General features: G+C 33.8%; 53 protein-coding genes and 2 riboswitches (1 of these 55 running past the window's edge). Of the genes, 32 read left to right on the forward strand and 21 right to left on the reverse strand.

What is annotated here, in order from left to right; all coding sequences use genetic code 11:
* A partial coding sequence (locus OEW74_RS15765) for a hypothetical protein (RefSeq protein ID WP_265429380.1) occupies positions 1-859 on the forward strand: 859 nt, incomplete at its 5' end.
* The gene (locus tag OEW74_RS15770) at positions 840-1,502 is read left to right on the forward strand and encodes a hypothetical protein (RefSeq protein WP_265429381.1); all 663 of its coding nucleotides are present in this window, start codon (positions 840-842) and stop codon (positions 1,500-1,502) included. The genes OEW74_RS15765 and OEW74_RS15770, both read left to right, overlap by 20 nt.
* A gap of 71 nt (positions 1,503-1,573) precedes the next feature.
* Here the strand turns inward: OEW74_RS15770 and OEW74_RS15775 are convergent, their stop codons facing one another.
* The 10 genes from OEW74_RS15775 to OEW74_RS15820 all read right to left on the reverse strand — a co-directional run bounded on the left by OEW74_RS15775 (position 1,574) and on the right by OEW74_RS15820 (position 11,742).
* Positions 1,574-2,026, reverse strand: a complete 453-nt coding sequence (locus OEW74_RS15775; RefSeq protein ID WP_265429382.1) for an IS110 family transposase — start codon at positions 2,024-2,026, stop codon at positions 1,574-1,576.
* An 11-nt stretch (positions 2,027-2,037) separates the two neighbouring features.
* Complete coding sequence (locus OEW74_RS15780; protein ID WP_265429383.1) at positions 2,038-2,577, reverse strand: IS110 family transposase; 540 nt, start codon at positions 2,575-2,577, stop codon at positions 2,038-2,040.
* A gap of 323 nt (positions 2,578-2,900) precedes the next feature.
* Complete coding sequence (locus OEW74_RS15785) at positions 2,901-3,662, reverse strand: sulfite exporter TauE/SafE family protein (protein WP_265429384.1); 762 nt, start codon at positions 3,660-3,662, stop codon at positions 2,901-2,903.
* Positions 3,653-4,105 (reverse strand): FixH family protein, encoded by a 453-nt coding sequence (locus OEW74_RS15790; protein ID WP_265429385.1) that lies wholly within the window; start codon positions 4,103-4,105, stop codon positions 3,653-3,655. The genes OEW74_RS15785 and OEW74_RS15790 overlap by 10 nt, the downstream gene beginning before the upstream one ends.
* A gap of 11 nt (positions 4,106-4,116) precedes the next feature.
* Entirely contained in the window at positions 4,117-5,571 is a 1,455-nt protein-coding gene (ccoG, locus tag OEW74_RS15795; protein ID WP_265429386.1) for a cytochrome c oxidase accessory protein CcoG, read from the reverse strand.
* Between the two features lie 95 nt (positions 5,572-5,666).
* Positions 5,667-6,545: a cbb3-type cytochrome c oxidase N-terminal domain-containing protein gene (locus tag OEW74_RS15800; protein WP_265429387.1), complete on the reverse strand. Its 879-nt coding sequence runs from the start codon at positions 6,543-6,545 to the stop codon at positions 5,667-5,669.
* Positions 6,546-6,555: 10 nt separating this feature from the next.
* A complete protein-coding gene (locus OEW74_RS15805; protein ID WP_265429388.1) occupies positions 6,556-6,753 on the reverse strand; it encodes a cbb3-type cytochrome oxidase subunit 3 in 198 nt (65 codons plus the stop codon).
* Between the two features lie 18 nt (positions 6,754-6,771).
* Positions 6,772-9,030 (reverse strand): cytochrome-c oxidase, cbb3-type subunit I, encoded by a 2,259-nt coding sequence (ccoN, locus tag OEW74_RS15810; RefSeq protein ID WP_265429389.1) that lies wholly within the window; start codon positions 9,028-9,030, stop codon positions 6,772-6,774.
* A gap of 5 nt (positions 9,031-9,035) precedes the next feature.
* Positions 9,036-9,257 (reverse strand): cbb3-type cytochrome oxidase assembly protein CcoS, encoded by a 222-nt coding sequence (gene ccoS, locus OEW74_RS15815; RefSeq protein ID WP_265429390.1) that lies wholly within the window; start codon positions 9,255-9,257, stop codon positions 9,036-9,038.
* A 109-nt stretch (positions 9,258-9,366) separates the two neighbouring features.
* A complete protein-coding gene (locus OEW74_RS15820) occupies positions 9,367-11,742 on the reverse strand; it encodes a heavy metal translocating P-type ATPase (RefSeq protein ID WP_265429431.1) in 2,376 nt (791 codons plus the stop codon).
* Between the two features lie 90 nt (positions 11,743-11,832).
* Here OEW74_RS15820 and OEW74_RS15825 point away from each other — a divergent pair, with 90 nt between their 5' ends.
* The 12 genes from OEW74_RS15825 (at position 11,833) to OEW74_RS15880 (ending at position 21,816) form a co-directional block, all read left to right on the forward strand.
* The gene (locus OEW74_RS15825; RefSeq protein ID WP_265429391.1) at positions 11,833-12,546 is read left to right on the forward strand and encodes a Crp/Fnr family transcriptional regulator; all 714 of its coding nucleotides are present in this window, start codon (positions 11,833-11,835) and stop codon (positions 12,544-12,546) included.
* 60 nt (positions 12,547-12,606) lie between these two features.
* Positions 12,607-13,422: a 3-methyl-2-oxobutanoate hydroxymethyltransferase gene (gene panB / locus OEW74_RS15830; RefSeq protein ID WP_265429392.1), complete on the forward strand. Its 816-nt coding sequence runs from the start codon at positions 12,607-12,609 to the stop codon at positions 13,420-13,422.
* Positions 13,422-13,745 carry a hypothetical protein gene (locus OEW74_RS15835; protein ID WP_265429393.1) on the forward strand — a complete coding sequence of 108 codons (324 nt, stop codon included), beginning with the start codon at positions 13,422-13,424 and terminating at the stop codon, positions 13,743-13,745. Before panB ends, OEW74_RS15835 begins: the two co-directional genes overlap by 1 nt.
* Before the next feature lie 6 nt (positions 13,746-13,751).
* Entirely contained in the window at positions 13,752-14,429 is a 678-nt protein-coding gene (locus OEW74_RS15840; protein ID WP_265429394.1) for an RluA family pseudouridine synthase, read from the forward strand.
* A gap of 10 nt (positions 14,430-14,439) precedes the next feature.
* Positions 14,440-15,285 carry a hypothetical protein gene (locus OEW74_RS15845; protein WP_265429395.1) on the forward strand — a complete coding sequence of 282 codons (846 nt, stop codon included), beginning with the start codon at positions 14,440-14,442 and terminating at the stop codon, positions 15,283-15,285.
* A gap of 101 nt (positions 15,286-15,386) precedes the next feature.
* Positions 15,387-15,487, forward strand: a riboswitch (TPP riboswitch).
* A 57-nt stretch (positions 15,488-15,544) separates the two neighbouring features.
* On the forward strand, positions 15,545-15,751 hold the full coding sequence (gene thiS, locus OEW74_RS15850) for a sulfur carrier protein ThiS (RefSeq protein ID WP_265429396.1): 207 nt from the start codon (positions 15,545-15,547) through the stop codon (positions 15,749-15,751).
* 11 nt (positions 15,752-15,762) lie between these two features.
* Positions 15,763-17,574 (forward strand): phosphomethylpyrimidine synthase ThiC, encoded by a 1,812-nt coding sequence (gene thiC / locus OEW74_RS15855; RefSeq protein WP_265429397.1) that lies wholly within the window; start codon positions 15,763-15,765, stop codon positions 17,572-17,574.
* Positions 17,571-18,155, forward strand: coding sequence for a thiamine phosphate synthase (locus OEW74_RS15860; RefSeq protein ID WP_265429398.1), 585 nt, complete (start codon positions 17,571-17,573; stop codon positions 18,153-18,155). The genes thiC and OEW74_RS15860 overlap by 4 nt, the downstream gene beginning before the upstream one ends.
* A gap of 19 nt (positions 18,156-18,174) precedes the next feature.
* Positions 18,175-18,789: a thiamine phosphate synthase gene (locus tag OEW74_RS15865; RefSeq protein ID WP_265429399.1), complete on the forward strand. Its 615-nt coding sequence runs from the start codon at positions 18,175-18,177 to the stop codon at positions 18,787-18,789.
* The gene (locus OEW74_RS15870; RefSeq protein WP_265429400.1) at positions 18,786-19,562 is read left to right on the forward strand and encodes a thiazole synthase; all 777 of its coding nucleotides are present in this window, start codon (positions 18,786-18,788) and stop codon (positions 19,560-19,562) included. The genes OEW74_RS15865 and OEW74_RS15870 overlap by 4 nt, the downstream gene beginning before the upstream one ends.
* A 108-nt stretch (positions 19,563-19,670) precedes the next feature.
* Positions 19,671-20,789 (forward strand): 2-iminoacetate synthase ThiH, encoded by a 1,119-nt coding sequence (thiH, locus tag OEW74_RS15875; protein ID WP_265429401.1) that lies wholly within the window; start codon positions 19,671-19,673, stop codon positions 20,787-20,789.
* A gap of 316 nt (positions 20,790-21,105) precedes the next feature.
* On the forward strand, positions 21,106-21,816 hold the full coding sequence (locus OEW74_RS15880; protein ID WP_265429402.1) for a HesA/MoeB/ThiF family protein: 711 nt from the start codon (positions 21,106-21,108) through the stop codon (positions 21,814-21,816).
* A gap of 143 nt (positions 21,817-21,959) precedes the next feature.
* On the opposite strand, the gene OEW74_RS15885 is transcribed toward OEW74_RS15880, so the two are convergent.
* Genes OEW74_RS15885 through OEW74_RS15895 form a run of 3 tightly spaced genes read right to left on the reverse strand, consistent with a single transcriptional unit; the run spans position 21,960 to position 27,178 of the window.
* Positions 21,960-24,110: an outer membrane beta-barrel family protein gene (locus OEW74_RS15885; RefSeq protein ID WP_265429403.1), complete on the reverse strand. Its 2,151-nt coding sequence runs from the start codon at positions 24,108-24,110 to the stop codon at positions 21,960-21,962.
* Positions 24,111-24,166: 56 nt separating this feature from the next.
* On the reverse strand, positions 24,167-26,293 hold the full coding sequence (locus OEW74_RS15890) for a TonB-dependent receptor domain-containing protein (protein WP_265429404.1): 2,127 nt from the start codon (positions 26,291-26,293) through the stop codon (positions 24,167-24,169).
* Between the two features lie 36 nt (positions 26,294-26,329).
* The gene (locus OEW74_RS15895; protein WP_265429405.1) at positions 26,330-27,178 is read right to left on the reverse strand and encodes a DUF5694 domain-containing protein; all 849 of its coding nucleotides are present in this window, start codon (positions 27,176-27,178) and stop codon (positions 26,330-26,332) included.
* A gap of 169 nt (positions 27,179-27,347) precedes the next feature.
* On the opposite strand from OEW74_RS15895, the gene OEW74_RS15900 reads away from it, so the two are divergent.
* The 4 genes from OEW74_RS15900 to OEW74_RS15915 all read left to right on the forward strand — a co-directional run bounded on the left by OEW74_RS15900 (position 27,348) and on the right by OEW74_RS15915 (position 32,025).
* On the forward strand, positions 27,348-27,695 hold the full coding sequence (locus OEW74_RS15900; RefSeq protein WP_265429406.1) for a hypothetical protein: 348 nt from the start codon (positions 27,348-27,350) through the stop codon (positions 27,693-27,695).
* Positions 27,692-28,708 (forward strand): sensor histidine kinase, encoded by a 1,017-nt coding sequence (locus OEW74_RS15905; protein ID WP_265429407.1) that lies wholly within the window; start codon positions 27,692-27,694, stop codon positions 28,706-28,708. Before OEW74_RS15900 ends, OEW74_RS15905 begins: the two co-directional genes overlap by 4 nt.
* Positions 28,695-29,378, forward strand: a complete 684-nt coding sequence (locus OEW74_RS15910) for a LytR/AlgR family response regulator transcription factor (RefSeq protein ID WP_265429408.1) — start codon at positions 28,695-28,697, stop codon at positions 29,376-29,378. Before OEW74_RS15905 ends, OEW74_RS15910 begins: the two co-directional genes overlap by 14 nt.
* 619 nt (positions 29,379-29,997) lie before the next feature.
* Positions 29,998-32,025, forward strand: coding sequence for a T9SS type A sorting domain-containing protein (locus OEW74_RS15915; RefSeq protein WP_265429409.1), 2,028 nt, complete (start codon positions 29,998-30,000; stop codon positions 32,023-32,025).
* A 96-nt stretch (positions 32,026-32,121) separates the two neighbouring features.
* On the opposite strand, the gene OEW74_RS15920 is transcribed toward OEW74_RS15915, so the two are convergent.
* Both OEW74_RS15920 and OEW74_RS15925 read right to left on the reverse strand, forming a co-directional pair.
* Positions 32,122-34,392, reverse strand: a complete 2,271-nt coding sequence (locus OEW74_RS15920) for an aconitate hydratase (protein ID WP_265429410.1) — start codon at positions 34,390-34,392, stop codon at positions 32,122-32,124.
* A 335-nt stretch (positions 34,393-34,727) separates the two neighbouring features.
* Positions 34,728-37,508, reverse strand: a complete 2,781-nt coding sequence (locus tag OEW74_RS15925; protein ID WP_265429411.1) for a bifunctional aconitate hydratase 2/2-methylisocitrate dehydratase — start codon at positions 37,506-37,508, stop codon at positions 34,728-34,730.
* Positions 37,509-37,995: 487 nt separating this feature from the next.
* On the opposite strand from OEW74_RS15925, the gene OEW74_RS15930 reads away from it, so the two are divergent.
* From OEW74_RS15930 to OEW74_RS15965, 8 genes are all read left to right on the forward strand, one after another.
* Positions 37,996-38,628: a WG repeat-containing protein gene (locus tag OEW74_RS15930; RefSeq protein ID WP_265429412.1), complete on the forward strand. Its 633-nt coding sequence runs from the start codon at positions 37,996-37,998 to the stop codon at positions 38,626-38,628.
* Between the two features lie 151 nt (positions 38,629-38,779).
* A riboswitch (TPP riboswitch) is annotated at positions 38,780-38,870 on the forward strand.
* 108 nt (positions 38,871-38,978) lie between these two features.
* Positions 38,979-41,111: a TonB-dependent receptor gene (locus OEW74_RS15935; protein WP_265429413.1), complete on the forward strand. Its 2,133-nt coding sequence runs from the start codon at positions 38,979-38,981 to the stop codon at positions 41,109-41,111.
* Between the two features lie 171 nt (positions 41,112-41,282).
* Entirely contained in the window at positions 41,283-42,026 is a 744-nt protein-coding gene (locus OEW74_RS15940) for a hypothetical protein (RefSeq protein ID WP_265429414.1), read from the forward strand.
* Between the two features lie 6 nt (positions 42,027-42,032).
* A complete protein-coding gene (locus tag OEW74_RS15945) occupies positions 42,033-42,560 on the forward strand; it encodes an acyl-CoA thioesterase (protein WP_265429415.1) in 528 nt (175 codons plus the stop codon).
* Positions 42,561-42,612: 52 nt separating this feature from the next.
* Positions 42,613-43,542 (forward strand): 2-hydroxyacid dehydrogenase, encoded by a 930-nt coding sequence (locus tag OEW74_RS15950; protein ID WP_265429416.1) that lies wholly within the window; start codon positions 42,613-42,615, stop codon positions 43,540-43,542.
* A gap of 127 nt (positions 43,543-43,669) precedes the next feature.
* The gene (locus tag OEW74_RS15955; protein ID WP_265429417.1) at positions 43,670-44,932 is read left to right on the forward strand and encodes a serine hydrolase domain-containing protein; all 1,263 of its coding nucleotides are present in this window, start codon (positions 43,670-43,672) and stop codon (positions 44,930-44,932) included.
* Between the two features lie 25 nt (positions 44,933-44,957).
* The gene (locus OEW74_RS15960; RefSeq protein WP_265429418.1) at positions 44,958-46,733 is read left to right on the forward strand and encodes an Ig-like domain-containing protein; all 1,776 of its coding nucleotides are present in this window, start codon (positions 44,958-44,960) and stop codon (positions 46,731-46,733) included.
* The gene (locus OEW74_RS15965) at positions 46,733-47,209 is read left to right on the forward strand and encodes a heme-binding domain-containing protein (protein ID WP_265429419.1); all 477 of its coding nucleotides are present in this window, start codon (positions 46,733-46,735) and stop codon (positions 47,207-47,209) included. Before OEW74_RS15960 ends, OEW74_RS15965 begins: the two co-directional genes overlap by 1 nt.
* On the opposite strand, the gene OEW74_RS15970 is transcribed toward OEW74_RS15965, so the two are convergent.
* From OEW74_RS15970 to OEW74_RS15990, 5 genes are all read right to left on the reverse strand, one after another.
* On the reverse strand, positions 47,202-47,720 hold the full coding sequence (locus tag OEW74_RS15970) for an NUDIX hydrolase (RefSeq protein ID WP_265429420.1): 519 nt from the start codon (positions 47,718-47,720) through the stop codon (positions 47,202-47,204). The genes OEW74_RS15965 and OEW74_RS15970 overlap by 8 nt on opposite strands.
* Positions 47,720-48,631, reverse strand: a complete 912-nt coding sequence (gene xerD, locus OEW74_RS15975) for a site-specific tyrosine recombinase XerD (RefSeq protein ID WP_210148300.1) — start codon at positions 48,629-48,631, stop codon at positions 47,720-47,722. The genes OEW74_RS15970 and xerD overlap by 1 nt, the downstream gene beginning before the upstream one ends.
* A gap of 19 nt (positions 48,632-48,650) precedes the next feature.
* Positions 48,651-49,082, reverse strand: a complete 432-nt coding sequence (locus OEW74_RS15980) for a deoxycytidylate deaminase (protein ID WP_265429421.1) — start codon at positions 49,080-49,082, stop codon at positions 48,651-48,653.
* 32 nt (positions 49,083-49,114) lie between these two features.
* Positions 49,115-49,882, reverse strand: a complete 768-nt coding sequence (locus tag OEW74_RS15985) for an enoyl-CoA hydratase-related protein (RefSeq protein ID WP_265429422.1) — start codon at positions 49,880-49,882, stop codon at positions 49,115-49,117.
* Between the two features lie 101 nt (positions 49,883-49,983).
* Positions 49,984-51,471: a catalase gene (locus OEW74_RS15990; RefSeq protein WP_265429423.1), complete on the reverse strand. Its 1,488-nt coding sequence runs from the start codon at positions 51,469-51,471 to the stop codon at positions 49,984-49,986.
* Between the two features lie 107 nt (positions 51,472-51,578).
* Between OEW74_RS15990 and OEW74_RS15995 the strand changes: the two genes are divergently transcribed.
* From OEW74_RS15995 to OEW74_RS16020, 6 genes are all read left to right on the forward strand, one after another.
* Entirely contained in the window at positions 51,579-52,529 is a 951-nt protein-coding gene (locus OEW74_RS15995; protein WP_265429424.1) for a LysR substrate-binding domain-containing protein, read from the forward strand.
* Positions 52,530-52,760: 231 nt separating this feature from the next.
* The gene (gene metK, locus OEW74_RS16000; RefSeq protein WP_265429425.1) at positions 52,761-54,041 is read left to right on the forward strand and encodes a methionine adenosyltransferase; all 1,281 of its coding nucleotides are present in this window, start codon (positions 52,761-52,763) and stop codon (positions 54,039-54,041) included.
* An 81-nt stretch (positions 54,042-54,122) separates the two neighbouring features.
* Positions 54,123-54,611: a hypothetical protein gene (locus OEW74_RS16005; RefSeq protein ID WP_265429426.1), complete on the forward strand. Its 489-nt coding sequence runs from the start codon at positions 54,123-54,125 to the stop codon at positions 54,609-54,611.
* Positions 54,612-54,796: 185 nt separating this feature from the next.
* Positions 54,797-55,384 (forward strand): RNA polymerase sigma factor, encoded by a 588-nt coding sequence (locus OEW74_RS16010; protein WP_219241189.1) that lies wholly within the window; start codon positions 54,797-54,799, stop codon positions 55,382-55,384.
* A 201-nt stretch (positions 55,385-55,585) separates the two neighbouring features.
* Positions 55,586-56,281: a YjjG family noncanonical pyrimidine nucleotidase gene (locus OEW74_RS16015; RefSeq protein ID WP_265429427.1), complete on the forward strand. Its 696-nt coding sequence runs from the start codon at positions 55,586-55,588 to the stop codon at positions 56,279-56,281.
* A gap of 93 nt (positions 56,282-56,374) precedes the next feature.
* Complete coding sequence (locus OEW74_RS16020; RefSeq protein ID WP_265429428.1) at positions 56,375-57,217, forward strand: zinc-ribbon domain-containing protein; 843 nt, start codon at positions 56,375-56,377, stop codon at positions 57,215-57,217.
* 70 nt (positions 57,218-57,287) lie between these two features.
* Here OEW74_RS16020 and trpS read toward each other — a convergent pair whose 3' ends face one another.
* On the reverse strand, positions 57,288-57,671 hold the end of the coding sequence (gene trpS, locus OEW74_RS16025; RefSeq protein WP_265429429.1) for a tryptophan--tRNA ligase. The gene runs 585 nt beyond the window's last position; the window shows 384 of its 969 coding nt (coding positions 586-969); its start codon lies beyond the right edge, outside the window; it ends in the stop codon at positions 57,288-57,290.

The raw sequence follows: 57,671 nt of genomic DNA on the forward strand, positions 1-57,671 counted from the left end.
TTATGTTGCAAATAATCCTGTGTTAAGATTTGATGTAGACGGAAGGTGGTTTAATGATGATGGCACGATAGATACTTCTGGTAGAACGTTAGGTTACGTAAGCGGAAAACAGTATTTAAACAGTTTTCTTGGAATTAATAAAAATGATGGTGGTGGATCAGCTCTAAATATCATAATTAATTTTATAAGAGGTGATAATGAAGGTTTAGGAAATTTTATAAATAGTGAATTTGCAAAAAATGGTTGGCATATTATTGATGCAGAAAGCATGGAAGATGCTCTTACAAAATTAAAATCTTATTTAGGTAACGATCAGGCAGATAATATTTTTATCAATGCGCATGGCGTATTTAGTGAAAGATATTTGCGAAATGATGCGGGAGAGCTAATTGCAGATCTTAGTAGCAGTGGAAGGCATGGCTATAAGGTAATTGGTGACACTGGATTTCACACTTCAAAAGATCAAATTCTTGGCAGTGACTTGCAACAATATATTTTTGATAAATCTAAATTATCTTCTGATAAACTTAAAACTATTGATAGTTTTATTGGCATAGCAAAATATGTTAAAACTGGTAAAAATCTTATTATAGGAGCGTGTTGGGCTGTTCGATATGATGATCTCTTTGGAGTAAGTCTTTCTTCTATTGTTAAATCAATAGACATTTTTGCAAATCGAGATTATTCAAGTTTATGGACTGTAAAAGGTAAGGGCGTAATTCCTTTTCAAAACTTCATAAATTACAATCAAACTTCTGATGGGAACTATATTGATGGCTGGGTATGGTATAAAAATGGAAGTGTTACTAAACGAAATTTTAATATAATAATGACAAAATATGGAGTTAAAACAAATTAATAAAGTAATAATACTTTTAAATTTAATTATAAGTATTACTATTATGTCTCAAATGAAAATATCAGATATAGAAAATAAAAAAATTTCTATTGATTTAAATAAGGAAAAAGGAAATGTTATAGAAATATTTGGAAATAGAGATTACAAAGTATATTATATACTAAACAAAAAAAGATTTGATTTTGATAAGAAAATAAAAAATGTAGATTTAGCAAATATAATCTTCTATTCGAAAAAATATAATAAAGGAATTCTTACTGTTTTAAAACAAGGTATTGAGCATAATAAAGATTCTATATATAAAATAACTTTAAGTACAGGTTCATTTGATAATAATATGTTTATTCCATCAATGATTATTGTAGATAAGAATTTTAATTATGAATATTTAATGAAGTATTATTATATGCCTTTGCCTCCCCCAGATAGTGATAAATATACTGCTGGTTTTAGCATACAAGAATTTAAAAATTATTGTAATACAAAAAATATTGATTTAAAAAATAGTATTATTTATGAAGATATAAATGATATTTTGAGTAATATTTCAAAAATAAGTGTAGATAAAACAGGGGATAAATGTAATCCTATAATTTATGATATAGATTTTAGAGATTTCTTTCCAAAAAAAATAACTAAATAAATTATAAAAAACCTCGCTTCTTTCCCCCGCTGCCGCATTCTATGATAAAAACCAAATAAAATTTGTTAAAACTATGATGCAAATTTGTAGGTATTTACAAAAGCTTCGTTTCTGGCAATGACGGCGAATGCTCGACTTATAATTTTACACTTTACATTATTTATAATCAGGAGGGAATGTTTTCCTTCCTGTTTTTTTCTCTCATAATAAGTTCGTATCTCTGCATCATGTTTTATAGCTGAAAGGGCTGCCATATGTAGAATAGATTTCATTTTTTTATCAGCAAAATGACTCACTCTGGTTCTTCCTTTCACGGATGTACCGGAAGAATATTCGAAAGGTACAATGCCACAATAACAGGCAAATTTCCTCCAATTTGCAAAACTTTTAAAGCCTTTTGTTGCCAATAGAAGATAAAGTGAGGTTACCTCTCCAATTCCGGGAACAGATAAGAGTAATTTTTTCTGTTGCTTTAATTCATCATTGCTATTGATGATTTCACGAATGCTTTTTTCAATTTCCAATAGGATTTTCTTTAAAAATCAACTGTCTTTTTGTTGATTCTTTCCGTACAGATGTAGACTTTTTTCGGCAAAAAGTCTTTATTTTCAACAGTAGAACTAAAATCCTTAATCGCATCAATGGTTTTTTCACGCTCTGCATAAAGTAATTTTAAGCTCAGAATATTGTTTTCCGGAACTTCACTGAGTTCAATTTTATCAATATTTCTAAGTGAGTACATAGCAATATCTTTGGCGTCAGCTTTATCAGATTTTCCACGGCAGATGCCTTTTGATTGCTTTATTTCGAGAGCAGAACAATGGGCGAAATCCACTGAATACCCCGAGAGATTAATTCCTAAATTCATTGAGTAGATACCCGTATTTTCGAAACAGAATAAACTTTCATCTTTGGCAATTTTATACTTTTTTAATTGCCTGAAAAGTTCTTTGACTCCTTTCTCATCATTTGTAATGTGACCATTGATGATGAATTGTGCAGAAAAGTTAACAATGTAAAAATCTAATGTTTGTTTAGAAACATCAATCCCAATGTAATGTTTGTAGTTTTTCATAACTTCGTATTGCATTAAATTAAAAGTGTTGAATTTCTTTAAAGCCTTTATTAGACCTTTCTGTCTATCATTCTATCTAAAGCCATTCAACGAGATTCAAGGAGAAAGCAGAGGACTAATGCGGGAGATAAGTCTCAAGTTTAGCACGATTGTTAGTTCACCTCTGTTTTCCTTTGAATAAATTTAATCAGTTTTTATTAATACAAAGTAAAGGCACGATTGTATCGTGTGGCAGATAAAGAAAAAACCATTGCAAAAATGCAGTGGTTTTTGTGTTATATGATGTTCTGTTTTGTATAAAGAAACAAAACTATAATATATAATTAATGACAAGTCTCCAGATTATGTTTATGATTCGGGTCTGTGTTGTGACAATTCACATCATGCTCCGGAGAAACCTTCATTGCTTCAGATGGTGGAGAAATGTAGGGAATCCCAAGTTCAAGACCTCTTAGAATAAACAATCCACCAAGAATAATCATTACAACAGGAATTGCTTTTAAAATTTTAATTCTAAATGCCTGATTCATCAGATTTCCTACCAAAACGACGGTAAACATAAACGGAAGTGTTCCCAATCCGAACAAGGCCATAAAAGAAGCACCTTGCCAAATTCCGCCACTTGCAAGACTTGCGGTAAGAGCCATATAAACCATTCCGCATGGTAAAAATCCATTCAGAATACCTGTGGTGAATCTGGAGCGGTAATCTGCTTTCTGAAGCAGTTTTCCGAGGTTTGATTTAACTTTAAAAAGAAATTTAGAGATAAAAGGAATTTTTGAAGCAAAATCTTTTCCACCAAATGAAAATAATGCCATGATAATCAGCAAAATTCCCACTCCAATCGTAAGATATTGCTGAAAACCCGCCATTTCAAATCCCTGACCTACAATTCCCAAAATCGCGCCTAAAAAAGCATAGGTTGCAATTCTCCCAAACTGATAGGTAAGATTTTGAAGATAATAATTGGTAGCCTGCTTTTTGGTCAAGCCCATTGATAACGCAATGGGACCGCACATTCCGATACAGTGAAAACCGGATGCGAAGCCTAAACCAATTGCAGATATAATCAATGCTATTTCCATATCACATCATAATCGAGTCTGTAGTCGATTTTATCTTTTATCCAATGAAGTCTTAAAGTATAATTTCCGTTTTTCAAAACAGAAGATGGTATAACAAATGAATTAGTTCCATCTAATTTAACCGTCTTTTTAACATCTAAATTCTGATCGTCAGATCTGTTTAAAACAAAACTTACCACAGAATTTGAATTGTCAATACCTTTTGGAAAGGTTAATTTAATTCCTTCAGCTGACTGAGAATATGTCGGTTTTTCCGTAAGCTCATCTGCTCTTTTTTTGGCATCAATCACCGATTGGTAAAGAAGTTCTTCTTCGTAATATTTGTCGGTAACCATTTCAGAGTTTTTCTGTCCGTTTGGAAAAAGAAAAACCATTGATAAAATAAATATAATGAATGAGGCTAAAGCTAAAAAAATACCATGTCCCCAAGTGAAATTTTTCATAATTTAAAATTTTAAAACTGTAATTTAAAAGGCCCTTCGAAATACGTTTGATAAGAATCGATCAATTTTCCTTTCATATCATAAACGCCGATGGTAATGTTTTGTTTAGACAAATTCATTTCTGCTTCCGGGAAGCTGATGTTGATCGTTCCTTTTGAAATCTTGTCACGTTCTACCGTAATTTTGCTTGATCCGCTGTAACCCACTTCTGCATGAGCTGGTTCTATTACTTTGATGGTAACAATCTTTTTGTCGTTTGTTTTATTTAAGAAAGTATAGTTGTATGTATTGATGATTTTTCCTTCTCTTACAAAGAATGTACTTCCTGCAGGTTTAATGAATTTTGCCTCCATTTCACCACGGCTTGAAAGTAAGTATCCTAAGAATCCTACCAATAAAACCAAAACAACGGCAAATCCTTTCATTCTTCCGGTAAATTTATACGGAGCTCCGGTTTCTATTTCTTTTTCGGATGCGTAACGAACCAAACCTTTTGGTAAGCCTACTTTTTCCATTACTTCGTCACAAGCATCGATACAAGCGGTACAGTTTACACATTCTAGTTGTTGTCCATCTCTGATGTCAATTCCGGTAGGACAAACTACAACACATTGATAACAGTCGATACAGTCACCTTTTCCTGCTGCTTTTCTATCTTCTCCTTTTCTCCATTTAGAACGGTTTTCACCTCTTTTAAAGTCGTAAAAAACGTTGATGGTTTCTTTATCAATTAAAACGCCCTGTAATCTTCCGTAAGGACAAACCAATGTACAAACCTGCTCTCTGAACCATGCAAATACAAAGTAAAAAGCTGCCGTAAATAAAATCATTACGATAAAGTTGGTTGGGTTGGCAAATGGCCCTTCAGAAACAATTTTAAACACTTCCTGATATCCCACAATGTACATAAACATAAAATGGGTAATGATTAAGGAAATAACAATGTAAACCGACCATTTTAAACTTCTCTTCCAGATCTTTTCAGTATTCCACTCTTGCCTGTCAAGCTTCATTTGCTTATTTCGGTCTCCTTCAATCAGATATTCTATTTTACGAAAGACAGATTCCATAAAAATTGTCTGAGGGCAAATCCACCCGCAGAAAATTCTTCCGAATGCAATCGTAAAAATAATAATGAAAATAAGAGATGCAATAGCGCCTAAAGTAAGGATGAAAAAATCTTGCGGATAAAAAGGCTGCCCTGCAATAAAGAATTCTCTATCGATAACGTTAAACAAAAAGAAAGGATTTCCGTTAACTTTTATAAATGGAACGGCAAAATAGACCACAAGCAGAATATAACTTACGAGATTTCTGTAATTGGTGTATTTACCTTTTGGTTTTTTAGGAAAAACCCATTTTCTTTTACCGGATTGTTCCATTGTGCCTATAGAATCTCTATAGGTTTCAGGGTCTAAAACCTGCCCCTGTCCACCGCGAGCGATGTCTTCATCTATTTTTGACATTTTTACTAGGTTTTAAAAAACGAAAAAACATAATTCGTTACTATTTTTATCTAATAACAAATTATGTTTTTCATATGTTTTATATTTTTTTTTAATTACTGTTTTTCCCAATGAGCTTCATCACCGTATGGTGGTGCGCCTCCATCTTTAGGAGTAATTGGTTTTTTTAGCTGGTTGATAGAGTAAACGTATGCAGCAACTTTTTCAATATCACTTCCTGTAAGAACTCCATTTTTACCCCAAGCCTGCATTGCAGTTCCTGTAACTCCATTTTCTACTACGTGGAAAACGTTTTTGAATAATGTTTTTTCAGGTTGGTTGTGCCAGAAATTATCTGTCAAGTTAGGACCGATACCTCCTTTACCGCCGTCTGAGTGACAAGATACACAGTTGGTTTTGAAAATTTCTTCTCCAGCTGCAATATTATCTTCAGAGAAAGCTGCCGATTCTATAGTTACCGGTGGCTGATCTTTAAGGTATTGTGCAATAGCTGCTTCTTGTTCTTTATATTCTTTATCGTATTCGCTGATTGGATGAGCAAAATCTGTAAAAGCGTATGCACAAATATAAACGATACAGAATACAGTTCCGAAATAGAATAAACCTAACCACCATTTTGGTAATTGATTATCCAATTCCATAATTCCGTCGAAACCGTGGTCGATCAAAATATCTTTTTCGTGAGAATCTGATTGCTTCTTAAATGCAGCATCATACTGTCTTCTCAAGAAAGGAATTTTCTTTTCAGCTAAGTAAGCAGACTTTTCTTCAGCCGTAAGTTTTTTAAATTTATTGTTCTCAATCAAATCTCCGATAGCACTGTGAATGTATGCTAAAATAGCACTGATTACAACAGTTCCCCAGAAATATGGTGAAGCTAAAAACGAGTAGCTCTGAACAAATAAATAATAAAATATTACTAATAATACTGTTATTATTAAAATGTTTACAACAACCGGTGTTCTTTGTCTCATAATAAATAGTTTAATTTTTTAAATTAAAATCATCTTCGTCATCCCCAAGTGGAGCGTGTTCTTCTTCTTTGTAATATTTTTTAGGCCTGCTAAAAACATATATAATCAAAGCAACGAAAAACAGCATAAAGAAAATCAGAGCCAATGTTTGGTAAAAACCTGCATTGTCAGTATTGGATAATATATCTTTAAAGTTTTGAGGAATCATAGTAAACTTTTAATTTTATTAGTTACTAGCTGTTTTTATTTCTGTCGTTTTAATATCAGTACCCAATCTCTGAAGATAAGCAATAAGAGCAACAATCTCTTTTTTCTCAAGTTCTCCTTTAGGTTTGTTTTCGTACACTTTTTTCACGTCAGCAGCTTCTACAAAGATATCTTTTACAATTTTCGCAGCCTGATTATCTGCCCACTGATCAGCAGTGTCAATCTGAGCTTTTGTATAAGGTACATCGTAGGTGTTTTTCATAAACTTGATTTTGTCTACCATTTGAGAACGGTCAAGATTATTTGAAATCAACCATGGGTAACGTGGCATAATAGAACCTGCAGACGTTTGTCTTGGGTTATACATATGCTTGTAGTGCCAAGAACTTGGGTTTTTACCACCTTCTCTATGCAAATCCGGTCCAGTTCTTTTCGATCCCCAAAGGAAAGGTCTGTCGTAAACAAATTCTCCAGCTTTAGAGTACTGTCCGTTTTTACCGTTAAATCTTACAATCTCGTCTCTGAATGGTCTTACCATTTGCGAGTGACAAGCGTTACAACCTTCACGGATATATAAATCTCTACCTTCTAATTCTAATGGTGAATAAGGTTTCACCGCAGATATTGTAGGTACGCTTTTCTTCAATGATAAAGTAGGAATGATTTCTACCATACTACCAATAGAAATGGTAAGTAATGCTAATACTGTTAATAACATTGGCATTCTTTCCAACCAAAGGTGGAAACCTTCTCCTTCTTTTCTTTTATTACTGATATTTGCCAAAGCCGGAGCTTCTGCAGGAACTTCTTTCTGGAAAGATCCTTTTTTAATGGTCATGTAAACATTCACTACCATTAAAAGACCTCCTGTAAGGTAGAATAAACCACCTACAAATCTCATTTTAAAGTAAGGAATAATTGCAGTAACGGTATCTAACCAGTTTTTCCACAATAAAGTTCCGTCCGGGTTGAATTGTTTCCACATCAAACCTTGAGTAAATCCTGAGATGTACATAGGTACTGCATAGAAAATAATTCCTAAAGTACCTAACCAGAAATGCCAGTTAGCCAATTTTACAGACCACATTTTGGTTCTCCACATGATCGGTACCAAATAATAGATAACACCGAATGCCATGAAACCATTCCATCCTAATGCTCCTAAATGTACGTGACCGATAACCCAGTCTGTAAAGTGACCAATTTTATTGATGTTTTTTGTTGCCAAAAGAGGCCCTTCAAATGTTGCCATACCATAACAAGTAACTGCAACGACGAAGAATTTCAAAATAGGATTTTCTCTTACTTTATCCCAAGCTCCTCTTAAAGTAAGAAGACCATTCAGCATTCCTCCCCAAGACGGTGCGATAAGCATAATTGAGAAACCAGTTCCCACTGCTTGTGCCCATGCCGGTAATGCAGTATACTGAAGGTGGTGAGGACCAGCCCAGATATATACGAAAATCAATGACCAGAAGTGAATGATTGATAGTTTGTAGGAAAATACAGGTCTGTCAGCCGCTTTAGGTAAGAAATAATACATTAAACCTAAAACAGGTGTCGTCAATACGAATGCTACCGCATTGTGACCATACCACCATTGTACGATGGCATCTTTTGCTCCTGCATACGCTGAATAAGATTTCCAACCAGAGAACGTTAAAGGTACTTCTAAGTTGTTGAAGATGTGAAGCATCGCTACGGCAACCCAAGTTCCAAGATAGAACCAAATAGCTACGTAAAGGTGTCTCACTCTTCTTTTTGCAATCGTTAAAATCATGTTCGCTCCGAAAATGATCCACGAAACTGCTATTAATATATCGATTGGCCACTCGTGCTCAGCATATTCTTTTGAAGTGTTGATCCCCATAAAGAATGTGATAAACGTAGCAACAATCATAAATTGCCATGTCCAGAAATGAATCCACGATAAAGTATCGCTGTACATTCTTGTTTTTAATAATCTTTGGGTAGAGTAGTAAACCCCTACATAAACGATATTACATACGAATGCAAAGATTACCGTGTTGGTGTGTAGCATTCTTATTCTACCAAACCCTAACGCACCGTTGGTATTAATTAACCCTTGTATGTTTCCTGATGCAAGACTGTTGATTGTTGTATCGTCAGTTCCAAACAAAAACTCAGGAAGCTCAGGATAGAAAAGCATCAATGCTGCCGTAAGTCCAAACACGAAACCGATAATTCCAAAAACTATGGTCGCGTAAAGGAATGCACGAACAATACTGTTGTCATAACTAAACTTTTGTGTCTCCATATTAACTATTCACTTTTTTCTTCAAATTTATTATTATCTCCTTTTTTCTTATCGCTGTTGTTGCCAGTGTCTTCTTTTTCCTTTATTTCATCGGAGTCAAAAAGTATTCTTACAGCCGGAGACTCGTCGTCTTCAAACTGTCCTTTTCTGGCGAAAACTATAAATACGACCAGAAAAACTACAGCCAAAGAAACGCTGCATAAGATCATTAAATATAGAATATCCATCTGACAACAAAATTAACCTATTTTCGGGGTTCAAATTTAGTGAAAAATAATGACATTCATCACGAAATACGGGTTTAGGCTAATTTAAAATCAGTCTAAATAAGGGCTTTTAAGGCTGTTTTTTGAAATATTTCCTCCCAAGAATCCAGGTGGAAATCGTCGTAAAAGAAATGACGGTAATCGAACTTGCAGGCATAATTAAAGCTGCAAAAAGCGGACTCATATTTCCGGTTACGGCAAACGTTAAACCAACCACATTGTATAAAAAGCTAATCAGGAAGGTTAGTTTTACAATCGTGATCGAGCCTTTACAAACGTTTAAATAATTGTCAAGCTGTGATACTTTTTCTCCGTTCATAATCACGTCAGAAGATGGTGTAAAGCTGTTGCTGTCGTCAGAAATTGCGATTCCTACGTTACTTTGTTTTAAAGCTCCGGCATCATTTAAACCGTCACCAAGCATAATCACTTTTAAGCCTTTATCCTGAAGATCCTTGATGTAATTCAATTTGTCTTCCGGGTTTTGGTTAAAAGCCATCGATCTGTAATTCGGGATGATTTCTTTAAGCTGGCTTTCTTCAGAAGAATTATCGCCGCTCAGAATGAAAATCTTATAATTGATCAGTTTTGTGAAAAGATTTCTAAGGTTTTCCCGGTATTCATTTTTAAAAATAAATTTTCCGATAAACTCATTATTTTTGCTGATGTAAACCGCCGTTTCAAGATTTTTAGATTCCTGATTATTGTATTTTGCAGAGCCAATTTTATAAAAATTCCCTCTTACGTTTGCTTCGTAGCCTTTTCCTGAGATCTCTTCAAAATTATCAACGGGGAAATAATCATCTTTTACTTCCAAGAACTCATACAAAGATTTGGAAAGCGGATGATTTGAGTTTTTAACTAAACTTTTAATGTTTAATAAATCAAATTCCTGAATTTCAGAACCTTCATATCTGATGTTTGATTTTTTTCTGTGGGTAATCGTTCCGGTTTTATCGAAAACTAAAGTGTTGACTTTTGCAATTTTCTCAATCGTTAAAGTGTCTTTTACATAAAATTTATTTCGACCTAAAATTCTCATAATGTGCCCGAAAGTAAACGGAGAAGACAATGCTAAAGCACAAGGACAAGCAATGATTAAAACGGCAGAAATAACCTGGAACATGGTTTCCAAATCAATGAAATACCAATAAATTCCTGCAACAAGCGCAATTCCTAAAATAATAAAGGTGAAATATTTACTGATGTCATTGATTAAAGTATCAAGTCCGGTCTCGTGTTTTTTGAAAGCTTCTTTATTCCAGAGTTGGGTAAGGTAACTTTGGTCGACATTTTTAATGACTTCAAGTTCCAAAGATGAACCGATCTGTTTTCCTCCGGCAAAGATTTTATCCCCCGGATTTTTAGAAATACTTTCACTTTCACCAGTAATAAAGCTGTTATCGATATTTCCGTTTCCGCTAATCAAAATAGCATCTACCGGAATAATTTCATGATTTCTTACTAAAATTCTGTCACCGATTTTAATCTCTGAAAGCAAAATATTTTCCTGTTTTCCGTTAAAATCAACTTTCGTTACCGCAATCGGGTAAAATGATTTATAATCTCGGTCATAAGAAAGAGAGCTGTACGTTCTTTTCTGGAAGATTTTCCCTAAAAGCATGAAAAACAGTAGTCCGCACAAAGTATCAAAATATCCGGGACCGTAATCAGTAGCGATTTCGTACATACTTCTTCCGAACAAAACAAAAATTCCCAAAACAATAGGAACGTCGATATTGACGATTTTGTTTTTTAAACCATACCAAGCAGATTTGTAATAATCTGATGCCGAATAAAATACAACAGGAACCGAAAGTAAGAACATTAAGACTCTGAATAAACCTTTGTAATGTTCCATCCAGTAATCTTCGCCGCCAATATATTCCGGGAAGGCCAAAAACATCCCGTTACCGAAAGCAAATCCTGCAATCGCCAGTTTTACCAATAAAGATTTATCTAAATTGTCTTCGTTTTTTTCGGCTGTTTCAAGGTTGATTGCGGGTTTGTATCCAAGATTGGTTAAAAATTTAGCTAATTCGCTTAATTTTAATTCGTTATGATTGAACGAAACCTGTAAAGTCTTTCTTGTGAAATTTACCTGAGAATAATGAATGTCTTTATGTAAAGTATGAAGGCTTTCTAATAACCAAATACAAGAAGAACAGTGTATTACCGGAATTCTGAAAGTAACAAGACTTGTGTTGCCTTCAGAAAAATCTGTAATTCTGTCAAAAATTTCTTTGGTGTCGAGATAATCAAATTGAGATGAGTTTTCTTCAGGTCTGATGCCTGCTTTTTTGTTTAATTCGTAAAAATTGCTGAGATTATTGGTATTCAGAATTTCATAAACAGATTTGCAGCCGGTACAACAGAAAATTTTTTCGTCAAAAGAAATTCTTTCCTTTTCTATCCCTTGTCCGCAATGAAAACAGTTCTCGCTCACCTTCATAAATTATTGACTTACAAAATTATAACATTTTTTTTTTGTTTATCGATTTAAAATGTTCTATTTTTGTGACAAATGTCATAAAAAATGTCGCAGGAACAACAAATTGCTATTGAGGATAGATTTGCAAGAGTTTTTAATGATAAATCGTTTAAAGAAAGGCTGAACAGCGCAGATTTTGAAAAGTATTTTAAAGCTAAAAAAAGCTTACGTTTTCAGAAGCACGATATTATTTTTGAAGACGGAGAAACGCCAAAAGGAGTTTTCGTCTTAGAAAAAGGTGCCGCTAAACTTTCAAAATCAGGAGCTTTTGGTAAAGATCAGATTTTAAGATTTATTAAAGAAGGAGATATCATTGGGTATCGTGCATTGCTTTGCGGAGAAACTTTTCAGGCAAAAGCAGAGGCGATGACGGATGTAGAAGCTACTTTCCTTCCCGCAGATGTTTTTATGGATTTGCTTGAAGTAGACTCGCAATTATCTTTTGTAATGCTTCAGAAAATATCGTACGAATTGGGAGAATCTTCTAATACAATCACATTCTTAGCTCAAAAAACAGTAAGAGAAAGACTGGCAGAAATTCTTATTCTTCTAGAACAAAAATTAGGAACAGATCCTGAAGGTTTTATCAAAATTTCTTTAACAAGAGAAGAAATTGCCAACATTATCGGAACGGCTACCGAAAGTGCCATCCGATTGATCTCTGAATTTAAAGGAGACAGTCTCATCGAAGTAGACGGTAGAAACATCAAGATTCTCAACCACGATAAATTAATGAAACTAGGACACGTAGTTTTGTAAAATACCAAATATCTAAGTCGGCGAAAGCCGACTTTTTAACTTTAAACAATCATATACATTATGTCTGTTCATTCCGAAATTAAAAGAGTTACTACAGAAACCTTGCGAAAAATGAAATTCGATAAGGAGAAAATAACAATGCTTACTGCTTACGATTTTACGACAGCAAAAATGGTTGATGCCGGTGGCGTTGATACCATTCTTATCGGAGATTCTGCTGCAAATGTAATGGCGGGTTTTGAAACGACGCTTCCTATTACATTAGATCAGATGATTTATCACACTCAAAGTGTGGTTAGAGGGGTAGAAAGAGCATTGGTAATTGCAGATCTTCCTTTCGGAACTTACCAAAGTAATCCGGATATCGCGCTGGAATCTGCGGTAAGAATGATGAAAGAAGGTGGCGCTCATGCAATTAAAATTGAAGGTGGAAAAGAAATTTCGAAATCAATTAAAAAGATTATCAATGCCGGAATTCCTATTATGGGACATTTGGGATTAACACCACAATCTATTTATCAGTTTGGAACCTATAAAGTAAGAGCTAAAGAAGAAGCTGAAGCTGAAAAATTAATCAACGATGCAAAATTGCTTGAAGAATTAGGGTGTTTTGGAGTTGTACTTGAAAAAATCCCAGCAGATTTGGCTAAAAGAGTAACGGAAAGTATCTCAATTCCAACGATTGGCATTGGAGCCGGATCTCATTGTGACGGACAGGTTTTGGTGTATCATGATATGGTGGGAATGAACAAAGGTTTCTCTCCAAAATTCTTAAGAAGATACCTAGATTTATATACAGAAATTACGGGAGCAGTTTCTCAATACGTGAAAGACGTGAAAAGTGCTGATTTCCCTAACCAAAATGAAAGCTATTAATGAAAAGTAATTTACAGACAACACAAGGAATTTTATCAATTTTAGCAATCATTTGTTTAGCAGCGGGTTGGTTTAGAATTTTCCCGGATAATATTAACTATCTTCTTTCAGCAAGATTATTTTATATTTTAATTGGAATTAGTTTTATCGTTCAGGGAAGAATGTTAATGCATACTAAGTTTATGTACCCAATGTATGCTGCGGCAGGTTTGTGTATCATCGGAGCATTTTTACCGATGGATTCAAGTCTTAACGTTATAAAAACGATTGGTCTTTTAGGTGGAGTGGTTATTTCTTTTGTGAGCAGATCACAGAATCGTTAAGGTAGTATGGAAGAACAGATCGTTTTTGAGGATAATCACCTTTTAGTTATCAATAAAAAAGTAGGGCAACTCGTTCAGGGAGACAAAACCGGTGACGAACCTTTACTCGATTCCATTAAAGATTTCATCAAAAAAAGAGATAATAAACCCGGAAATGTTTTTTTGGGTTTGGTACATCGTATCGATAGACCAACTTCGGGTTTGGTTATTTATGCTAAAACTTCAAAAGCACTATCGAGACTGACTCAAATGGTTAAAAATCGAGAGATTCAGAAAACGTATTGGGCAGTTGTTGCTAAAGAAATGATCCCGCAAAGCCAAAGATTGGTTCATTATTTAAAGAAAAACGAAAAAAATAATAAAGCGATCATTTTTACGAAAGTTACAGAAGGTGCAAAAGAAGCAATTCTTACCTACAATATTATTAAAACTCTGGATAATTATCTCCTTTTAGAAATTGACTTGGAAACCGGAAGGCATCATCAAATCAGGGCACAGTTATCAAAAACCGGAGTTCCCATTAAAGGTGATCTAAAATACGGTGCACCTCGTTCAAATCCTGATGGAGGAATTAATCTTCACGCCAGAAAACTTCAGTTTATACATCCTGTTACAAAAGAGGAGGTAACAATTGTTGCTCCCGTTCCGCAGAATGATGCGATCTGGAGAGCTTGCGAAGAGTAAAAACATAAATATGAAATTAAAATTATTTTTATTAATTACATTATTAATAGTCATTTCTTGTACTAATTCTGATAATGAATTGTTGAATGAAACGATTGAACCAGCTGTTGTGAAAAATCCTACTAAGATATCATCACAATTTCCTATTTTACTACAGTCTTCTGCCACAAGTGACCCAAATTGTTATTTTGAATATAATTCTCAAGGAAAAGTAACCAAAAAGATTGGTAAAATAATACAAGGGTCAAGTAGTTCTGGATTGCCACCATATTTTGTGAACTGGATTTACACTATAGTTTCATATAATGGGAATTCTGCAGTAATGAAAACTCATAGCTTAAATCCTACATTTAATCCTTTAATAGATGAAAAACTTTTTGAATTTGATAATCAAGGCAAAATAATAAAGTCTATAATATATGCACCACAATATATAGAATGGGAAAAGCACCTTACTTATAAATATAACACATCTGGTAAACTTGTTGAAATTTTAACAGAACTACCTAATATGCCATATATTCCAACTGATCCCAATGATTATATCCTAACCTATATTGAAAAGTTTACATATGATGGGGCAGGAAATTTGCAGAAAGCAATAACTACAGAAAGGCATAATAATACAGATATATATATTACAAAAAGTGTAGAATTTAGTAATTTCGATACTGTACAGAATCCGTTTAGTAACCTTACAGTTTTTGAAGATTATTTTTATTTGTCTTTATCTAAAAATAATTTTCAAAAAAGAAAGATCCAAGAGTTTAATATGGATGGTCAAGAAGTTTTTTTTAATGAACTGACATGGGCTAATCAATACAATTTAGATGGAAGTTTAAAACTATATTACTAAAATAACTACAGTACAAATTAAAGGCTGTCTCTAGTGAGATAGTCTTTTTATTTTAAATTGAAATCAAATTTTGCCCATTTTAAAAAAATGTCTAACTTCGCTCCCAACTTTAGGGGTGTCTGTTGACAAAACAGGCTGAGACTTTACCCTTTGAACCTGATTTCTAGATCATACTAGCGTAGGAAAAAGTGAGATGACTTTGCTGTACATTCTATTGTACAATGATGGGCATTCCTAAAGTGTATTTAAAAATTTAGGAATGGAGCTCACGATCAATCACACACTAAGAAATTTTGATGTACTTCCCAAAACGCTGGAAGCACTTATCGCTATGGAATTACCTGAAAAGAAAAAAGGGATTGCCGTAGCGCTCAACAATCGCATTATTCCGCAGCCATTCTGGGCGGAAACCATTCTCAACAACCAAGATTCAATTTTAATTATTACTGCTACACAAGGCGGTTAAAAAATATTTTTATGGCTCATAAAATTACACGTTCGCCGTTTCCGAACTCAAAAAAGATCTATGTTGAAGGAAAAATTCACCCAATCAATGTAGCGATGCGCGAAATACAGCTAAGTCCGACAAAACTCACCAACGGAAATTTAGAACATAATCCATCCGTTACAGTTTACGATACTTCAGGAGCTTACACTGATGAAAATTCTGAAATTAATATCGAAAAAGGACTTCCAAGAATCCGTGAACAATGGATTTTGGATAGAAATGACGTCGAAGTTTTAGATGGAATTACATCCGAATATGGAAAAGCAAGACTAGCTGATTTAAAATTAGATGAATTACGATTTTCTTATAATCACAAACCAAAAGTTGCAAAAGAAGGACAGGAAGTTACCCAATTATACTACGCAAAACAGGGCATCATCACACCCGAAATGGAATATATTGCCATCAGAGAAAATCAAAGAATCGAGCAACTGGATTCTGTTTCAAAAGACATGGCTTTTCAACATCAGGGTAATAATTTTGGTGCAAGAACTCCGAAAAGCAAAATCACTCCCGAGTTTGTAAGAGATGAAATTGCAGCCGGAAGAGCAATTATTCCCAATAATATCAATCATCCGGAAAGCGAACCGATGATCATCGGGCGAAATTTTTTGGTTAAAATTAATGCGAACATTGGAAATAGTGCTGTTTCATCGAGTATTGAAGAAGAAGTTGAGAAAGCAGTTTGGGCTTGCAGATGGGGAGCCGATACAATTATGGATCTGTCAACCGGAAAAAACATCCACGAAACCAGAGAATGGATCATCAGAAACAGTCCGGTTCCGATTGGTACCGTCCCAATTTATCAGGCATTGGAAAAAGTAAAAGGTGTTGCAGAAGATCTGACTTGGGAAATTTTTAAAGATACTTTGATCGAACAGGCAGAACAAGGAGTTTCTTATTTCACGATTCACGCCGGAGTTTTATTAAGATATATTCATCTAACCGCAAAACGTGTCACAGGAATTGTTTCCAGAGGTGGTTCTATCATGGCTAAATGGTGTTTGTTTCATCATAAAGAAAACTTTTTGTACACCCACTTCGAGGAAATCTGCGAGATCATGAAAAAATATGACGTTGCTTTTTCTTTAGGCGACGGTCTTCGTCCTGGTTCAATTGCAGATGCCAATGATGAAGCACAGTTTGCCGAATTGGAAACTTTAGGTGAACTGACAAAGATTGCCTGGAAACACAATGTTCAGGTAATGATTGAAGGTCCCGGTCACGTTCCGATGCACATGATCAAAGAAAATATGGATAAGCAATTGGAAGTTTGTGATGAAGCACCGTTTTATACTTTAGGACCTTTAACTACGGATATTGCGCCGGGTTACGATCACATTACTTCAGGGATTGGCGCTGCCATGATTGGTTGGTTTGGTTGTGCGATGTTGTGTTATGTAACTCCGAAAGAACATTTGGGACTACCCAATAAAGACGACGTAAAGGTTGGAGTAATCACGTATAAATTGGCTGCTCATGCTGCAGATTTGGCAAAAGGTCATCCAGGTTCGCAATATAGAGACAACGCTTTGAGTAAAGCAAGATTTGAATTCCGCTGGGAAGATCAGTTTAATCTTTCGCTCGATCCGGATACGGCAAGATCTTATCATGATGAAACACTTCCTGCAGATGGAGCAAAGATTGCACACTTTTGTTCGATGTGCGGACCAAAATTCTGTTCGATGAAGATTACACAGGAAATTCGTGAGTCTGCAGAAAAAGGAATGTTTGATAAATCTCAGGAATTCATCGAAAAAGGAAAAGAAATTTACATATGATCATTGTAATTTCTCCCGAAGAACTTGTTCTAAATGAAACTGAGATTATTAATGAATTATTTCAGGAAGGTTTGGATTTGCTTCATATCAGAAAGCCTTTTATTGATCAAAATGAAATGAAGGATTTTATTCAAAAGATAGATTCAAAATTTTACTCTCAATTGGTTTTGCATAGTCATTACTATTTGGCTGAGAACTTTAACATCTCAAGATTTCATTTCAGAGAAATTGACAGAAAAAATGGCTTGTATCAATCTTTTACAGATAAAAAAAAATCAACGTCTGTTCATGATATTAAAAGTTTTAATCACTTGAATAAAGAATGGGAATATGCATTTATAAGTCCGGTTTTCCCAAGTATTTCTAAAAAAGGATATGGGGAAAATTCAACGATTTTAAATGATATTAAAAAACGAGACAATTCTAATGTTAAACTAATTGCTTTGGGAGGAATTAACGAAAATAATATTCATCAGGTTCTTGACAATGGCGTTGATGGAGTGGCTTTGTTAGGTGCAATCTGGGAGAGCGATAAATCTTTAAATGTTTTCGGAAAATGCAGAGAGAATATAATTTATTAAGATGTATTCAAATTTAAAAATGGAAAAACTACAATATATTTCTCAAGGTTTTACAAAAGCCGAACAGGAATTAAATATAAAAAAAGCCTTAGACAATGGTATAAAATGGATTCAGGTTCGTTGGAAAAATGCTCCCGAAAATGAATTCATCAGTCTTTGTGAAAATTCAAAACTGCTTTGTTTAGAATATCAATCGGTTTGTATCATTAATGACCATGTTCAGATTGCAAAAAATATTGATGCAGATGGTATTCATTTAGGTTTAAAAGATACTTCGATTGATATTGCAAGACAGATTTTAGGAAAAAATAAAATTATTGGCGGAACGGCAAATTCTGTTTCAGATGTTCTTCAAAGAATGAATGAATCATGCGATTATATTGGTTTGGGACCACTTCGATTTACTTCAACTAAAGAACAGCTAAGTCCGATTTTAGGCTTTGATGGTTATGAAAAAATCATTCAGGATTTAAAAGAAAAAGGATTAGCGCTCCCTAAAATATTTGCCATTGGTGGAGTAGTTCTGAATGATATCGAGCTATTACAACAAATCGGAATTTATGGAGCCGCCGTTTCGGGTCAAATCACCAATCAACCATCTATTATCAACGAATTTAAAATAGCAATGAAATGAACAATCAACCATTAATAATAGCAGACAGGACTTTCGAATCGAGATTGTTTTTAGGAACCGGGAAATTTGGAGATCTTTCAGAAATGACCGACTCCATCATCGCTTCCGGAAGTGAATTGGTGACAATGGCATTAAAAAGAATCGATTCGCAATCTTCAGAAGATGATTTGTTGAATGCTTTAAAACCTACAAGATCTCATCTTTTACCGAATACTTCAGGAGCAAGAACTGCCAAAGAAGCGGTTTTAGCAGCGCAATTGGCAAGAGAAGCTTTGGAAACCAATTGGGTAAAGCTGGAAATCCATCCCGATCCAAAATATTTGTTACCCGATCCGATTGAAACGTTGTATGCAACAGAAGAATTGGCAAAATTAGGGTTTATCGTAATGCCTTATATTCATGCAGATCCGGTTTTGTGTAAACGTCTGGAAGATGTAGGAACAGCTGTTGTAATGCCTTTGGGGGCACCGATTGGAACGAATAAAGGGTTAAGAACTGTAGACTTTTTAGAAATAATTATTGCTCAAAGTAATGTTCCTGTTGTTGTTGATGCCGGAATTGGAGCACCTTCTGATGCCGCAAAAGCGATGGAAATGGGAGCTGATGCGGTTTTGGTAAATACGGCAATTGCTGTTGCAAGAAATCCTGTAAATATGGCATTGGCTTTTAAAGAAGGAGTAATTGCCGGAAGAAGAGCTTTTGAATCTGGGTTGGGAGCAATCGGAAACCATGCAGAAGCATCAAGTCCACTGACTTCTTTTTTGTTTGATTAAAACAAAGTGAAAAGGAAAGAGTCCCGAAGGGACGATTTAATAAAGGATAGGATGAAATTCTATTTAAAAATATCATCGAATGCATCATTTTGATTAATACAAATAGGTATGAAAAGTTTTAAAGATTTTTTTGAAAAATACCAATGGGATGAGGTAAAAGCAAAGCTTGAAAAAGTAACGTTATCTGACGTGGAAAATAGTCTTCAGAAAAAGAATAAAACAATAGATGATTTCCTTAATTTTCTTTCGCCTGTTGCTGCTCAAAAGTTAGAATTAATGGCGAAAATGACGCAGCAACTTACTCAAAAGCGTTTTGGGAAAACCATTCAGCTATATGCGCCGTTGTATTTGAGTAATGAATGTCAGAACATTTGTACGTATTGCGGTTTTAGTTTAGATAATTCGATTAAAAGGAAAACGCTTTCTGATACTGAATTGATGATCGAAGCTACCGTTTTAAGATCGATGGGTGTGAATCACGTTTTGCTGGTAAGCGGAGAAGCAAATAAAATAGTTGGAATTGATTATTTTCTAAATGCTGTTCGTTTGTTGAAGCCACACTTTGCTAATATTTCTATTGAAGTTCAGCCTTTGTCGGAAGAAGAATATCGAGCACTTCATGAAGCTGGCGTGAATGCAGTTTTGGTCTATCAGGAAACCTATCATCAGGAAGTTTATAAAGAATATCATCCGAAAGGAAAAAAATCAAATTTCAATTTTCGTCTGGAAACTCCCGACAGAATTGGTAAAGCCGGAATTCATAAAATGGGTTTAGGCGTTTTGTTGGGTTTGGAAGATTGGCGTGTTGACAGTTTTTTCAATGCGCTTCACATCGATTATCTTCAAAAGCAATATTGGAAGAGTAGATATTCAGTTTCATTTCCAAGATTAAGACCTGCGGAAGGAATTATTGAACCCAATTTTATCATGTCTGATAAAGATCTACTCCAATTGATCTGTGCTTACAGAATCTGGAATGAAGATTTGGAAATCTCAATCTCAACAAGAGAGAGTGAAAAATTTAGAAATAATATCATTTCATTGGGAGCAACAGCGATGAGTGCGGCTTCGAAAACTAATCCAGGTGGTTATGCGGTGGATAAAGAGTCTTTGGAACAATTTGAAACCAGTGATGAAAGAAGCATGGAAGAAATTAAAAGTGAGATTAAAAAAGCAGGCTATGATCCAATCATGAAAGATTGGGATGCTGTTTACAGTGGAATTTAAAATGAATTTTGAACCATTAAGATGGATTTAAGAAGTTAAGTTAATTAAGGAATATGATTGTCCGCTTTTTGTCATATTAAAAAATCTTCGTGTGCTTAGCTAAGTGAAACGCCTTTGCGAGCTTACAAACAGCGAATTATTTAAAGAAATCTTTGTGCTCTTTGCGTTAAAATTTTTATTATGATGGAAAACGGATATACATATTAAGGAATATTTGAAAATATTTTTTAGAATTCAGCTTTCTTTTATTCGCTTGCGAATACTTAATTTTCTCAATTTCTTAACTAAATCTTAATGTTTTAAATATAATTAATAAATGAAAAACGAAGACATTTTCTCAAGATACAGCCGACAGATTTTTATTGAAGAAATTGGTTTGGAAGGTCAGCGAAAAATAATGAATGCTAAAGTTTTGGTGATTGGGGCAGGAGGTTTGGGAAGTCCTGTCATTCAATATTTGGCTGCGGCGGGAGTTGGAACTTTGTGCGTTGCAGATTTTGATGAGGTTGAATTGCATAATTTAAACCGACAGATTATTCATAATGAACATTCTGTAGGGAGATCAAAAGTGAAAAGTGCAGAAGATTTTGTGAAAAACCTTAATCATCAGGTCAGTTTTATTGGGATTGAAAATAAAATTGATTACTCAAATGTTAAAGAAATTATTTCTCAGTTTGATATTATTGTTGACGGGTCCGATAATTTTAAAACAAGATATTTAGTTAATGATACTTGTGTAAAGCTTAAAAAGCCTTTAGTTTACGGAAGTATTCTTGGTTTTTCCGGACAGGTTGCGGTTTTTAATTATAAAGGAAGTAAGAATTTAAGAGATGTTTTTCCGGACCCTCCTTTTGATGAAAATTTTCCGGATTGTGACAGCCTCGGAGTTTTAGGTGCATTGCCGGGAATTGTAGGAAGTATGATGGCAAACCAAGCTTTGAAAATAATAACCGATTTACGATTAAATTTAAATCAAATAACATTAATTGACATCTTAAACTGGAGATTTGAGACGATTGATTTCTAAAAAAACTAATTGTTATAATTTTCCTCTTTTTGAAAGGATGGTTTTTAATGTTGATGAAAATTAAACATAAAAAAACGGACAAAAAGCCCGTTTCTATTGAAAAATATAATGGTTGAGATTTTGGGTAAATTTTATTTTATAAATTATTGTCCTTGCTGTAAAACTTCTCCGCTATTATCATTTTGATTGGTTGTTTTAATCATATTCGGATCTTCTTTTGCCAATTTATTTTTGGTTGGAATTTTATAAGAGAAAGATAATCCGAAAGTTCTGCTGTCATTTTTGTTTCTGATAAAGACATTCGGAGTAGCATTTATTGTTCTCAGATTGTTTTCAACAGTATTGAAAATATCATTCGCAAATAAAGTCAATGTCATTCTATCTTTATTGAATTTTCGCGACATACTGATGTCAAAACTATTATAGAACGATTTATTAGGATAGAAATAGTAGTAATTTCCTTTGCCTAAATAGGTGTAACTGATATTCAGTTTTATCTTAGAAGGTAACAAAAATTGTCCTGATGCACTGTAAGTCCAGTAACCTTTAGGATTAACGATTTTATCAATTTCTTGGATTTGATAAGAGGTATAAAGATAGATGAAATTCATTTTGTCAGGATTGACCTCCATTTTCAACAACTCACTGAAAGGCTTATTGAAAACCGCAAAAGGGATTGGAATTCCCGCATTGAAATTATGAATTCTTAAATGATCTACATTGGCAGACGTTTGGAAAATTCTGTCGCCGGTACGTGATACTTCTTGTACAACTTGGTTTTTTCCAGAGGTAAGCGTATATCCAATGAAAGCAAAGTTCATGGCGCTTAACTTAAATTCAAAATTATCGTAGATGGTCGGCTGAAGATTTGGATTTCCTGAAAAATCTATCGTCGAATTACCGTATCTCGTATTGTTTGGGTTAAGGTTAGCGATGCTTGGGAGGCTTATTTTTTTATTATAATTAATATTCGCAAAAACCATATTTGGAACAAAATTATACTGAACACTTGCATTGGGAAATACTTTGAATTTATCAAAAGGGATTAATGCATCATATTTTTTTTCTTCATAATCATAACTTGTCCCGCCAACATTATAGTATTCACCACGAAGTCCTAAAACGAAATCAAATTTTCCCTTTTTAGCATTTACTTCAGAATAGACTGCACTGGTTTTGCTGCTGTAATCAAGATTGTCGATGATATTGTCATTTGCCACAAAATCCTGCTGGTTGTAATCTGCACCTAAGCTCAGCTTACCTTCTTCCAAAATCTTAATAGGTTGTGCATAATCTACTTTTAGATTGAAAACATTCTGAGAAGAACCATTTGCGGTATTTAAAAAATTTTCTATTGGTAAAAGACGATGTGAGTTTTGGTTGAAATCTGCCTTGTTATTAGAATAGGTTCCTTTTATTTCAAATTTTTTACTGCGATCATCAAATTTTTTCTGATACGTTGCCATTACTTCATGACGCATGTTGTCAGAAGAAGTTTTGTCATTACTTATAATTTCCGTGCCTTCAAAAAGAGCATAACTGTCAATGTAGCGGTCTGCATTATTGTTAGAGAAATTGTAGTTCAATAGTAACCGGTCTTTCCCAAGATCAAACGTGAAAGCACTTCTTAAAAACTGATTTCTTCCGATATTGTCATTTCCTAATTTTGAAATTTCGTCTATGGTAGATTGAGTTTCACTTTCATTGTAAGATTGTCCGATATTCAATTGCCAACCAAACCATCTGTTTTTAGAATTCAGCGTTAAACTATTATTGAATTTATTTCTGAATTTATCATAATTACTGAAGCGATAACCACCTGCATAGGTTGCAGACAAGTAAGATTTAGCACTTCTGCTGGTGACAATGTTAAGAATAGCACCTCCCGAAGTTGCTGGAAATTCAGCGCCCGGTTGAGTAATCATTTCAATACGTTCTATGCTGTTGGCAGGTAAACCTTCTAGATAAGCTGTTAATTGGTCACTGTAAAGATTTAAAGGACGACCATCCATGTAAACTTCCAAAGATTTTCCTTGATAAATCATCCCGGCCATTTCTGAAACTACCAATCCCGGAATTTTTTTGAGACCTTCCATCGTTGTCCCGGAATTAAGGTGTGATTGCTCTGAAAAATCGTATATCGTTCTATCAGCTTTCTGCTCAACGGCTTTTTTAGTTTTAGTAATGATAACCCCTTCAATTTCTTTTTCTTTGGTTTCTCTTTTGTCTTTGGTTTCCTGAGAAAAACCTAAAGTTGAAGCTAAAATTGAAAGAGTAAGTAGTATTTTCTTCATAATGTGAGTTAAATCTACTCAGTTAGACGACAAAAAAATAAATTTGTTACAAAATTTTATTGCGCTCTGTCTTTTTCTTCAAAACTGATGCTTTTTGTTGTTCGTTTCTTTTTGTTGTTTCCGAGTGTATAATTTACGTTTAAACGGAAACTTCTTCCATCCCAATAATTATTAAAATGTTGGCTATTATCTTTAAAATACATATCACCACGATATTTCTGAGCAAAAATATTGGTGACAGTAGCATTGATCTGTAGCTGTTTTTCCATTAATGAAACTTTTATTCCTGAGGTAAGATTAGAAAAATTATGAAAATAGGAGTTTACATTTTTATAAGGCAGATCCTGACTGTAATTTAGAAAAAAGAAAACCGTTTTGTTTTTGTTGACTGTAAAGGTATTATTGATCGAATAACTTACTGAATACCCATTCTGTGCTTCAGCTTCAATATTAAATATTTTAGAATCTGTAAGTGACCCGTTCAGAGAAAGGCTTGTTTCCCAGAATTTGAAAATTTTGTCGGTGTAGGAAGCATTAAAACCATAAAAATCATTGTTGTAATAATTAAGATAAGTCCCTATCTGAGAAAGCCCATCGATTAAAGCAACTTGTCCGAAACCATTTTTAAGTTTTAAATAATAAATACTTGCTGAAAATTTGCTGTTGTAAGTATATCCCAATTCCAGATTATTAATGTAAGATGGCTTAAGCAAAGGATTTCCCGAAGAATAAGAGTAAGGATTTTCATACCATCTGAAAGGATTAAGATTGCTCATACTTGGACGGTTGATTCTTCTTGAATAGGAAAGACTGAAGACATTTTTTTCCTTTTTATAAGAAACAAAAGCCGATGGAAACCACTGTCCATAATTGTACTTGTTTTCTATGTTTGTTGATGGAGTAAAGCTTTGAGCCTGAGTGTTTTCATAACGAAGCCCTGCTTTAGTTTCCCAATGTTCTCCAAAGCTTTTGGCATAACTAAAATAAGCAGCATAATTTTCTTCCTTATATTCAAATAAATTGGCTCTTTGCAAATCTGGAATATATTGATTGTTGATGATGTTAAAATATTGCAGATCGGTAGCATTTTTAAACTGATTAAATTTAAGCCCTGTTTCAATGGTACCAAAAGAAAACGGGAGTTCCAGGTCTCCTTGCAAAGAAAAGACTTGTGGCTCAACAATTGATCTTGTATTGACATATTGAACTGAATTATCACTCAATTTTAATGTTGAAAAGTTAACGTCTGTATCAGAATTATTTTTAAAAAAGTTTGCTGCAAAACTTAATTTTTTCCCCAACGAATCTAATTTTAAATCATAATAAGCACTCAATGTATGAGTTGGTGTTTTTTCGCGGTGATGAGTTTTTGTTAAAAGATTTTCTACAGATAAGTCGGTGTCTATATTTCTTGTTTCGTTTACAATATCCATCCCAGATTTCTGATGAGCATAGATGTATTCCATTCCAATTTCGGAGTTTTTATTGAGCTTGTACGAAAGATTTAGGTTTGGTGTCAATTCTTTCCACATATCTTTTCTTATAGAACGGCTGTAGTTTTGGGTAGCCCCTAAAATAGTATAATTTTCTTCTGAACGTTTTGCTCCGTCAATATAACTAGTCTTTAATGACAGGCTGAGTTTTTCAGTCTGATAATTTAATAATCCTGTCGAATTTCCCCCCGAATAGGTTCTTTGATTCAATCCGGTATTCACAGATCCGCTCCATCCTAGGTTTGGATTTTTTTTCAAAATAATATTGATCAATCCACTGTTTCCCTGAGCTTCATATTTTGCAGGTGGAGTAGTGATTACCTCTATTTTAGCAATATTTTCCGAACGTATCGTTTTCAGATAATTAATAAGATTGGCTCCTGAAAGATTCAGCATTCTTCCGTTGACCATTACATTAACACTGCTTTTTCCTGCAATAGAAATACTTCCTAAATTATCGTCTACTTTCAACATTGGAACATTGGCCAATGTTTCCGAACCATCCATTCCCTGAGAAGCTACAGAAGCTTCAACATTAAAGATAAGTCGGTCAGCTTTTCTTTCGAGAAGAAGTTTTTTCTTTCCATTAATGGTAACAGATTCTATAGTTTTCAGTTGTAAACTATCTTGTTTTTGTGCAAATGAAGAGATATATAAGAAAGAAGCTGCAATAATGAATGTCTTTTTCATGAGGAATGGATGGTTTAGATTGATGAGGTAAGAAAATTATTTTTTTGAGTCTAAGGATGAAAATTCTACGTAATCATATTCCGGAGACATAGTGAAAAGCTGTCTGAAAACTGTAGCATGACCGTTTCCTGCAATCACCAAAATTCTGTCTTCTGCATTTTTAGGGATTTCTTGTATTTTTCTGAACATTCTAAGATTTCTGTTGTACCAGTATAAAGCAAGCAGATCTGCGCCGTCGTGTTCTCTCAATTTAAAATCTCCTGTTAAATACGCTCCATATTCATATTGATGATATTCTTTGCTGTTCATATATTTAAACATGTCAAGAATAGATTTGAAGTTTTTTCGCTCAGTATTCTTAATGAAAGTTGTATACTGTTGAGAAATACGGTCGTCATTTAAGAAATCATAATCTTTAAGAAGATCTTTAAAGTATAATGAGTCTGTCTTGCCAAATTTTTCTGTAAGATCATCCAAAACTGAATTCGCATCAATACTGTACAATTCATTGAGCTTAAGTTCTTTTGCAAGACGCATTGCAAGTTGGTAACGTTCATCTCTTTGATCTCTGTGTTTTCCTTCTTTGTATTCTTTTAATTTTTCATTGGCTTTCCAGTTTGGCCAGGCTTCAATCGCAATTTTTGTAGGCTTAAATTTTTTGATATAATTGATTAAATCTGTTACTTCAGTTGCTGTCTTCGGTTCTAAAACATCTATCTGATCACTTTTTTCTGTTTTATGAGCATCTTGATTGGGATAATCAAAATGAAATGAACCAACAACCAAAACTTTGGTTTTAGGATCAGGGAAATATTCTGAAGGCTTTTTTTGTGCGAATAAGAATGTTGAAATTGTTATTAACACTATTAATATTGATGTTTTCATAATAATTTGTTTTAAATATTTTTGACAAATTTATATCTCACATCAATTTGATAAAACAGCGTTTCGACCAAGTACGAAATATGCCGGTTTAAAATATTTTCATCGGAAAAAAAGAGGTGTTTGTAGATTTTGGAAGGTCTTACTTTGCTATTGTAATTATTTTTGGTGAATGAAAAATATAATACTCCTTTTAGGCTTAGCTTTTATGCAACCCAATGTAAACAATCACAGGGTAGATGTTTGGAAAACAATGACAATAGCTCCGAACGAAAGCATTACTATTAATAAAGTAAAAGCGCCAGTAACTTTAGAAATAAAAAATCTTTCAGAGGAAAATATAGTTTTAGTTTCTGAGCTGAAAATATCTTCTGAAATTTTGGGTAAATCTGAGTTTAAATATAGACTACCTAAAAAAAGCAGTTTAAAGTTAGAAAACCGAAATGCAAAATCAGTTTCAATATATTTGCATTATTACTCTTCTCAACCAATTATAGTTAACAACAAAGAATTACGATGAAAGCAAAACAAATTATATTTTTACACCTGTTTTATTGGATTCTTAATCTGGTTTTTTCCATAATTACGCCTATTATAGCTGGTAACACAGAATTTTTCGTTTTGAATGTTACCTTTTTTGTAGTCAGTTTTATTGCGTTTTATATCAATTATTTTTTTATTGTTCCTTTCTTTTTCAACATTAATAAACTGTATTTTACAATCTTAGGATTTTTTATTAGCGTAGGCTGTTTTGTATTTTTCAGATATATGGTTGAAGAATTAATACTGCCTTTGTTTATTGGACATGGTAATTATGCTGAGGGAACTTCACTTTTGTTTTATTATTATGACAATGTATTTTATAGTTCTACAACTCTGTTTATCAGTACTGTATTGTCTTTGTTCAATATGTTTTTTAAAGGGGAAGAAGAAAGACAACAATTAATTCAGGAAAAACAGTCTGCTGAGCTCAAAGCTTTGAAAACCCAGATCAATCCGCATTTTATTTTTAATACTTTGAATAATATTTATTCTTTAATGTATCAAAACTCAGAAAAAGCGTTGCCTGCCATTGAAGAATTAGGACAATTATTAAGATACAGCACAAAAGATCTTGAGAAAGATTTTATTACTTTAGATAAAGAAGTAGGATATTTAGACAGTCTGATTGCTTTAGAAAAACTGAGGATTAAAAATCCTGAATTATTAAATATTGAGAAAAAGTTATCACATCCTAAACTTAATATTTCGCCGATGCTTTTAGTTCCTTTCGTTGAAAATGCGTTTAAACACGGAGATTTTAGAAACAAAGGTTTTGAAATGAAAATTTCAGACAACAATAAAATTCTGCATTTTTACCTTTCAAATTTTAAAAAAGAGAAAATGAAGGATTCTGTTTCCGGAATCGGGATTGAAAATGTAAGGAAAAGACTCGAAATTTTATATCCTAAAAAATACGAACTGAAAATTACAGAAACCGAAACTGATTTTGTCGTAGATTTAAAGATCGATTTGAAGAATGAAGAAAATTAAATGCATTATTGTTGATGACGAGCCACTCGCCGTATCGCTCCTCGGGAGTTATGTAGAGAAAATTCCGTTTCTTGAGCTTGTTTTTTCTACTGAAAACCCTATTGAAGCTTTAGAATTTATTCAGAAGAACGATGCAGATCTTGTCTTTTTAGATATTCAAATGCCGGAATTAACGGGGATTAATTTCATGAAAATTGTCGGCGATAAAATGAAGTATATTTTGACTACGGCTTATTCAGAATATGCTTTAGAAGGATATGAGCACAATGTTGTTAATTATCTTTTAAAACCGATTTCTTTTGACCGTTTTAGCAAAAGCATCATGAAGGCTCAGGAGCGTTTTCCTGTAGCTGAAGCTAATGAAACCGGACATTTTTTCGTGAAATCTTCCGGGCAGCAACATCGCATCAATTTTGATGAAATTCTTTATGTAGAAAGCATTAAAGATTACGTCAACATCAAAACGGAAAAACAGGAATACATTGTTTTAGATACTCTAAAATCTCTTGAAAATCAGCTTCCTGAAAACTTTACAAGAATTCACAAATCTTTTATTTTAAATTTAGATAAAGTGAAAAGCTTAAATTCAAAAAAAGTGATATTGATTTCGGAACACGAAATTTCGGTGGGAGAAATGTATAAATCTAATCTTTTAGAAAAACTGAAATAAAAAGACTTTCTCATTTATTGAATACTCCAGCACAAATTATTTATTGAAAATTAAATGCTTGCGATAATTTGTTAGAGTCATTTCTTTTTAAAAATAATCAACCTGCGATGAAATTTTTATACTTGATTTAAAAAAAAATTAAGGAACTTTTTTAAAAATAGGTGATCTATTAAATAAGTCAATGAAGTTCTCTTTTTTCATTGTTAGCTCATAAATAATGCATTACGGTCTGTTTCTGGTAAACTCAAATGGGTGTTTTTTGGAAGAAAAATGTCTTTAATTTGTGATATGCCCAGAAAACACCACCTATTTTCCACCTACTTGTGCTTTTTTATCAATTTTTAGATTAAAAATCAAATATAATACTTATTTTTAGTTTAATTGGCTTATAATCAGTAGTTTGTTTGCATTGGTGTTTAAGTAAGTAAATTTGTTTATTTGTGGAAAATTCTTTTTTATCGTAAAACTTCTAATTCCTGAAATTTGCGTCGACCTTAATTAAACTCTTCTCGTTAGTACTATTATTTTAATTTGAGCAAAACTAAAATAAAGTATTATGTTGAAATTTTTAAAATTATTTCTAGTCAGGAAAAAGAACTTGAAAATCAGGTTTCTTTTATTGACTTTTTTATTTTCCGGATTAATAATTAAAGGGCAGGTTAATTCATATTCTTTCAGCCAGTCTCAAGGTTCATTTACTCCTCTTTTAGGAGGAACGGTTTTAGATACGGCGTCTGACACAATGGGCGCAGCTAGTTTAGATAACTTAGTGTATCCCGTATCATTACCATTCGACTTTTATTTTAATGGAATGCCTTATCATTCTCTATATGTATCTACTAATGGGTTTATAACTTTTGGTTCTGCACCTGTTAGTAATAACTTCAGCCCAATCTCTAATGATGAATCGTATGATGGAGCGGTTTCTGCTTGGGGAAGAGACCTAAATGCAGCTTTTATAAATAATATCAAAGGAAATATTACTTGGGATGTTGTGGGATCTGCACCAAATAGAGAAATTGTTATACAATGGACAGATTTTAAACCTCTTTACAGCACTTCCACTACAAATATTTATTCATTTTCTTTTCAGATTCGTCTGAAGGAAACTTCAAATGTAATTTCTGTTGTATACAAGGGTGGTTCTTATCTTATAGGTAATACAAGCCTTACTCAGAGATGCCAAATTGGTTTACGTGGTTCTTCTAATATGGACTTCAACAACCGCAGTAATTCTACAAATTCACAATTTATGAATTCTTCTGCAGGTTTGGGTAATAATTATATACAAGTGTTCCACACAATCAATTCAGTTCCGGGAATGCCTTCTGATGGATTTACCTATACATGGGTACCGCCAAGCTGCTTTGCTCCAAATTTGATAACAATTAATAATATTACAGGATCTGCGGCACAGGTTTCGTGGGCGGCACTTAATCCTGCTCCTGCTAATGGATATGATGTATATTATTCTACTTCTTCTACACCGCCTACAATAATTACTACTCCGAACATAACCGGTGTAATGACAAATTCGGTTACACTTAGTTCTTTGTTGCCTATAACAGCTTATTATGTTTGGGTGCGAAGTCTTTGTAATGCTATAAGTACCGGTGGATGGTCTGCCGTGAAATCTTTTGTAACAAAATGCCAACAGCCTTTATCAATTATTTCAACAACAAGTGCAACTGTTTGTCCTGGTCAGGCTACTGTTTTGTCTGCTGTAGCAGATGCAGGGGCAAATATTAATTGGTATGATGCACAATGGGGAGGTAATTTAGTGGGAACGGGTAATTCTTATACAACACCAGTTCTAAGTAATACAACGACTTATTATGCAACGGCATTTACAGGGATAAATTCTCAGACAACCGGAATATCTACTCCATCTGCCTCCGCTATCAATGGAACTGGAACCACCAATTTCGGAATTGTATTTGATGTTTTAAATACAACGACCATAGAAAAGGTTACTGTTTATCCCGTTACCTCGGTTGCGGGGAATACAGGAACTCTGACTATTGATATTGTGGATGGAACCAATACCATCATTCGTTCAAAAACATTCACTGTGATTGGAGGAACTGAGGCTGCTCCTTATGAAAATATTTTAGATCTTGATTTTACATTGCCTCCAGGAACTAATTATAAAATAACGCCCAAAAATTATATTGGCATTAACGGATTGCTTTTCGATCCTCCAGCATCAACAACATCTAATTACAGTTATCCTTTTACAGTGCAGAATGCAATTTCTATAACAACCAGCACGCTTTCTGCTGCTCCTGGAAATACTCCGAAGAACAATATATATTATTATTTCTATAATTGGATAGTCTCTACAATGTGTGAATCCGACAGGCAGGCTGTAACAGCTACAGTAGATTCCAACTGTTTGTCAACTTCTGAAGTTGATAAAAAAGATAGGATGGAAGTATATCCAAATCCTTTTTCTGATATTATAAACATCAATAAAGTTGAGTTATTGAAATCAATAAAAGTTACAGATATATCTGGTAAACTGGTGAGAGTAGTCAGTCGCCCGGAAGCTAGATTGAGACTAGGTGATCTTTCTCAAGGTATGTATATTTTACAACTTGAGATGAAAGATGGCTCAAAACAATCAATCAAAATTATTAAAAAATAATTTTTCATAGCTAAAAAAATATGGCTCTAATGTTTATTTAGAGCCATATTTGATTTAATAATACAAACGTTTTTGTGGATTGTATTTTTTATATAATTAATTTTTTTCCTGTTGCTTAATTAAGTTCAAAGCAGAGCCCGCTTTAAACCAATCAATTTGCTGATCGTTGTACGTATGATTTGCTAAAACGATGTCTTTCGTTCCATCAGAATGTACAAATTCTAAGGTCAATTGCTTTCCTGGTGCAAACTTATCGAGATCTAAGAAGTTAACAGTGTCGTCTTCTAAAATTTTATCATAATCAGATTCATTGGCAAAAGTAATTCCCAACATTCCTTGTTTTTTAAGGTTCGTTTCGTGAATTCTTGCAAATGATTTTACCAAAACTGCTTTCACACCAAGATGTCGAGGTTCCATGGCAGCATGTTCTCTTGAAGAACCTTCACCATAGTTTTGATCTCCTACAACAATGGTAGGAACTCCTGCAGCTTTGTAAGCTCTTTGTACAGCCGGAACTTCGCCGTATTCACCAGTTAATTCATTTTTAACGTGGTTGGTTTCCATATTGTAAGCATTTACGGCTCCAATCAACATGTTGTTTGAAATATTATCAAGGTGACCTCTGTATTTCAACCATGGTCCTGCCATAGAAATGTGGTCGGTGGTACATTTTCCGAAAGCTTTAATTAAAACTTTTGCACCGGTAATATTTTTACCATCCCAAGCTGGGAATTCTTCCAATAACTGAAGTCTGTCTGAGGTTGGACTTACATTGACCTGAACACTAGATCCGTCTGCAGATGGAGCTTGATAGCCGTTGTCATCTACAGCAAATCCTTTTGCAGGCAATTCAAAACCTTTTGGCTCGTCTAATTTAATTTGTTCGCCAGCTTCGTTGGTTAAAGTATCAGTAATTGGATTGAAATCTAATCTTCCGGAGATTGCCACTGCTGCAACCATTTCCGGAGACGCTACAAAAGCATGTGTATTTGGGTTACCGTCTGCTCTTTTTGCAAAGTTTCTGTTAAAAGAGTGAATAATTGAGTTTTTTTCTCCTTTTTCAGCACCTTCTCTGTCCCATTGTCCGATACAAGGTCCACAAGCATTGGTAAAGATCCTTGCATTTTCAAATTTTCTGAAAGAATCTAGGAATCCATCTCTTTCTGCAGTAAATTTCACTTGTTCTGAACCAGGATTAATGCCTAAAATTGCTTTAGGTTTTACCCCTTTTGCTACTGCGTCTTCTACAATAGAAGCTGCTCTCGATAGATCTTCATACGAAGAGTTGGTACAAGAACCGATCAATGCCCATTCAACTTCAAGAGGCCATCCGTTTGCTTCAGCTTTAGCTCTGAATTCAGAAACAGGAGTTGCTAAATCCGGAGTAAAAGGTCCGTTCAAATGAGGAGCTAATTCAGAAAGATTGATCTCTATTAATTGATCGAAATATTGTTCAGGGTTTGCATACACTTCAGCATCACCTGTTAAATGTTCTGCAATTTTATCAGCCGCATCTACAACATCTTGTCTTCCGGTTGCAGCCAAATATCTTCTCATCGAATCATCATATCCAAACGTAGAAGTTGTAGCTCCGATTTCAGCACCCATGTTACAGATTGTTCCTTTTCCTGTCGCTGAAAGAGATTCCGCTCCTTCTCCAAAATATTCTACGATGCATCCGGTTCCTCCTTTTACCGTAAGAATTCCTGCCACTTTTAGAATAACATCTTTTGCGGAAGTCCAGCCAGACATTTTTCCTGTTAATTTTACACCGATTAATTTTGGCATTTTTAATTCCCAAGCCATTCCAGCCATTACGTCTACCGCATCAGCTCCACCAACTCCAATGGCAACCATTCCTAAACCTCCTGCATTTACCGTATGAGAGTCGGTTCCGATCATCATTCCTCCTGGAAAGGCATAATTTTCTAAAACAACCTGGTGGATAATTCCGGCTCCCGGTTTCCAGAAACCAATTCCGTATTTATCACAAACTGAACTTAAGAAGTTGAAAACTTCAGAATTTTTATTAATTCCTTCCTGTAAATCTGCTTCTGCACCCACTCTCGCCTGAATCAAGTGATCCGCATGAGCAGTTGAAGGAACTGCTACTTTGGCTTTTCCAGCCTGCATAAATTGTAAAAGTGCCATTTGCGCAGTGGCATCCTGCATTGCAACTCTATCTGGAGCAAAATCCACGTAAGAATTTCCTCTTTCATATTCTTGTGTTGCGTTTCCTTCCCATAAATGAGTGTAAAGGATTTTTTCTGAAAGTGTGAGTGGTTTTCCTGTAATTTGTCTTGCAGCAGCAATTCTTTCAGGATAACGCTCATACACTTTTTTGATCATGTCAATGTCGAATGTCATATCTATTTTAATTTTTCTTTTCTAATAATTTTCCGGTTTTTTAATTAAAACCAAAGCCAGAAATTTTTCAAAATAAGTTCATCAAATATTATTCCTACCATTTATAAATAGGATTAATTAGATGAATAACTACTATTTTTTATACCTATGAAGTTAAGGAAAAATAAATTTTGAATCATTGACATAGGTTAAAATAATTCTTGCCGCTCTTAAATGGAAAGATTCTAAACAAAAAAATGGAAGACTTCTCTCGAAATCTTCCATTTTTTATCATCAGCCTTGTCAAGGTTCTAAACCTTGACAAGGCTTTTTTTATTCTACAAATTTAAAATCAATTAATGACCAACAGTTACCAATTCTTTGATAGATGGAACGAAAGTCGTCAAGTCAATTCCTTCAACAGCTTCTTTGTATTCATCGATATTTGGAATTCTTCCAATAATCGCAGACAATACAACAACCGGAGTCGAAGCTAATAATGATTCCCCTTTCTTACGTTCAGAATCTTCAACTACTCTTCCTTGGAAAAGACGGGTAGAAGTTGCCAAAACAGTATCTCCTTTTTCAGCTTTCTCCTGGTTACCCATACAAAGGTTACAACCAGGACGCTCAAGATACATCATATTTTCATACTGAGTACGAGCTTCGCCTTTTGGAGCAGCGTCATTGAATTCAAAACCTGAATATTTTTCTAATAATTCCCAGTCACCTTCAGCTTTTAACTCATCAATGATGTTATAAGTAGGAGCTGCAACAACCAATGGTGCGTTAAATTCTACTTTACCATTTTTCTGTTCAAGATTTCTCAACATCTGAGAAACTATTTTAAGGTCGCCTTTGTGAACCATACAAGAACCTACGAAACCAAGGTCAACTTTTTTCTCACCACCATAGAAAGTAAGGTCTCTGATGGTATCGTGCGTGTATCTTTTAGAAACATCGTCGTTATTTACATCCGGGTCAGCAATCATTGGCTCAACGATGATGTCTAGGTCAACAACTACTTCTGCGTAATATTTTGCATTAGCATCCGGAGTCAAAGCAGGTTTGTCACCAGTTCTGATTTCCTCGATTCTCTTGTTTGCCTTGTTAATTAGACCTTGAAGAACGTGATTATGGTTATCCATTCCTTTGTTAATCATAATCTGGATTCTGCTTTTCGCAATTTCCAATGATTCAATCAAAGTATCGTCTTCAGAAATACAGATAGAAGCTTTAGCTTTCATTTCTGCAGTCCAGTCAGTAAATGTAAACGCTTGGTCAGCAGGAAGAGTTCCAATGTGAACCTCAATAATTCTACCTTGGAAAACGTTTTCTCCGTCAAATTGCTTCAACATCTGAGCCTGAGTTGCGTGAACTACATCACGGAAATCCATGTGCTCTTTCATATCACCTTTAAAAGTCACTTTTACAGATTCAGGAATCGGCATTGATGCTTCACCTGTCGCTAAAGCAAGAGCTACGGTTCCAGAGTCAGCTCCGAAAGCAACACCTTTAGACATTCTTGTGTGAGAATCACCTCCGATGATGATTGCCCATTCGTCAACCGTAATATCGTTAAGAACTTTGTGAATAACGTCTGTCATTGCGTGGTATTCACCTTTCGGGTCACGGGCTGTGATAACTCCGAAATCGTTCATAAATTTCATTAATTTAGGAATATTAGCCTGAGCTTTTTTATCCCAAACTGAAGCAGTGTGACATCCTGACTGATAAGCTCCGTCTACGATTGGAGAAATCACGGTTGCAGCCATAGATTCCAATTCCTGAGAAGTCATCAAACCTGTCGTATCCTGAGAACCAACAATGTTTACTTCAACACGAACGTCTGAACCTGCGTGTAATAATTTACCTTCAGTAACACCCACTGCATTTCTGTTGAAGATTTTTTCAACAGCCGTCAAACCTTGTCCTTCAATAGAAATCTCTTTAGAAGGTGCGAAAACTGTAGGAGCTGTAATTCCTAAAGTTTTTGCAGCAAAAGTTTGAATTTTTTTACCAAAAACAATAGCGTAAGAACCACCCGCTTTGATGAATTCTAATTTTTGAGGAGTAAATGATTTTGAAATGTCTTTCAATTCAACATCTCCGTTGTATAATTTCTTTTCTTTGGTATTGATAGTCAAAACAGTTCCTGTAGCAACAGAATATTTTTCTTCTAAAACAATATCACCATTTTCGTTACGAACAGGATTTCCGTTTTCGTCAACTTTTTTCACCCAGTTTTGTAGGTCGATTCCGATACCTCCTGTTACATCAACAGTCGTTAAGAAGATTGGAGAAATACCGTTTGTTCCTGCTACAATTGGAGCGATGTTTACGAATGGTACGTAAGGACTTGCTTGTTTCCCAGTCCAAAGTGCAACGTTATTTACACCAGACATACGAGAAGAACCAACTCCCATTGTTCCTTTTTCTGCGATAAGCATTACACTTGCATCAGGATGTTGAGCTTGAAGCATTTTGATTTGGTCTTGGGCTTCAGGTGTAATCATACATTTCCCGTGAAGTTCTCTGTCTGAACGAGAGTGTGCCTGATTTCCAGGGGACAATAAATCTGTAGAAATATCACCTTCACCAGCGATGAAAGTCACTACTTTAATTTCTTCTGCAACTTCAGGAAGTTTAGTGAAAAATTCTGCTTTTGCATAGCTTTCCAAAATATCTTTAGCGATTACATTACCAGATTCGAAAGCCGCTTTCAAACGTGCAGTATCTGCATCGTATAAGTAAACCTGAGTTTTAAGAACTTCAGCAGCTGGCTTTGCTATTGCTTCATCGTTTCCTAAAGCTAAATCAAGAAGAACTTCAATAGAAGGTCCTCCTTTCATATGAGATAATAATTCGAAAGCGTAAGCTGGAGTAATTTCTTCAACCACAGATTCGCCAAGAATGATTTCCTTTAAAAACTTAGCTTTTACCCCTGCAGCACTTGTTGTACCCGGTAAAGTGTTATAAATAAAAAATTTAAGAGAATCAGCTCTGTATTCGTTGGCTGTATCTTTGATTTGCTCAATAATTGCGCTTGTTAAATCTGCGCTGTCAATTGGTTTTGGGTGAAGCCCTTGTGCTTTTCTTTCTTCAATCTCTTGGATGTAATCCTGATAAATATTCATAATTCTAGAAGTCTTTTCATTTTTAAACGCGCCTTTGGGATTTAATAAAATTCCTAATACGCATCACTTTCAAATTGTTTTACGATTGATTCGTAAATCTTTCTAAGTTTGTTATCGGAAATTGAAGCTGTTTATTGAAAATCTTTTCTGAAATAAAAATTTAACAGATAAGAAATGATGTTATTTTTTTAGATTTATCAAAAAAATCTTCAAAATTTAGTTTTCCGTTGTTAAACACTTGAAAATGTTTCCAAATTTACGAAATTTTACTATTTTGTATGGTTGAATTTATTTAGATTCTTTATAAATATGAATTTTATATTTTCTATTTTTGGTACAAAATAAACATAAGATGATTTTAAGAAAATTGAAGTTTGGTTTTTTAATAATGTGTTCCTTTTTTGCTTTTTCTCAATCTAAAACTCTTAAAAAGAATAATTTAAATAAATCTAAAAATACAGTAAAGTCAAATAGTGTAAAAAATGATGTGTCGAAACTTCCTGTAGTGAATGAAGAATTGCCATTGCTGATTCCGCAAAAAAAGAATGGAAAATCGGGCTTCGTCAATCAAAAAGGAAAATTTGTAATTCAACCGGAGTATGATCTGGTGATGTTTTTTGGTGAAGATTGCAACCTTTTAAACTCGCCCAACGAGAAAATCAGAAAGTTTGGAGGCGGAGATTTTGCCACTGTAGAAAAAGATAAAATTACATTCAGAATTAATAAATCTGGCAAAAAAGTTTATCAATATAAAGATGCTGATTTAGGAAAATGTAATTTGGAGTTGAAAAAAGCGCTATTTCATGCCTATATTTTAAACAAAAAATACGGTATCATTGAAGATTCGAAGTTTAAAAATCCTTCAGACCGCAGTCAATTTACTATTTATCCAGATTATCAATATCTCTACATTTTAGAAGGTAATGATTTGGCAAATCCGATGATTGTTGCAACCTATAATGATAAATTTGGTGTGATTGATATCAATAATAAGATTATCATTCCGTTTGAATATTCAGATATAAAAAGGAACTACAGCTGGAAATTGGGCAAAATGTTTGAAGTCACCAAAGATGATAAAAACTATTATTATATAGATTCTTACAACCGATCTTATTAAATTTTAACTAGTTGATGGTTTTTAGTTGATAGTTTGAAATTCAATATCTTAAAACGAGTAATGAGTTTTTTAATATTTATAAAAATCTATTGCTAAAACTAGTAATACATTCTAAATATTTCAAATCAAATATTTTTAGTAATTTTGCCGCTGAAATAAAGGGGTGCTCCAGTCGGGGCTGAGATTATACCCAATGAACCTGGAACGGGTAATGCTGTTTAGGGAAATTAAAATGAGCAATGAGTAATAAGCAATAGGTAATGCCTGAAATTATTACTTATTACCAATCACTCATTACTCATATCATAATCCGCCCCTTTTATTCCATTAAATTTTTAAAATTTATAAGAATGAAAGGATTGTTTTTTTTAGGACTTACCGCAAGTTCTCTGAGTTTTGCACAAACTCTAAATAATGATTCTCTGAAAATCAGAGAAATTGAAGCTGTCAACTTTACCAAAAGACTTCCTGTTGCCAAAGAAATCATTAATGTTCAGAAAGATCTAGACGGTAGAAACCTCGGGCAGGATCTACCTATTCTCTTAAAAAATCAAACGTCAATTATCTCAACTTCCGATGCCGGAAATGGAGTGGGCTATACCGGTTTTAGAATTCGTGGAGTTGCCGGAAGAGGAATTAATGTGATGATGAATGGCGTTCCGTTCAACGATTCTGAAAGTCAGGGGACTTTCTTCGTGAATGTTCCGGATCTTACGAGCTCGGCTTCACAAATCGTGATTCAAAGAGGTGTGGGAACATCTAATAACGGAGTTTCTGCTTTTGGAGCAAGTATTAATGTTATTTCTAAAGAGCCTGAAGAAAAGTTTTATTTTAAAACAGATGACAGCTACGGATCATTCAATACCTATAAATATTCAGCTGAGATAGGTTCCGGTAAATTCTGGAAAGACCGCCTTTCCGTGATGGGACGATATTCTTATATTCATTCTGATGGTTATATTGATAGGGCTTTTTCAGATTTAAATTCTTACAATTTCACAGCCTTATTTGAAGAAGGAAAAACAAAACTTCGTTTCATGGCTTTTGGAGGTAAAGAAAAAACATATCAAGCCTGGAACGGAATTGATAGACAAACCTGGGAAACAAATCCTAGACTAAATTATTCCGGTCAATATACAGATCTTTTTACGGGCGAAGAGAAATTTTATGATAACGAAACGGATAATTACAGACAAAATCATTATCAGTTTTTATGGGAACAAAACATCAACGAGCGTTGGAATCTTGAAACAACTTTACATTATACAAAAGGAAGAGGGTTTTATGAAAACTATGTAAGAGTAAACGAAGAAGATGAGGATGCAACACATTATTCCAATTACAATCTTCCGGTGTTTGAATTAAACGGTTCTCCGGTAAATCAAACTGATTTTATCAGAAAAAAATGGTTGAATAATGATTTTTACGGCTTAGTTTCTACTTTATATGGGAAATTTGAAAATTTAGATTTGAATTTCGGATTAGTAGGAAATCAATATTACGGAAGACATTATGGAAATGTTACCGGAGTATATTTTCCAAATATTGATGAATATGAATATTACCGTAACCGTTCGGTGAAAACTGAAGTTGCAGCTTTTGCCAAAGCATTAATCAAAGTAAATGATTTTGAATTCTTTGGAGATCTTCAGTTGAGAAATATCGATTACGATACCAAAATCTTAATGGAAGGTGATGGAGAAGGTGCTAATCTTGATAAAAACTGGTTATTTTTTAATCCAAAAGCGGGAGTTAATTATAAACTAGGCAACGGAAAAGTTTTCTTCTCTTATGCTCATGCACAACGTGAGCCGAATAGGGATGATCTAATATCAAACAATGATGTGAAATCAGAAAAACTTCATGATTTTGAAGCCGGAATTGAAAAGCAGTTTGGAAAAGTCGCTTTTACAGCCAATCTTTATTATATGTATTACCTGAATCAGTTGGTTTTAAACGGTCAGATCAGTAATATCGGTGAGTTTATCAGAACCAATTCCGGGAAAAGTTACAGAAGAGGTGTAGAAATTGGAGCTTTGGCAAAACTTTCAAAACAATGGGAAATTTCTGGAAACGTAAGTGTTAGCCAAAACAGAAATCTTGATTTCAGAATTAAAAATAAAAAAGAAATTACTGAACTAGGGAACACTGAAATTTCTTTTTCTCCTAATTTAATAGCTAATCTTAGTCTGAAATTTAATCCGACTAAAAATTTCCAATTGGCTTTGATGAATCAGTATGTTGGGAAGCAATATCTTGATAATACAGAAACTCAGAGTTTGGAACTTGATGATTATTTACTTACAGATTTTAATGCGCAATATGACTTTAAAATTGCAAAACATGAAGTTGCTTTAAAGCTTTTGGTGAATAATATTTTTAATCAGAAATATGTAAACAACGGGTATGTTTACAATGGTCCGGTTTATTTTTCTCAGGCAGGAACCAATTTTATGTTCGGAATCAGCTGGAAAATTCAATAATTAAAATTCGACACCATTTCATATCATTATATTTCAAGTTAGTTCAGATTAAATTTTTTAAAGACTGTTTCGGCAGTCTTTTTTAGTTTTAATTTTTTGTAATTATTGCTACTTATACATTAGAAATAAATCTTCCAAAAAGTCACGAAAAAGTCATAAATTTGCCACCAAATGAATATTTCAGCTTACATTTTAGACTATTTGAAACAATTTGGAACCGTTACTGTTCCGAAATTTGGTGTATTTTCTCTGGAAAATTCTAAAGCGGTCATCAACTCAGACAACGGAAGTATTCTTCCTCCTTCTTCAAAAATTGCATTTCATTCTGATTATCAGGTTTCATCAGATGATTTGGTAGATTTTATCAGTAATAAAAAATCAATTTCAAAAGAAGCGACTGAAAATGAATTGCAGATTCAGACTGATTTTTGGAAGAAAAAACTTCAGGCAGAACATACTTTAGAGATTCAGAATCTCGGAACTATTTTTCTTGAAGACGGAGAACTTCATTTCAAAGGAAATCGTTTGGAGTCTGACCATCCTGATTTTTATGGTTTGGAAGAAATTCGTTTCTCCGATATCAATGAAGGTGACTCTTTCGAAAGCCCGATAAACCCTGAGAAAGATTATAAATTTAATAAATCAATTCTTTGGATTTTCCTTTTTATTATTCCGGTTTTAGGAATATTATATTTAGGATATACTCAACAAGAACTTCTCTTTGGGAAAAAATCTTTTGATGATGTTTCGGTACAGACCAAAACAAAGAGAATTGAAAAGAAAATGCCGGTAAAAATAGATTCGGCAGAGATAAAAAGAGCAGATTCTGTAAAAGCTTTTAAAGCGGATTCTCTTAAAAAAGATTCAATAAAGCAGGCTGCAAGAACTTGGAAACCCAATTCCAATAAAAAGTAAATCAAAATGGCAAAAATAAAAAAAGCGTCAGAATCTCTGACGGTAATGACTAATATCGTACTTCCCAATGATACCAATCAACTGAGAAACCTTTTTGGAGGTGAATTGTTGGCAAGAATGGATCGTTGTGCTTCGATCTCAGCAACAAGACATTGCGAAAGAAGAGTGGTAACAGCTTCTGTGAACCATGTTTCTTTCGATCATCCAATTCCGGAAGGAGGAATTGTTGTGATGGAATCTAAAGTTTCTCGTGCATTCGGAACTTCGATGGAAATTTATGTGGATGTTTGGTTGGATGACCCGATTAATCAGAGAAAAATTCAAACCAATAAAGGAATTTACACTTTCGTTGCGGTTGATGAGTTTAACCGCCCAATCCCAATTCCTCAGATGGAGCCGGAAACCGAGCTTGAAAAAGAAAGATTCGCAGCTGCTTTAAGAAGAAAAGAGCTATCGTTGATCCTTTCGGGAAGAATGAAACCAACAGATTCTGTAGAATTGAAAAAGCTATTTTCAGGAGAAATTGAACAATAATTTACAACGGAAGAATTTTTCTTCCGTTTATTTTTAAATGTAAGTTACAAAAATGAGAATCTTATTATTAGATAAAAATCACCCTCTTATTACCGAACAGCTTTTAGCGAAGAACTTTATTTTGGAAGAAGATTTTACGTCTTCGTATGATGAGGTTTGTGGTAAAATTCAAAACTATGATGGAGTAATTATCAGAAGCAGAATTCCTTTAGACAAAAACTTTTTAGAAAAAGCAACCCATCTGAAATTCATTGCAAGAGTAGGAGCCGGAATGGAAAATATTGATATTCCTGTTGCTGAAAAACTGGGGATTCAATTAATAAATTCTCCTGAAGGGAACAGAGATTCCGTTGCTGAACATGTTGTAGGAATGTTGCTGATTTTAATGAACCGTCTTTTCATTGCCTCAAATGAAGTGAGAAAAGGAATTTGGTTGCGTGAAGAAAACCGTGGTGATGAATTATTGGGAAAAACAGTTGGTCTTATCGGTTACGGAAATATGGGGAAAGCTACAGCAAAAAGACTTTCAGGTTTTGGATGCAAGGTGATTTTTCATGATATTCTTCCTGATCTTTCAGATGAGTTTGCAACGCAGGTTTCTTTGGGAGAATTAAAAGAAAAAGCTGAGGTTTTAAGTTTGCATATTCCAATGACGGAAGAGACTTATTATTTAATTGACTCAACGTTTATTAATGAAATGAAAAACGACTTTTATTTCGTGAATACCGCAAGAGGAAAGAATGTTGAAACGAAATATTTAGTTGAAGCCTTAAGGTCCGGAAAAGTGAAAGGCGCGTGTCTTGATGTTTTAGAATACGAAAAAGCTTCTTTTGAAAATTTAGAATTGGAAAATGAAGATCTGCAATATCTGTTAGACTCAGAAAAAGCAATCGTAACGCCTCATATCGCAGGCTGGACGCATCAAAGCAAAGAGAAACTGGCACAAGTAATTGTAGATAAAATTATTGCATCGTTTTGCTAGTTTAAAAATAAGCGAATTAAATTACTCATTTAAGGTGTGAAATTTTATGTTAAATAATTCATAATTGATAACCGCCTTTTCATATTTGAACTGAGTTTTATTAAATTGCCGTTCATTTTTTGAACCCATGAAGAAGCTTAACCTTGTACTTGTTACCACCATATTTTTATTTCTATTTTCCTGTAAAAACAAATCTGAAAATAATTCTGCAACAGCAGCACCTACGACCAATCTTCCCAATTATGGAAATGTAGATTTAACAAAGGTTTTTGCTTCGGGAGACTTCAATCTTGTTGATAAAGATTATGCGGTAAATTATATCGACCAATATTATAAAAAGGTTTGGGAAAGAGGTAATTTAAGTGGAAGTTTCCTGGTCGCACAGGGAGATCAGATTTTATATGAAAACTATAGAGGTTTCGCTCGGGAAGGAAATCAAAATCCGATAAATCAAAATACGGCATTGCATGTTGCTTCAGTTTCAAAAACATTGACAGCAATGGCAATGATGAAGTTGATTGAAGCGGGTAAAATAAAGTTTACAGACCATTTAACGCAGTTTTTTCCAGGATTTCCTTATCCGAATGTAACGGTTCAGACCTTATTAGACCAAAGAAGCGGACTGCCAAAATACGAATATTTCATTACTAAAATTCAACCTGCTCCTGCAGAGCTTTCAAAAAATTATATCACCAATCAGGATGTTTTGAATATGATTATCAAATACAAACCTGAATTGGCGAGAGATACCGATACCGGTTTTATGTATTGCAATACCAATTTTGCGCTTTTGGCTTTGTTGATAGAGAAAGTGACGAAAACTCCTTTTCCGCAGGCGATGAAAGAGATGGTTTTCACTCCGCTGAAAATGACGAATACCTATATTTTTCAGGAAAAAGATATTCCTACGGCATCGCAGTCATTTTATTTTGGCGGAAATAAACTGTATCCATTAGATAGATTAGACCTTATTTATGGTGATAAAAATGTTTATACCACACCAAGAGATCTTTTTAACTTTTCGAAAGCAATGTTTTCTAAAGATTTTTTAAAACCGGAATTGATGCAAATGGTTTTTGCGCCTTACAGCAATGAAAAAGCAGGTCAAAATAATTATGGCTTAGGTTTTAGAATGAAAATTTTTGATAACGGAGAAAAGCTAACCTACCACAACGGTTGGTGGCACGGGACAAATTCTGTTTTTGCGCATCTTTTAAAATCAAAAGTTACCATTATTGCCATTGGAAATAAATATTCGGGAAGAGTATACTCGGCTTTGGCTTTATCGGGGCTGTTTGAAGATTTTCCGCCTCAGAAAGATAAGCTTCACAGCATTATGAATGATAATCAGGACACTTTGAAAACAACAACTGAGGTTTTTGGAGAATAATGTTTATTTTTGCTCAAATAATTTCATGAAAAGATTTCTTCTTTTATTCATCATCGGAATTCTTGTACAGTCTTGTGCAAGAGTCGGCTCACCAATAGGAGGTCTTAAGGATACTTTGGCTCCTGAAGCTATAGGTTCAAATATAGATTCCGCAAGAGTCAATGTAAGAAGAGATATTAAAGAACTTCGTATTGATTTTAATGAATATATTACTTTAAAGGATATTAATAAAAATCTTAATATTTCTCCGCCAATAAAGAATATCAAAAGAATTCTCCCTTCGAATATTGCCAATAAATATATGGTGATTCAATGGACAGATACTTTACAGGCAAATACTACGTATAATTTCAATTTTGGAAATGCAATCGTTGATAACAGCGAAGGTAATGTGCTACGATATTACAATTTTGCTTTTTCTACGGGTGAAAAGCTTGATGATTTGTACATCAGTGGAGTGGTTACAGATGCATTAGCTTTAAAAAAGAAAAGCAGTTCTGATAACAAAATGGTGGTTGGTCTTTATCAGTTGAAAGACAGTATGGATTACAAACAGAAACCATATTACATCACCAAAGTAGATGACGACGGATATTATGAGCTGAATTATCTTGCCAAAGGAAAATATAAGATTATTGCTTTTGATGACGACAACGAAAACTCTATTTACAATCCTGGAAAAGAAAAAATAGCATTTCAAAAAGACACAGTTGTTGTTGAAAAATCTATTTCTGGATTAAATTTAAAATTGTTTCCATCTAAAAAGCCATTTAAAAATCCTGAGTTAAAAGAAATGCCGGGAGGAATTTTAATGACTTTTGAAGGGAATCCTGAAGAGGTAAAAGTACTTTCTGTAAGCGAAAAACTGAAAGACATCAAAGTGACGCATAAGCCAAAATCAGATTCTGTAAAAATTTGGTTTGATGCAGTAAAAAGTGATGTTGGCCAAACTGTAAATGAAAAATTAGAGTTCAGTTACGATACGGGAACAAAACAAGATACTGTTGTCTCTTTTTATAAGTACAATAAAAAAAACGTGATGGATGTGGTAAGTGAAAATGGTGGATCTTTATTGCCTCCAAAAACTGATTTCAAAATCTCATCTACTTACCTTATTGATAAAATTGATCCAGAAAAATGGACTTTAAAAATTGACAGTACAACGGTACAACCATTCACGGCAAAAATATCTCCGACCAATCCTTATCAGATTTTAATAACATCAGATTTTATTTCCGGGAAAAAATATCAGTTGACGATTCCAAAAACGACAATTTCTTCTTATTATGAAAAAAATTCGGAGTCGAAACGTTTTGATTTTGAAATTGATAAAATTGAAAATTACGGACTTTTAGAAGTGATACTTCAAAATGCTCCGACTAAAAAATATTGGCTGCAGCTTTTAGACTCTTCTGAAAAAGCGATATATCAGAAATATACAAGCGGAAATTCGGTCACATTTGATGTGTTGAAACCTGCAGAATATATTATCAGGATTTTGGTAGATAATAATGAAAACGGATATTGGGATCCTGCAGATTTTGAAACTTCTACTTTTGCAGAAGACTCTTATACTTACTATAAAACTGCAGTTATCAGACCTTTATGGACGTCGAAAGAAACCTGGGATCTGAAAGATACAAGAGTGCTTGATATCAGTAAATTCGGAACGGCTACAAGTGCTGCAAAAGCTCAGTCTAACGACAATAAGTCAACAACAACCCCAACAAATAATTCTTCAATTCAGAATAATAATTCTGGAAATAGAGGAGCAAATAAAAATCTTCAATTAAGAAAATAATGCAGAAGTTTAAAAAGATAATTTTTTGGTGTTTGGTAGGTTTTGCGATCATCCAATTTATTCCTGTTGATAAAGTGAATAAACCTGTAGATCAGAGCAAAAATTTTGTTAAGGTTGAAAATACCCCATCAAAAGTCGCTGTATTATTGAAAAATGCTTGCTACGATTGCCATTCCGATGAAACGGTTTATCCTAAATACGCTTATATCGCTCCGTTCTCTTGGTCGGTGAAAAGCCATGTTAATGAAGGAAGAGAACATCTCAATTTTTCTGTTTGGGGAAGTTACAATAAAGATTTAAAGCAAAATATGCTTAAAAACTCAATACAGACCATTGAAAACAAAGTAATGCCAATGCCTGCTTATATTGTTTATCACCCAGAAGCCAACCTTTCTAAAGAAGATAGGCTGCTTTTAAATAATTATTTTAAAGGAATTTTAGATTCTAAAAAAATAGTAGAAAATAATTTTAATTAATATCTTTTAAATACTGTTCAAAGAATTTCTTCTGAGAATCAAAAGCAATGTCATCAAGATTGATTTCCGAAAGAGGAATCCATTGGGTTTCTGAAATCTCAGACAATTCTATATTCACGTCAAACTTCTCAGAAACACGATATTCATAAAATAAATCAATCGTATTGTAATCAATTTCTTTGTATTGATAAACATTCGGAAGACTCGTTAAATACCTTAGATTCTTAATGTCAATTTCAAGCTGGAGTTCCTCAAAAAGTTCTCTTTTACAAGTGTTTTCTGCGCTTTCTTTCGGATCTACAAATCCTCCGGCTAAATCCAGTTTCCCTTTCTTTGGCTCCTGATTTCTTCGGGTTAAATAGATTTCATCTCCACAGCGAATTACTACAGCAACGGCTCCGGCAACATTATTATATAAAGTGAAGCTGCACACAGGGCAGCTCCATTTTTTTTCTCCGTCCCAATTGAGGGTTTCGTTTCCGCAATTCGGACAAAATTTTAATATTTTCATTAAGCAATATTAGAGTTTCTCGGGTGATAATTTAGTATCACATCTCGAAGTTCTTCTGTTTTTAAATGGGTATAAATTCCTGTTGTTGTAATGCTTGAGTGCCCCAACATTTCCTGAATATAACGCAAATCGGCTCCGTTTTGTAACAAATGTGTAGCAAACGAATGTCTGAATGTATGCGGCGATATTTTCTTGCTTACTCCCGCTTTATCGGTTAATTCTTTAATAATAATAAATACAATCACACGAGACATCGAAGTTCCTCTACTGTTAAGGAAAAGGGTGTCTTCATGCTTTTTGTTGACTTTACTTTTAGAACGCACTTCGGTGATGTATTCTTTCAAAAGTTTTGCAGTGTATTGAGCTAAAGGTACAAAGCGTGTTTTGTTACCCTTGCCGATAACTTTAATGTAGTTTTCTTTAAAATTGATATTAGAAATTTTAACATCAATCAATTCGGAAACTCTGAGTCCGCATCCGTAAAGCACTTCAATAATGCAGTGGTTTCTTTTGCCTAAATCTGAACCTCTTTCAATCGCTTCGATTATTTTTTCAATATCTGCAAGGCTTAATGTATCGGGTAAATACAAGCCTAATTTAGGACCTTCCAACAATGTTGACGGATTATCATGGCGAATTTCATCTTCCAGTAAATATCTGAAAAAAGCTTTAATGGAAGAAATCCATCTCGCTTGTGATCGTTCGCTGAATTTCTGTTTAGATAGTTTGAAAATATATTCCTGAAGATTATCATACGTAATCTTTTCAGGCCCTGTATTTTCGAGGTCGCCTACTGCGTAATCTTTAAGTTTTTTAATGTCGCGGATATAAGCGTCGAGTGTGTTTTCTGAAAAATTTCTTTCAAAACGTAGAAAGATTTCGAAATCTTTAATTTTTTCATCCCAAGTCATCGTGTTGTGTTTTTTTTAATTAAATTTCTAACTCATTTTCGGAAACCTGTATTATTTCAATTTGGTGTTCTTTTAAAAAAGCAATTCCCTCATCATCTGAGTAAGCATTAATGTAGACCAGTTTTGAAATCCCTGCCTGTAAAATTAGTTTGCTACACTCTTTACAGGGCGATAAAGTAAGATACAAAGTTGCACCTAGGGCAGATTGTGTAGAGCCTGCCAATTTCAAAATTGCATTTGCTTCTGCGTGTAAAACATACCAATGGGTTTTCCCGGTTTCGTCTTCACAGCAGTTCTCAGATCCTGACGGAGTACCATTGTACCCATCTGAAATAATCATCCTATCTTTTACGATAAGAGCTCCTACTTGTTTCCTTTCGCAGTAGGAAAGTTTTGCCCATTCCTGAGCCATTTTTAGATAAGCTTTATCAAACTTATTATACTTCTGCATCGGTTGTTTTCGAAATAATTTGTGTTGGTATATTAGAAGTTAGGCTTTCTTTTTTCAATAAAAGCTGAAACTCCTTCTTGTTTGTCTTCTAAATCAAAAAGCTCGCCGAAGTATTTAATTTCGGTTTCAAAACCTTTATCAGTATCAGACAAATTGGTTGCTTTAATAGCGCGTGAAATTGCCATTGGAGAATTGTTAGCAATTGTTTTTGCCAATTCTTCTGTTTTAGAAAGAAGCTCACCGATAGGGAAAACTTCATTTACCAAACCAATTTCTTTTGCTTTTTGTGCAGGAATCATTTTTGCTGAAAAAATCATTTCATTCGCAATCCCTTTTCCTACTAATTTTGGAAGTCTTTGGGTTCCTCCATACCCCGGAATAAGACCTAAAGTTACTTCAGGAAGCCCAAGTTTAGCATTTTCAGAGGCATATCTGATGTGACATGCCATTGCTAATTCTAAACCTCCGCCCAAAGCGAAGCCATTTACTGCAGCAATTACCGGCTTAGACAGGTTTTCTATCTTGTCAAAAAGAATATTTTGTCCGTTTCTTGCTAATTCTTCTGCTTTTTCCTGACTAAAGTTACTAAATTCTTTTATATCTGCACCAGCAACGAACGATTTTTCTCCGCTTCCGGTTAAAATAATTACTCTTACCTCATTGTCAGATTGTAATTGATCTAATGCAGCACTGATTTCTTTTATAGTTTGTGCATTCAATGCATTTAAACTTTCAGGTCTGTTGATTGTAATTACAGCCGTTTTTTCTTCTTTCTTTAGCAGTATATTTTCGTAAGTCATTATTCTCTTAATCTTTAAGAACCTGCAAATTAAAAATTTTTTACAAATAAAAAGGGAAAAAATTAACTTTTTTCCCTTTTAAGTGTTTATTATTTAATAGTTTACTTTAAATGATTCATCATGTTGGCGTCTATATTGACGCTTAAACCTGATGCCACTTTCATGCCAAGCTCAATATTTGCCCTGAAAAAGTGACATAATTGGCGGTTGATAATCTCGTCTTTTTTAGGTCCGTCAATCCCTCTCATACTGCCTATGATGTTGTTTACCAGATGTTCTCTGTCTTCCTGTTTCATCGCTTTGGTGTATAAAAGCCCAGGTTGGGTGTAGTGATCGTCGTCATTTTCATTTCTGTTAAAATTAGCAACATGATTGCTGTCTAGCTCATATTCGAAATTTTTGTAAGAAGAATCTGGTTGAATGTCATCAAAACTATTTGGATGATAGTTTGGCTTATCCTGATATTCACTTGAGTCTGCCATAAAACCGTCTCTTTGATAATTGTTGACAGCAAAAGGACATCTGTTAACTTCAAGCTGGTGAGAATTTACACCCACTCTGTATCTGTGTGCATCTGGATAAGAAAATAATCTTCCCTGAAGCATTTTGTCTGGAGAAAAGCTAATTCCGCTAATCAAATTACTTGGTGAGAAAGTAGATTGCTCTACATGAGCAAAATAATTTACAGGAATTTCATTCAACTCCATTTCACCAACTTCAATCAAAGGAAAATCTCCCTGAAACCAAACTTTAGTAATGTCAAAAGGATTCCATCTGAATTCTTTTGCCTGCTCTTCGGTCATTACCTGTATGTACATTGTCCATTTCGGGAAATCGCCGTTTTCAATCGCATTGCAAAGGTCTTCCTGTGCAAAGTCTGGATTTTCTCCTGCCATTTTTGTAGCCTCATCATCGGTAAAGTTTTTGATTCCCTGTTTTGTTTTAAAATGGAACTTTACCCAAACTCTTTCATTCTTATCATTAATCATTGAAAATGTATGAGAGCCAAAACCGTGCATGTGTCTAAAACCATAAGGCGTACCTCTATCTGACATTAGAATAAGAACCTGGTGTAGCGATTCTGGGTTTAAACTCCAAAAATCCCACATCATGGTAGCACTTTTCAGGTTGGTTTTTGGAACTCTTTTTTGAGTATGTATAAAATCCGGGAATTTTTTAGCATCTTTAATAAAGAAAACAGGGGTGTTATTTCCTACTAAATCCCAATTTCCGTCTTCTGTATAAAATTTTAAGGCAAATCCTCTTGGGTCTCTTGCTGTATCTGCACTTCCTTTTTCACCACCAACGGTAGAGAAACGGGCAAACATTTTACACGAATTTCCTACCTGAGAAAATAATTTGGCTTTTGTATATTTTGAGATGTCATGAGTAACTGTAAACTTTCCGTAAGCTCCACTTCCTTTCGCATGAACAATTCTTTCAGGAATTCTTTCTCTCACAAAATGAGCAAGGTTTTCCTGTAAGATAAAATCTTGTAACAATACCGGACCACGCGCTCCGACTGTTTGAGAATCCTGGTGTTCATAATAAGGTGCTCCGCTGCTTGTTGTTAATTTTTTATTATCCATATAGTTATGATTTGAGATTCATTCTATTTTTCAGAATCAAATTTAGTTGAATTTTTAATGGCTTCTGCCAAAAACGTTATATCTTTGTCATAGATAATATTAATCAAATGAACATTCAGCAATTGGAATATCTTATCGCTGTAGATAAGTATAAACATTTTGGTAAAGCGGCTCAAGCATGTTTTATTACTCAGCCAACATTAAGTGCAATGATACAGAAGTTTGAAGATGAGCTGGATGTAAAGGTTTTTGACAGAACAACTCATCCAATCAGAACCACTGACGTAGGACTGCAAATAATAGACCAAGCTAAAGTAATCATCGAGGCTGTAAATGAGCTTAAAAACAAAGCAAATTTACTGAATAATATTCTGGGAGGAACCATTAACCTGGGAATTATTCCAACAGTTTCTTCGTTTATTCTGCCGACAGAAATTTTCAATTTCTTACAGGATAATCCTAAAATTCAGATGAATGTAAAGGAAATGACCACCGACAATATCATCAAAGCCCTTAAAGCAGGTGAATTGGATGCCGGAATTATTTCTACGCCTTATGATAACGCCAACGAATTTTATCAGGACTTCTTATTTAATGAAGAATTGATGATTTACAGCTCAGATACTGAGGCAAATAAAAAAAATACATTTATTGTTCCTGAAGAACTGAATGTAGAAAAAGTTTGGCTTTTAGAGGAAGGTAATTGTCTGAGAAACCAGTTTGAAAACATCTGTCATTTAAAGGAAAATACTCTGAAACCTAAAAACTTGGATTTCTTGGCGTCTAATATCCAGACTTTGGTACACATGGTTGATAATGTGGGTGGAATCAGTATTTTACCAGAATTAGCCTTAAATCAACTTTCGGAGGAACAAAAGAATAAGGTTTATAGGTTTAAAAAACCTTTCCCATACAGAGAAATCAAGATTATTTATTATAAACCTACTTTCAAGCAAAAAATCATTGATGAGTTGAGTTCTTTTATAAAATCTTCTTTAGAAACGAAGCTTAATTTCAATAATGCACCAAAAGATTTTGTAAGCATTAAGCCTCAATAACAGAATTGAGAGGCATTTAAAGCATGTTTCAATAAAAATATAATAATAGACAAAAGTTTTTGAGTATTAAAAAATAGTACTTAACTTTGCAGACGTTTATTAACGAGGAAAAATTTGACCTGATTGCAACCTCTCTAAAAAAATGCTAAAACAGTAATTCTCTTTTAGCTTTTCTGGGCAATTATTCATTTTTTCTTCACTTTTTTTAATCTAAAAAATACAAAGAATAATATGTCTTATTTATTTACATCTGAATCTGTTTCAGAAGGACATCCGGATAAAATTGCCGATCAGATTTCCGACGCATTGATCGATAACTTTTTAGCATACGACAAAACTTCTAAAGTAGCTTGTGAAACTTTGGTTACTACAGGACAGGTTGTTTTGGCAGGAGAGGTAAAATCTGATGCTTATTTAGATGTTCAGACTATTGCGAGAGAAGTAATCAACGGAATTGGTTATACAAAAGGTGAATATATGTTCAACGGTGATTCTTGTGGAGTAATTTCTGCAATTCACGAACAGTCACCGGATATCAACCAAGGTGTTGACAGAGCAGTTGCTGACGAAACTTTCGAAACAAAAGCAAACTCTCAAGGAGCGGGAGATCAGGGAATGATGTTTGGGTATGCAACCAACGAAACGGCAAACTATATGCCTTTAGCTTTAGATTTGGCACATACTATTCTTAAAGAACTTTCTGCAATCAGAAGAGAAGATTCTGAAATCAAATATCTTCGTCCGGATGCAAAATCTCAGGTAACAATTGAGTATTCTGACGATCACAAACCGATAAGAATTGATTCTATTGTAGTTTCTACTCAGCACGATGATTTCGGGGCTGAAGAAGAAATGTTAAACAAAATCAGAGAAGACATTAAAACAATTTTGATTCCTAGAGTTGTTGCTCAGCAGACTGAAGAGATCAAAGCTTTATTTAATGATCAGATCAAATATCACATCAATCCTACAGGAAAATTTGTAATCGGTGGTCCTCATGGAGATACAGGTCTTACAGGAAGAAAAATTATCGTTGATACTTACGGTGGAAAAGGAGCTCACGGTGGTGGTGCTTTCTCTGGAAAAGATCCTTCAAAAGTAGACAGAAGTGCTGCTTATGCTACAAGACACATTGCTAAAAACTTAGTTGCTGCAGGTGTTGCTGATGAAGTTTTGGTACAGGTTTCTTACGCGATTGGTGTTGCTGAACCTTGCGGATTGTACATCAATACTTACGGAACTTCAAAAGTAGGTTTAAATGACGGTGAAATCGCTAAAAAAGTATCTACAGTTTTCGATTTGAGACCTTATGCTATCGAACAAAACTTAAAATTAAGAAATCCTATTTATCAGGAAACTGCTTCTTACGGACACATGGGAAGAGAGCATTTCGTTGCAGATAAAACCTTTAATAAAGGGCACAAAAATGAGTTGACTCTTACAGGTTTAGAGTTCTTCACATGGGAGAAATTAGACAAAGTGGAAGAAATTAAATCTGCTTTCGGAATTTAATTCTTCTTTTCGGTATAGAAACTGCTTTAACATTAAAATGCTAAAGCAGTTTTTTTTATTTTTACACTTAAATATTTCACAATGAATATGCGATTTGCAATCTCTATACTTTTTCTGTTTTTCGTAAGCACTTTTGTAAAAGCGCAATACACGGTGCATAAAATGATTAATGTAGGATATGTTTACCAAAACCAAAGCTTCGGTGAAGTAGGAGGGAAGCTGATGTTTCTTAAAAATGACGATGTTATTTATCGTTTGGGAGCTTCTGCTTTAATGGGATCTGCGAATTCTGATTTTGCGATCATGCCTAAAATACAGGCAGATATTTTACTGAATTTTGAAAAAAATGTAGATTTCTATCATTCATATTATTTTCTTGCCGGAGTTGAAGGAACCAATAAATATGTGGCTCCCAAGATTGGGGTTACTCTTTTTGGAATTTTAGATTTAACAGGTGGTTATGCTTTTCCTATTGGGAATTCTGGTTTAAATGGTAAAGAATTAAAAGGAGTAAATGTAAATTTCACACTAAATATTCCAACTGCCTTCTTACATGATATGTTAAAGTAAGTTTTTTTAAATAATTCTTTAGAAAATTTAATAATTGGTTAACAGTTATTAAAAATTTTATTTATATTTACAGCATAATTGAATGCTTATAGATAAGACTTTACTCTAATACTGTTTTGACAAACTAAAAACGAACTTGACCCTAGTCAGGAAAACGTTTGTCGACGGATAATATGAGAAGAGTTATGAAATCAACGGACAGCCTATTAATTTCTCTATACCAAAAAGGAGACGAAGAAGCATTATCAACTTTAATACATCGCCATCAAAGAGAATTGTTTACGTTTATTTTGTATAAAATAAATGATCAGGATTTAGCAAATGATATTTTCCAGGATACTTTTATTAAAATTATTGTAATGCTGAAAGAAGGTCGTTACAATGAGGAGGGGAAGTTTATTCTCTGGGCAAAAAGGATTGCGCAGAATCTTATTATTGACCATTTTCGTGCAAAAGCAAAAAATATAAAAGTTTCAGAAACTACTTTTGAAAATGATGAGTTCTCTATTTTCGATTTAATTAGAGAGCCTTCAGAAAATATTGAAGATCAATTAGTAAGCCTTCAGATTCAGGAAGATTTGCTGAAAATGTTGCAGTTTTTACCAGAAAATCAGCAGGAGGTGATAAAACTCAGGTTTTTCGACGGATTGAGTTTTAAAGAGATCGCAGACCATACAGATATGAGTATTAATACGACTTTAGGGCGTGTTCGTTATGCATTAATCAACCTCAGAAAAATAATGGAAGAAAATAATATTGTCTTAACGAGATAATAATTTAATATTTTTCACGTTTTAAAGAAAAAGTAATTTTTGCCTATGAAAAATAACGATTCTTTAAAAATGAAAAGTTTGAAACCTAAAAAACAAACTATTGATTTTTTGCTCAATTTCTCAAAAAATCTTGAAGTAGTAAAGATTAAAAACAATCATTACCATCTTTCAAAAAATTAAAAATCATTAATTTTGTGCTGTATGAAAATTCAGCACATTTTTTTTGACCTAGACAATACGCTTTGGGATCACCGCAGAAATGCCTATTTAACCATCAAAGATCTTTTCGATAAAGAAGAAATTACTTTAAAATATAACATTGATTTTGAAGAATTTCATTCTGTATATCATGAGATCAACGAAAGACTTTGGGAGCAGATCAGAGATGGCGAAATTGATAAAGAATATCTTAGAAAACATCGTTTTTACGATACTTTTAATCGTTTTGGAATTGATGATTTAGAATTGTCGATGTTTTTTGAAGAACATTTTTTGGATAAAATTCTTAATTATAACCATTTGGTTGAAAGCGCACAATATATTTTAGATTATTTAAAAGCTAAAAACTATACACTTCATATTATTTCAAACGGCTTTCAGGAAGTGACAGAAAGAAAATGTATCCTTTCAGGAATTGATCATTATTTTCAAACCATTACAAGTGCAGATTCTGTTGGAGTAAGAAAGCCCAATCCAGCAATTTTTGAGTATTCTTTAGGTATTGCTAAAGCTGTTAAAGAAGAAAGTATTTTGATAGGCGACGATTGGATTGCGGATGTAATCGGTGCTCAACAATTCGGAATGGATGTTATTTTCTTTGATGTTTTAAATGAAAATAAAGAAGTTGAAAACTTAAAAGTAATAAAGCATCTTTTACAGATAAAGGATTATCTTTAAATAGAATGTAAATTTTAAATATTTATACTGAAATAACGGTTTTGTTTTTTGAATTTTCAAAAAAAAGTTTATTTTTGAGAAAAAACAATAATTATGTTCTTCTTATTCGGAACCGGAAAATCTACTTTAAAAAACCAGTATCGGCTTACCAACTGCGAATGCCCAGTTTGTCATCAAAAAAATACAATGATAGCGGGGACTATAGCCAGATATGCGCATTTTTTCTTTATCCCTGTACTTCCAACTTCAAGAAAAAATATTGCGATCTGCTCCAATTGTAACTCAAATTTTGTCTTAGAAGATAAACAATTCACTCCGGAAATGGAGCAAAGTTTTGATTCTCAACAAAAAGTAAACCCAAATCCAAGACCTGTTTGGCACGGATGCGGATGCTTTATCATCTTATTGGCTATCATTTTTTTTATTGGTAGTGCTATTGTTGGATGGTTTACATCAAAAGATGAACCCGAAAAACCTGTAGATAAGCGTAAAGCAATGCTTAAAAAAGATTTAAGAAAAGTTACAAGCAAGCCTACTTTTGAGACCGACAGTACTTCATTCTATATAAAAGAGTGTTTTGATATTATGCTTGAAGGAAAGGTTAACAGCAAAGAAGTTGATTATTATTCGAAATCAAATGGGGATAAAATTCTTATTCTTATAGATATTGATGATTTGAAAAAAGTGGAGTCCTCTTCACGCTATCATCTTATAGAATATGTTACAGAGTGTCTGAATATGCATGACGGTTATGAAGGTAAACAGCTTTATATTGGCGTTGACGGAATGTGGAATATGGTTTTGGTTTCTACTCCAAACGGTTCTGATACTTCAGGGAAATTTGCTGATGAAGAATTACTGTATCCTTTCTATGACCAATCACAAAATACGATTGAAGCTGTAGAAATAAAAGCAGAGAAAAAAACAAGTAAATAATTATTCGTCAATAATAATATAAAAGCCTTTCATTACGAAAGGCTTTTTAGTTCTACTTATCTCAAAAAATTTAAATTCCCAAACTTTCTCTTACTCTTTTAATAGTTTCCGTGGCAATTACTCTTGTTTTTGCTGCTCCTTCCTGAAGTTTGGCTTCCAATTCATCAAGATTGTTCATGTAGTAAGAAAATAATTCTCTTTCTTTTTCAAATCTTGTTAAAATTAATTGTAAAAGTTCCATTTTAGCATGACCATAACCGAAGTTTCCGGCTAAATATTTTGCTCTTAATTCTTCGGTTTGTTCAGGTGTTGCAATCAATTCATAGATAGCGAAAGTCTTGTCTGTAGAAGGATCTTTTGGTTCTTCTAAAGATTTAGAGTCGCTTTCAATACTCATTACCTGTTTTTTTAATTGTTTTTCAGGTAAGAAAATATTGATGATATTTCCTCTTGA

The organism is Chryseobacterium sp. YIM B08800, from assembly GCF_026163565.1.
GTDB lineage: Bacteria > Bacteroidota > Bacteroidia > Flavobacteriales > Weeksellaceae > Chryseobacterium.

What these genes read in the sequence shown, in the direction of transcription:
- OEW74_RS15965 (WP_265429419.1), top strand. Translation starts at nt 46,733, where the DNA reads ATGCAGAAGTTTAAAAAGATAATTTTTTGGTGTTTGGTAGGTTTTGCG.
- OEW74_RS15940 (WP_265429414.1), top strand. Translation starts at nt 41,283, where the DNA reads ATGAATATTTCAGCTTACATTTTAGACTATTTGAAACAATTTGGAACC.
- OEW74_RS15835 (WP_265429393.1), top strand. Translation starts at nt 13,422, where the DNA reads ATGAAAAGTAATTTACAGACAACACAAGGAATTTTATCAATTTTAGCA.
- OEW74_RS15800 (WP_265429387.1), bottom strand. Translation starts at nt 6,545, where the DNA reads ATGAGACAAAGAACACCGGTTGTTGTAAACATTTTAATAATAACAGTA.
- OEW74_RS15900 (WP_265429406.1), top strand. Translation starts at nt 27,348, where the DNA reads ATGAAAAATATAATACTCCTTTTAGGCTTAGCTTTTATGCAACCCAAT.
- OEW74_RS15945 (WP_265429415.1), top strand. Translation starts at nt 42,033, where the DNA reads ATGGCAAAAATAAAAAAAGCGTCAGAATCTCTGACGGTAATGACTAAT.
- OEW74_RS15880 (WP_265429402.1), top strand. Translation starts at nt 21,106, where the DNA reads ATGAAAAACGAAGACATTTTCTCAAGATACAGCCGACAGATTTTTATT.
- OEW74_RS15920 (WP_265429410.1), bottom strand. Translation starts at nt 34,392, where the DNA reads ATGACATTCGACATTGACATGATCAAAAAAGTGTATGAGCGTTATCCT.
- OEW74_RS15780 (WP_265429383.1), bottom strand. Translation starts at nt 2,577, where the DNA reads ATGAAAAACTACAAACATTACATTGGGATTGATGTTTCTAAACAAACA.
- OEW74_RS15770 (WP_265429381.1), top strand. Translation starts at nt 840, where the DNA reads ATGGAGTTAAAACAAATTAATAAAGTAATAATACTTTTAAATTTAATT.
- OEW74_RS15955 (WP_265429417.1), top strand. Translation starts at nt 43,670, where the DNA reads ATGAAGAAGCTTAACCTTGTACTTGTTACCACCATATTTTTATTTCTA.
- thiH (WP_265429401.1), top strand. Translation starts at nt 19,671, where the DNA reads ATGAAAAGTTTTAAAGATTTTTTTGAAAAATACCAATGGGATGAGGTA.
- OEW74_RS15790 (WP_265429385.1), bottom strand. Translation starts at nt 4,105, where the DNA reads ATGAAAAATTTCACTTGGGGACATGGTATTTTTTTAGCTTTAGCCTCA.
- OEW74_RS15885 (WP_265429403.1), bottom strand. Translation starts at nt 24,110, where the DNA reads ATGAAGAAAATACTACTTACTCTTTCAATTTTAGCTTCAACTTTAGGT.
- metK (WP_265429425.1), top strand. Translation starts at nt 52,761, where the DNA reads ATGTCTTATTTATTTACATCTGAATCTGTTTCAGAAGGACATCCGGAT.
- OEW74_RS16005 (WP_265429426.1), top strand. Translation starts at nt 54,123, where the DNA reads ATGAATATGCGATTTGCAATCTCTATACTTTTTCTGTTTTTCGTAAGC.
- OEW74_RS15825 (WP_265429391.1), top strand. Translation starts at nt 11,833, where the DNA reads ATGTCGCAGGAACAACAAATTGCTATTGAGGATAGATTTGCAAGAGTT.
- OEW74_RS15840 (WP_265429394.1), top strand. Translation starts at nt 13,752, where the DNA reads ATGGAAGAACAGATCGTTTTTGAGGATAATCACCTTTTAGTTATCAAT.
- OEW74_RS15970 (WP_265429420.1), bottom strand. Translation starts at nt 47,720, where the DNA reads ATGAAAATATTAAAATTTTGTCCGAATTGCGGAAACGAAACCCTCAAT.
- OEW74_RS15865 (WP_265429399.1), top strand. Translation starts at nt 18,175, where the DNA reads ATGGAAAAACTACAATATATTTCTCAAGGTTTTACAAAAGCCGAACAG.
- xerD (WP_210148300.1), bottom strand. Translation starts at nt 48,631, where the DNA reads ATGACTTGGGATGAAAAAATTAAAGATTTCGAAATCTTTCTACGTTTT.
- OEW74_RS15870 (WP_265429400.1), top strand. Translation starts at nt 18,786, where the DNA reads ATGAACAATCAACCATTAATAATAGCAGACAGGACTTTCGAATCGAGA.
- OEW74_RS15990 (WP_265429423.1), bottom strand. Translation starts at nt 51,471, where the DNA reads ATGGATAATAAAAAATTAACAACAAGCAGCGGAGCACCTTATTATGAA.
- OEW74_RS15980 (WP_265429421.1), bottom strand. Translation starts at nt 49,082, where the DNA reads ATGCAGAAGTATAATAAGTTTGATAAAGCTTATCTAAAAATGGCTCAG.
- OEW74_RS15995 (WP_265429424.1), top strand. Translation starts at nt 51,579, where the DNA reads ATGAACATTCAGCAATTGGAATATCTTATCGCTGTAGATAAGTATAAA.
- OEW74_RS15950 (WP_265429416.1), top strand. Translation starts at nt 42,613, where the DNA reads ATGAGAATCTTATTATTAGATAAAAATCACCCTCTTATTACCGAACAG.
- OEW74_RS15895 (WP_265429405.1), bottom strand. Translation starts at nt 27,178, where the DNA reads ATGAAAACATCAATATTAATAGTGTTAATAACAATTTCAACATTCTTA.
- OEW74_RS15805 (WP_265429388.1), bottom strand. Translation starts at nt 6,753, where the DNA reads ATGATTCCTCAAAACTTTAAAGATATATTATCCAATACTGACAATGCA.
- OEW74_RS15860 (WP_265429398.1), top strand. Translation starts at nt 17,571, where the DNA reads ATGATCATTGTAATTTCTCCCGAAGAACTTGTTCTAAATGAAACTGAG.
- OEW74_RS15960 (WP_265429418.1), top strand. Translation starts at nt 44,958, where the DNA reads ATGAAAAGATTTCTTCTTTTATTCATCATCGGAATTCTTGTACAGTCT.
- OEW74_RS15925 (WP_265429411.1), bottom strand. Translation starts at nt 37,508, where the DNA reads ATGAATATTTATCAGGATTACATCCAAGAGATTGAAGAAAGAAAAGCA.
- OEW74_RS15890 (WP_265429404.1), bottom strand. Translation starts at nt 26,293, where the DNA reads ATGAAAAAGACATTCATTATTGCAGCTTCTTTCTTATATATCTCTTCA.
- OEW74_RS16015 (WP_265429427.1), top strand. Translation starts at nt 55,586, where the DNA reads ATGAAAATTCAGCACATTTTTTTTGACCTAGACAATACGCTTTGGGAT.
- OEW74_RS15985 (WP_265429422.1), bottom strand. Translation starts at nt 49,882, where the DNA reads ATGACTTACGAAAATATACTGCTAAAGAAAGAAGAAAAAACGGCTGTA.
- panB (WP_265429392.1), top strand. Translation starts at nt 12,607, where the DNA reads ATGTCTGTTCATTCCGAAATTAAAAGAGTTACTACAGAAACCTTGCGA.
- ccoS (WP_265429390.1), bottom strand. Translation starts at nt 9,257, where the DNA reads ATGGATATTCTATATTTAATGATCTTATGCAGCGTTTCTTTGGCTGTA.
- thiC (WP_265429397.1), top strand. Translation starts at nt 15,763, where the DNA reads ATGGCTCATAAAATTACACGTTCGCCGTTTCCGAACTCAAAAAAGATC.
- OEW74_RS15845 (WP_265429395.1), top strand. Translation starts at nt 14,440, where the DNA reads ATGAAATTAAAATTATTTTTATTAATTACATTATTAATAGTCATTTCT.
- ccoG (WP_265429386.1), bottom strand. Translation starts at nt 5,571, where the DNA reads ATGTCAAAAATAGATGAAGACATCGCTCGCGGTGGACAGGGGCAGGTT.
- OEW74_RS15905 (WP_265429407.1), top strand. Translation starts at nt 27,692, where the DNA reads ATGAAAGCAAAACAAATTATATTTTTACACCTGTTTTATTGGATTCTT.
- OEW74_RS16010 (WP_219241189.1), top strand. Translation starts at nt 54,797, where the DNA reads ATGAAATCAACGGACAGCCTATTAATTTCTCTATACCAAAAAGGAGAC.
- OEW74_RS15785 (WP_265429384.1), bottom strand. Translation starts at nt 3,662, where the DNA reads ATGGAAATAGCATTGATTATATCTGCAATTGGTTTAGGCTTCGCATCC.
- OEW74_RS16020 (WP_265429428.1), top strand. Translation starts at nt 56,375, where the DNA reads ATGTTCTTCTTATTCGGAACCGGAAAATCTACTTTAAAAAACCAGTAT.
- OEW74_RS15935 (WP_265429413.1), top strand. Translation starts at nt 38,979, where the DNA reads ATGAAAGGATTGTTTTTTTTAGGACTTACCGCAAGTTCTCTGAGTTTT.
- OEW74_RS15910 (WP_265429408.1), top strand. Translation starts at nt 28,695, where the DNA reads ATGAAGAAAATTAAATGCATTATTGTTGATGACGAGCCACTCGCCGTA.
- thiS (WP_265429396.1), top strand. Translation starts at nt 15,545, where the DNA reads ATGGAGCTCACGATCAATCACACACTAAGAAATTTTGATGTACTTCCC.
- ccoN (WP_265429389.1), bottom strand. Translation starts at nt 9,030, where the DNA reads ATGGAGACACAAAAGTTTAGTTATGACAACAGTATTGTTCGTGCATTC.